The 57,108-nt window shown below is 72.1% G+C and carries 52 protein-coding genes; 19 read left to right on the plus strand and 33 right to left on the minus strand.

Translation table 11 applies throughout. The annotated features are described in order from the left end of the window. Positions 1–21: 21 nt before the first annotated feature. The 5 genes from ABZ570_RS18170 to ABZ570_RS18190 form a co-directional block, all read right to left on the minus strand. A complete protein-coding gene (locus ABZ570_RS18170; RefSeq protein ID WP_358064369.1) occupies positions 22–267 on the minus strand; it encodes a hypothetical protein in 246 nt (81 codons plus the stop codon). A gap of 84 nt (positions 268–351) precedes the next feature. Next, on the minus strand, positions 352–1,104 hold the full coding sequence (locus tag ABZ570_RS18175; protein ID WP_358064372.1) for a hypothetical protein: 753 nt from the start codon (positions 1,102–1,104) through the stop codon (positions 352–354). Between the two features lie 16 nt (positions 1,105–1,120). Beyond that, positions 1,121–2,929: a copper resistance protein CopC gene (locus tag ABZ570_RS18180; RefSeq protein WP_358064375.1), complete on the minus strand. Its 1,809-nt coding sequence runs from the start codon at positions 2,927–2,929 to the stop codon at positions 1,121–1,123. A gap of 5 nt (positions 2,930–2,934) precedes the next feature. Next, the gene (locus ABZ570_RS18185) at positions 2,935–4,098 is read right to left on the minus strand and encodes a branched-chain amino acid ABC transporter substrate-binding protein (RefSeq protein ID WP_358064378.1); all 1,164 of its coding nucleotides are present in this window, start codon (positions 4,096–4,098) and stop codon (positions 2,935–2,937) included. An 84-nt stretch (positions 4,099–4,182) separates the two neighbouring features. Then, complete coding sequence (locus ABZ570_RS18190; protein ID WP_358064381.1) at positions 4,183–5,661, minus strand: hypothetical protein; 1,479 nt, start codon at positions 5,659–5,661, stop codon at positions 4,183–4,185. 519 nt (positions 5,662–6,180) lie between these two features. Here ABZ570_RS18190 and ABZ570_RS18195 point away from each other — a divergent pair. Then, complete coding sequence (locus ABZ570_RS18195; RefSeq protein WP_358064384.1) at positions 6,181–7,014, plus strand: RICIN domain-containing protein; 834 nt, start codon at positions 6,181–6,183, stop codon at positions 7,012–7,014. Positions 7,015–7,161: 147 nt separating this feature from the next. Next, complete coding sequence (locus ABZ570_RS18200; RefSeq protein WP_358064387.1) at positions 7,162–7,953, plus strand: methyltransferase domain-containing protein; 792 nt, start codon at positions 7,162–7,164, stop codon at positions 7,951–7,953. Between the two features lie 27 nt (positions 7,954–7,980). Here ABZ570_RS18200 and ABZ570_RS18205 read toward each other — a convergent pair whose 3' ends face one another. Continuing rightward, complete coding sequence (locus ABZ570_RS18205; RefSeq protein ID WP_358064390.1) at positions 7,981–9,684, minus strand: tetratricopeptide repeat protein; 1,704 nt, start codon at positions 9,682–9,684, stop codon at positions 7,981–7,983. 472 nt (positions 9,685–10,156) lie between these two features. Here ABZ570_RS18205 and ABZ570_RS18210 point away from each other — a divergent pair, with 472 nt between their 5' ends. Continuing rightward, positions 10,157–11,281 carry a ScyD/ScyE family protein gene (locus ABZ570_RS18210; protein WP_358064393.1) on the plus strand — a complete coding sequence of 375 codons (1,125 nt, stop codon included), beginning with the start codon at positions 10,157–10,159 and terminating at the stop codon, positions 11,279–11,281. Between the two features lie 54 nt (positions 11,282–11,335). On the opposite strand, the gene ABZ570_RS18215 is transcribed toward ABZ570_RS18210, so the two are convergent. After that, complete coding sequence (locus ABZ570_RS18215; protein ID WP_358064396.1) at positions 11,336–12,961, minus strand: MFS transporter; 1,626 nt, start codon at positions 12,959–12,961, stop codon at positions 11,336–11,338. A 56-nt stretch (positions 12,962–13,017) separates the two neighbouring features. Here ABZ570_RS18215 and ABZ570_RS18220 point away from each other — a divergent pair, with 56 nt between their 5' ends. From ABZ570_RS18220 to ABZ570_RS18230, 3 genes are all read left to right on the plus strand, one after another. Next, on the plus strand, positions 13,018–13,659 hold the full coding sequence (locus tag ABZ570_RS18220) for a helix-turn-helix domain-containing protein (RefSeq protein ID WP_358064399.1): 642 nt from the start codon (positions 13,018–13,020) through the stop codon (positions 13,657–13,659). Between the two features lie 139 nt (positions 13,660–13,798). Beyond that, complete coding sequence (locus ABZ570_RS18225; protein ID WP_358064402.1) at positions 13,799–14,254, plus strand: GNAT family N-acetyltransferase; 456 nt, start codon at positions 13,799–13,801, stop codon at positions 14,252–14,254. A gap of 18 nt (positions 14,255–14,272) precedes the next feature. Then, a complete protein-coding gene (locus ABZ570_RS18230; RefSeq protein WP_358064405.1) occupies positions 14,273–14,833 on the plus strand; it encodes a GNAT family N-acetyltransferase in 561 nt (186 codons plus the stop codon). Here ABZ570_RS18230 and ABZ570_RS18235 read toward each other — a convergent pair. The 3 genes from ABZ570_RS18235 to ABZ570_RS18245 form a co-directional block, all read right to left on the minus strand. Next, complete coding sequence (locus tag ABZ570_RS18235; RefSeq protein WP_358064408.1) at positions 14,825–16,018, minus strand: SMI1/KNR4 family protein; 1,194 nt, start codon at positions 16,016–16,018, stop codon at positions 14,825–14,827. The genes ABZ570_RS18230 and ABZ570_RS18235 overlap by 9 nt on opposite strands. Before the next feature lie 43 nt (positions 16,019–16,061). After that, positions 16,062–16,718, minus strand: a complete 657-nt coding sequence (locus tag ABZ570_RS18240) for a DUF998 domain-containing protein (protein WP_358064411.1) — start codon at positions 16,716–16,718, stop codon at positions 16,062–16,064. A gap of 124 nt (positions 16,719–16,842) precedes the next feature. After that, positions 16,843–17,445: a PadR family transcriptional regulator gene (locus tag ABZ570_RS18245; RefSeq protein ID WP_358064414.1), complete on the minus strand. Its 603-nt coding sequence runs from the start codon at positions 17,443–17,445 to the stop codon at positions 16,843–16,845. Positions 17,446–17,544: 99 nt separating this feature from the next. Here ABZ570_RS18245 and ABZ570_RS18250 point away from each other — a divergent pair, with 99 nt between their 5' ends. After that, entirely contained in the window at positions 17,545–20,358 is a 2,814-nt protein-coding gene (locus ABZ570_RS18250) for an FtsX-like permease family protein (RefSeq protein ID WP_358064417.1), read from the plus strand. Between the two features lie 8 nt (positions 20,359–20,366). Continuing rightward, positions 20,367–21,107, plus strand: a complete 741-nt coding sequence (locus ABZ570_RS18255) for an ABC transporter ATP-binding protein (RefSeq protein WP_358064420.1) — start codon at positions 20,367–20,369, stop codon at positions 21,105–21,107. Between the two features lie 9 nt (positions 21,108–21,116). On the opposite strand, the gene ABZ570_RS18260 is transcribed toward ABZ570_RS18255, so the two are convergent. The 10 genes from ABZ570_RS18260 to ABZ570_RS18305 all read right to left on the minus strand — a co-directional run bounded on the left by ABZ570_RS18260 (position 21,117) and on the right by ABZ570_RS18305 (position 32,456). Beyond that, positions 21,117–21,404 carry a DUF1905 domain-containing protein gene (locus tag ABZ570_RS18260; RefSeq protein ID WP_358064423.1) on the minus strand — a complete coding sequence of 96 codons (288 nt, stop codon included), beginning with the start codon at positions 21,402–21,404 and terminating at the stop codon, positions 21,117–21,119. Positions 21,405–21,427: 23 nt separating this feature from the next. Continuing rightward, positions 21,428–22,207 carry an NAD-dependent deacylase gene (locus ABZ570_RS18265; RefSeq protein ID WP_358064426.1) on the minus strand — a complete coding sequence of 260 codons (780 nt, stop codon included), beginning with the start codon at positions 22,205–22,207 and terminating at the stop codon, positions 21,428–21,430. 25 nt (positions 22,208–22,232) lie between these two features. Then, complete coding sequence (locus ABZ570_RS18270) at positions 22,233–23,873, minus strand: alpha-amylase family glycosyl hydrolase (RefSeq protein WP_358064429.1); 1,641 nt, start codon at positions 23,871–23,873, stop codon at positions 22,233–22,235. After that, positions 23,870–25,891 carry a hypothetical protein gene (locus tag ABZ570_RS18275; RefSeq protein WP_358064432.1) on the minus strand — a complete coding sequence of 674 codons (2,022 nt, stop codon included), beginning with the start codon at positions 25,889–25,891 and terminating at the stop codon, positions 23,870–23,872. Before ABZ570_RS18275 ends, ABZ570_RS18270 begins: the two co-directional genes overlap by 4 nt. A gap of 13 nt (positions 25,892–25,904) precedes the next feature. Beyond that, a complete protein-coding gene (locus ABZ570_RS18280; RefSeq protein ID WP_358064435.1) occupies positions 25,905–27,203 on the minus strand; it encodes a Gfo/Idh/MocA family oxidoreductase in 1,299 nt (432 codons plus the stop codon). Further along, a complete protein-coding gene (locus ABZ570_RS18285) occupies positions 27,193–28,263 on the minus strand; it encodes a hypothetical protein (RefSeq protein WP_358064438.1) in 1,071 nt (356 codons plus the stop codon). The genes ABZ570_RS18280 and ABZ570_RS18285 overlap by 11 nt, the downstream gene beginning before the upstream one ends. A gap of 4 nt (positions 28,264–28,267) precedes the next feature. Next, a complete protein-coding gene (locus ABZ570_RS18290; RefSeq protein WP_358064441.1) occupies positions 28,268–29,173 on the minus strand; it encodes a carbohydrate ABC transporter permease in 906 nt (301 codons plus the stop codon). Beyond that, positions 29,173–30,099 (minus strand): sugar ABC transporter permease, encoded by a 927-nt coding sequence (locus tag ABZ570_RS18295; protein ID WP_358064444.1) that lies wholly within the window; start codon positions 30,097–30,099, stop codon positions 29,173–29,175. The genes ABZ570_RS18290 and ABZ570_RS18295 overlap by 1 nt, the downstream gene beginning before the upstream one ends. Continuing rightward, positions 30,099–31,382: an extracellular solute-binding protein gene (locus ABZ570_RS18300; RefSeq protein WP_358064447.1), complete on the minus strand. Its 1,284-nt coding sequence runs from the start codon at positions 31,380–31,382 to the stop codon at positions 30,099–30,101. The genes ABZ570_RS18295 and ABZ570_RS18300 overlap by 1 nt, the downstream gene beginning before the upstream one ends. A 66-nt stretch (positions 31,383–31,448) precedes the next feature. Then, positions 31,449–32,456, minus strand: coding sequence for a LacI family DNA-binding transcriptional regulator (locus ABZ570_RS18305; protein ID WP_358064450.1), 1,008 nt, complete (start codon positions 32,454–32,456; stop codon positions 31,449–31,451). Positions 32,457–32,691: 235 nt separating this feature from the next. On the opposite strand from ABZ570_RS18305, the gene ABZ570_RS18310 reads away from it, so the two are divergent. Continuing rightward, complete coding sequence (locus tag ABZ570_RS18310; RefSeq protein WP_358064453.1) at positions 32,692–34,695, plus strand: peptidoglycan recognition family protein; 2,004 nt, start codon at positions 32,692–32,694, stop codon at positions 34,693–34,695. Between the two features lie 104 nt (positions 34,696–34,799). Further along, positions 34,800–35,543, plus strand: coding sequence for an N-acetyltransferase (locus ABZ570_RS18315; protein ID WP_358064456.1), 744 nt, complete (start codon positions 34,800–34,802; stop codon positions 35,541–35,543). Between the two features lie 434 nt (positions 35,544–35,977). Here ABZ570_RS18315 and ABZ570_RS18320 read toward each other — a convergent pair whose 3' ends face one another. Together ABZ570_RS18320 and ABZ570_RS18325 are read right to left on the minus strand one after the other, a co-directional pair. Beyond that, entirely contained in the window at positions 35,978–36,310 is a 333-nt protein-coding gene (locus ABZ570_RS18320) for a nuclear transport factor 2 family protein (RefSeq protein WP_358064459.1), read from the minus strand. Beyond that, a complete protein-coding gene (locus ABZ570_RS18325; RefSeq protein ID WP_358064462.1) occupies positions 36,307–38,781 on the minus strand; it encodes a glycosyl hydrolase family 65 protein in 2,475 nt (824 codons plus the stop codon). Before ABZ570_RS18325 ends, ABZ570_RS18320 begins: the two co-directional genes overlap by 4 nt. 114 nt (positions 38,782–38,895) lie before the next feature. Here ABZ570_RS18325 and ABZ570_RS18330 point away from each other — a divergent pair, with 114 nt between their 5' ends. Further along, a complete protein-coding gene (locus ABZ570_RS18330) occupies positions 38,896–39,600 on the plus strand; it encodes a spermidine synthase (RefSeq protein ID WP_358064465.1) in 705 nt (234 codons plus the stop codon). On the opposite strand, the gene ABZ570_RS18335 is transcribed toward ABZ570_RS18330, so the two are convergent. The 4 genes from ABZ570_RS18335 to ABZ570_RS18350 all read right to left on the minus strand — a co-directional run bounded on the left by ABZ570_RS18335 (position 39,572) and on the right by ABZ570_RS18350 (position 42,262). Continuing rightward, a complete protein-coding gene (locus tag ABZ570_RS18335; RefSeq protein ID WP_358064468.1) occupies positions 39,572–40,141 on the minus strand; it encodes a TetR/AcrR family transcriptional regulator in 570 nt (189 codons plus the stop codon). The genes ABZ570_RS18330 and ABZ570_RS18335 overlap by 29 nt on opposite strands. Beyond that, positions 40,131–40,616, minus strand: a complete 486-nt coding sequence (locus ABZ570_RS18340) for an SRPBCC family protein (RefSeq protein WP_358064471.1) — start codon at positions 40,614–40,616, stop codon at positions 40,131–40,133. The genes ABZ570_RS18335 and ABZ570_RS18340 overlap by 11 nt, the downstream gene beginning before the upstream one ends. Positions 40,617–40,646: 30 nt before the next feature. Next, entirely contained in the window at positions 40,647–41,987 is a 1,341-nt protein-coding gene (locus tag ABZ570_RS18345) for a nicotinate phosphoribosyltransferase (RefSeq protein WP_358064474.1), read from the minus strand. Between the two features lie 65 nt (positions 41,988–42,052). Continuing rightward, positions 42,053–42,262 (minus strand): hypothetical protein, encoded by a 210-nt coding sequence (locus tag ABZ570_RS18350; protein WP_358064477.1) that lies wholly within the window; start codon positions 42,260–42,262, stop codon positions 42,053–42,055. Between the two features lie 134 nt (positions 42,263–42,396). On the opposite strand from ABZ570_RS18350, the gene ABZ570_RS18355 reads away from it, so the two are divergent. The 4 genes from ABZ570_RS18355 (at position 42,397) to ABZ570_RS18370 (ending at position 45,774) form a co-directional block, all read left to right on the plus strand. After that, complete coding sequence (locus tag ABZ570_RS18355) at positions 42,397–43,356, plus strand: hypothetical protein (RefSeq protein ID WP_358064480.1); 960 nt, start codon at positions 42,397–42,399, stop codon at positions 43,354–43,356. A gap of 111 nt (positions 43,357–43,467) precedes the next feature. Beyond that, positions 43,468–44,112: a hypothetical protein gene (locus tag ABZ570_RS18360; protein WP_358064483.1), complete on the plus strand. Its 645-nt coding sequence runs from the start codon at positions 43,468–43,470 to the stop codon at positions 44,110–44,112. A 65-nt stretch (positions 44,113–44,177) separates the two neighbouring features. After that, positions 44,178–45,404, plus strand: a complete 1,227-nt coding sequence (locus tag ABZ570_RS18365; protein ID WP_358064486.1) for a M23 family metallopeptidase — start codon at positions 44,178–44,180, stop codon at positions 45,402–45,404. Between the two features lie 37 nt (positions 45,405–45,441). Continuing rightward, positions 45,442–45,774 carry a putative quinol monooxygenase gene (locus ABZ570_RS18370; protein WP_358064489.1) on the plus strand — a complete coding sequence of 111 codons (333 nt, stop codon included), beginning with the start codon at positions 45,442–45,444 and terminating at the stop codon, positions 45,772–45,774. Between the two features lie 7 nt (positions 45,775–45,781). Here the strand turns inward: ABZ570_RS18370 and ABZ570_RS18375 are convergent, their stop codons facing one another. Together ABZ570_RS18375 and ABZ570_RS18380 are read right to left on the minus strand one after the other, a co-directional pair. After that, complete coding sequence (locus ABZ570_RS18375; protein WP_358064492.1) at positions 45,782–47,356, minus strand: Na+/H+ antiporter; 1,575 nt, start codon at positions 47,354–47,356, stop codon at positions 45,782–45,784. 89 nt (positions 47,357–47,445) lie between these two features. Further along, entirely contained in the window at positions 47,446–48,066 is a 621-nt protein-coding gene (locus ABZ570_RS18380) for an L-threonylcarbamoyladenylate synthase (RefSeq protein ID WP_358064495.1), read from the minus strand. 277 nt (positions 48,067–48,343) lie between these two features. Between ABZ570_RS18380 and ABZ570_RS18385 the strand changes: the two genes are divergently transcribed. Then, positions 48,344–49,291 (plus strand): hypothetical protein, encoded by a 948-nt coding sequence (locus tag ABZ570_RS18385; RefSeq protein WP_358064498.1) that lies wholly within the window; start codon positions 48,344–48,346, stop codon positions 49,289–49,291. A gap of 72 nt (positions 49,292–49,363) precedes the next feature. On the opposite strand, the gene ABZ570_RS18390 is transcribed toward ABZ570_RS18385, so the two are convergent. Together ABZ570_RS18390 and ABZ570_RS18395 are read right to left on the minus strand one after the other, a co-directional pair. Then, on the minus strand, positions 49,364–49,660 hold the full coding sequence (locus ABZ570_RS18390; protein WP_358064501.1) for a hypothetical protein: 297 nt from the start codon (positions 49,658–49,660) through the stop codon (positions 49,364–49,366). Further along, positions 49,657–50,073, minus strand: coding sequence for a hypothetical protein (locus ABZ570_RS18395; RefSeq protein ID WP_358064504.1), 417 nt, complete (start codon positions 50,071–50,073; stop codon positions 49,657–49,659). Before ABZ570_RS18395 ends, ABZ570_RS18390 begins: the two co-directional genes overlap by 4 nt. 89 nt (positions 50,074–50,162) lie before the next feature. On the opposite strand from ABZ570_RS18395, the gene ABZ570_RS18400 reads away from it, so the two are divergent. Next, positions 50,163–50,564 (plus strand): GntR family transcriptional regulator, encoded by a 402-nt coding sequence (locus ABZ570_RS18400; protein WP_358064507.1) that lies wholly within the window; start codon positions 50,163–50,165, stop codon positions 50,562–50,564. A 484-nt stretch (positions 50,565–51,048) separates the two neighbouring features. Here ABZ570_RS18400 and ABZ570_RS18405 read toward each other — a convergent pair whose 3' ends face one another. Continuing rightward, positions 51,049–51,318, minus strand: a complete 270-nt coding sequence (locus tag ABZ570_RS18405; RefSeq protein WP_358064510.1) for a hypothetical protein — start codon at positions 51,316–51,318, stop codon at positions 51,049–51,051. 2,164 nt (positions 51,319–53,482) lie between these two features. On the opposite strand from ABZ570_RS18405, the gene ABZ570_RS18410 reads away from it, so the two are divergent. Beyond that, positions 53,483–54,511, plus strand: a complete 1,029-nt coding sequence (locus ABZ570_RS18410) for a tyrosine-type recombinase/integrase (RefSeq protein ID WP_358064513.1) — start codon at positions 53,483–53,485, stop codon at positions 54,509–54,511. A gap of 181 nt (positions 54,512–54,692) precedes the next feature. Further along, the gene (locus ABZ570_RS18415; RefSeq protein ID WP_358064520.1) at positions 54,693–55,103 is read left to right on the plus strand and encodes a hypothetical protein; all 411 of its coding nucleotides are present in this window, start codon (positions 54,693–54,695) and stop codon (positions 55,101–55,103) included. An 18-nt stretch (positions 55,104–55,121) separates the two neighbouring features. On the opposite strand, the gene ABZ570_RS18420 is transcribed toward ABZ570_RS18415, so the two are convergent. Together ABZ570_RS18420 and ABZ570_RS18425 are read right to left on the minus strand one after the other, a co-directional pair. After that, a complete protein-coding gene (locus tag ABZ570_RS18420) occupies positions 55,122–55,574 on the minus strand; it encodes a DUF2550 family protein (protein ID WP_358064522.1) in 453 nt (150 codons plus the stop codon). 12 nt (positions 55,575–55,586) lie between these two features. Beyond that, positions 55,587–57,108, minus strand: a 1,522-nt coding sequence (locus tag ABZ570_RS18425; RefSeq protein ID WP_358064525.1) for a thiamine pyrophosphate-dependent enzyme, incomplete at its 5' end; no start/stop codon positions are given.

Raw genomic sequence — 57,108 nt, forward strand, 5'->3', positions numbered from 1 at the left:
TCTTCTCGCTGCCGTACCTGATCAGCCCGCTGATCGTCGGGTACATCTGGTCGCTTGTGCCGCCTCCTCCGCCCTGGCCTTCGCCGCGTCCAAGCGGGCGGCTGCCCTGGCGGCGTCCTTCGCGGCCGCGTCCGCCTGATTCTGGAGGCTGATCGCCTCGGCCTGGGCCGACCCGACCGTGCCGGGACGGACCGGACCGACCGGGTCCGCGTAGGCCGCGCCGACACTCGAGATCTGCAGCGCGGCCGCCGTCACAAGCGCGGCCATGCCTCTCCGGAGGGCTCTACCCCTCCCCCTTCTTCCACCGGGTATGACTCTCACCCTTCCTCCACTTCCGACAGCTGGTTGGTGCTAGCCCAGGCGGGCCAGCGTGGTCTTCATCAACGCCTTGACCTTTTCGTCGGAGTCGGCGCGCTGGCCCACGGACTTGATCTGCGCGTAGCCGACGTAGACGATGGCGTTCGCCTTGTGCACCACGACGGTGACCAGATCGTCGTAGGTGTCCGGGTTCACCTCCGGGGGCGAGGTGTGCACGAGATGCTGGGCGAACCCTTTCCAGCCGGCTATCTCGATCGGGCGGCTGCCCACCTTGTAGTCGCCGACGACGGACGGCGGCCCACCGAGCACGCTGAACGTTGCCGGGCACTTGGCGGACTCGGCCACGACGGTGTCCATCGTGGTGTCGGCGAGCGAGGCGCTCTGGAAGACCACCGCGCCCTGTGTGACGACCGGAAGTGACGACGGCCCCACGAGCTCTGGTGCGACGATGGATCGCCCGGTCGGATTGCCACCCACCGGTTCGATCGCCGGCTCCACGTCGACCTCGACGTCCTCCGAGCGCTGGATGTAGGGGCAGGTCGGGATGCTGTTCGGGGGCGTGTAGATGACGTGCGAGGAGTGGCCGTTGTCCTTGATCTCGGTCGCGCCGTCGCCCAGGTCGCTGGGTTTGACGAGGCCGAACCGGACGGAGTCCACGGTGTAGGGCGGCTTGGTCAGGGGCTCGGGAGCCCCGCTGGAGCAGCCTGCCAGGACGCCGAGGGCGAGCAGGCCGGCGGCGACCGCGGTCGACCGGCTCCGGGACGCCTCCTGGTCAGCGCCTCGCATGTGTGTCACCAACCTTTCAGCGTGCCGTGAACTGGACGCGCACGGGTGTCTCGTCGAAGTCGGAGACTCGGATGTCCAGCCGCAGCACCCACGCCCCGGGGAACGGGATGGACATCGAGTTCGCCACGTAGTGGCCGGGTTCGGCCGCGGTGACCTTGACGGGCAGCGCTGGGACCTCGCGGTTGGGTGATTCCAGCTCGCCGGTGATCTCGGGCACCGCAATGAGGGAGCCGTCCCGCCCGGTGAGGTAGATGTCGGCCACGTTGCTTCCCGACCTCGCCGGCTCGATCGTCACCTCGACCGAGGCGCCCCGCAGCCCGGTGGCCGCGCCGGCTCGTTCCGCGGCGGCGGCGGGAATGGGGACGGTGGTGTGTACGGGCGGTGCGTAGCTGGTGCGGGCCGGGGCGGTGTTGACCAGGACGGCCGTGATCGACACGACGGCGACCCCGAGCACGACCTCGCCCGCGACCGAGCGGCGCAGCCGGCGCACCGCGGCGGAAGGGGCGGCGTCGAGGCCGAGGGGGTCGCGGCTGCGCCGGCGCACGAACCGCCGCGCTCCGGCGGCGAGACCCACCACGGCCAGGACGGCGGCGAGCTTGCCGAGAAGCAGCCACCCGAAGGCGGTCGCGCCGAGAGCGGCCCACGACCCCACCTGCCGCCAGGCCAGATACGCCCCGGTGGCCGCGATCACCGCGAAGCAGATCTGCGCAAGCCGGGAGAACCTCGGCAGCACCGGCGCCAGGGAGATGACATGGGTGCCATCCCGCCTCCCGGCCGGGATGAGCACGCAGGCCACGAGCGTGATCAGACCGCCCAGCCACAGGGCCATGGCGAGCAGGTGCAGGCTGGCTGCCGGCACGGCCAGCCAGGTCTGCACGCCGGTCTGTGCGTGATCCGCCAACGTCCAGGTCAACGTCAGGGCGACGGCGCCGACCCCGGCGACCGCGGGCAGGATGACCCGGTGGGTGGTGCTGCTGGCCGCTACGACACCGGCCGACCCTGCAGAGGGAGCGGAGGAATGCACGGCGATCCCGAAGGCCACGCCGAGTGCGAGCACGATCACCAGCCGCGCCAGCAGCGCGTGACCCAACCGCGTGGACAGCGCCGCGCCGAGCAGGTCGGGGTCGAACACTCCGGCCAGCGACGTGCCGGCGGCGTTCGGCCCCTGCACGAGCAGGACCACCACGGTGCCGGCGGCCAGCGCGGCGAATCCTGACCACACGATGCGCCGGCCACGGCGGTCGGTGCGGCCGGCGGGCCAGAGTACGGCTACGAACAGCGCGCCACCGAGGGCGACGGCCGCACCGAGAAAGGCCAGGGCGCGGCCGACCGCGTCGACGACCGGGACGGCAGGGTCGGCGTCCTGCCCGGCGGGGGCGGCCAGCGAACTCGGGTGGCCGACACTGAAGCTGAACGCACCCGACACCACGTGCGAATCAGCAGACGTGACCCGCCAGGCCACGACGTAGGTTCCCTCGGCCAGGTCCGTGGGCAGGCTCACCCGTGCCGTGTTGGCTTTGCCGTCCACGTGACCAGGGGTGCCGATCGCCACCTTCTTCGCGGTCACATCGAGCAGCTGAATCGACCGCTCGTTGAAACTCACCGCCTCGCTGAAGCGCAGCCGGACCTCCGCCGGGGGCGAGGCGAACACCGCGCCATCGACCGGCGAGGTCTCCAGGAGGTAGGCGTGCGCGTACGCCGGATGCGTGGTCGCGGCGGACAGGAAGTCCGTGACCAGGCCGCCGGCCGCGAGGAGCGCGACCACCGCCAGCCGGGTGACCAGCCAGGCCCAACGACGGCCGGCGGAGTGTCTACTGGGTGTCATCCGAGCTAATCCGTGCGCAGCTTGCTGGCCAGGGTGAACCTGCCGCCCTTGACCTGGGCGATGACGTAGTTGTCGTACATCAGGGAGTGATCGGCGGCGAAGCGGAGCGTCCCGGTGAACGTGGTGAAGTCTTGGAGCCGCGGGAGGTTGTCGACGACCTTCGAGGGATCCGTGTCCCCCGCCTGGCGCACCGCCTGCGCCAGCGCGCGGAGCGCGTCGTAGGCCTGCATCGCGTCACGGCCCGGGTGCCGTCGATAGCGGTCCGTGAAGCGCTCAGCCCATTCTGCCGCCGTCGGGAGAAGGGTTGGTCCCGCGGCCGTGGTGAGGTAGGCATCTTCGGCCGCCTCGCCCGCCGCCTGCAGAAACTCCGGGCTGTCGGACTCGGAGGAGGCCATGAGATAGCCGGTGTAGCCGGCCTGACGCAGTGCGCGCACCAGCCGTCCACCCGGTTCCGCCGCCCCGGTCCAGTAGACGAAGTCCGCCTTGGCGCCGGTGACGGTCCTGGCGAGGCCGGCGAGATCGGGATCCTTCGCTGCGGCGCTGCGCGTGCTCACCGCCAGGCCGTCGGCCTTGACCCGGTCGGTCACCAGGCCCGACAGCCGCTGCGAGGCCGGCGAGCCGTCACCGAGCACCGCCACGTGCTGCGGGCTTCGGTAGCCCATCCAGTGCACCGCCGCCAGCGCCTCCTGGTAGACCGTGCCCTGCATCGGGAACACCGACGCCGACCCGGCCTCGAGCAGCCGGTCGGCGCGTGCGGAGGAGACCAGGAACGGCGTGCCACCGGCGGCCAGGGCCTTCGCCGCCGCCACCGCCGCGTCCTCACACATCCCGCCGATCACCCCCGCGACGCTCTTGGCGGCCAGCCCCGTCGCCGCCTGCGCGCCGGTCGCCGGCGCGCAGCCGCCGTCCTCGACGGCCAGCCTCACCTGCCGCCCCAGAACCCCGCCGTGTTCGTTGATCTCGGCGGCAGCCATCTGCGCCCCGTCGACGAGATCCCGCCCACGCTCGGCCATGTCCCCGGAAAGCGGGGCCAGCACCCCGAACGTGATCTCGCCCCGCGGCTTCGGGGCTCCCCCGTCGTCGGAGGCAGAGCACCCGGCGAGCAGACCGCTCACCACCAGCGCGGTCGTGCCCAGCGCGACCACGCGCGCGGCACCTCTGCGTCGCATCGTCCACCTCCATGTCCGTCACCACCGAAAGCCGGCCCGGGCGCAGCGGTTGCCACGCTCGGGCCGGTACTTTCACTCAGACGGTTACTTGTCGCACGAGTTCCAGCAGATCTTCTTGTCCGGCTCGCCGGCCAGCTTGCCGTCGAACCGCAGGACGTCGACACCCCGGTTGTAGTCCGCGACGTAGACCAGCCCGTTGTGCCAGTAGACGGCCGACGCCGAACCGCCGGTCACGCCCGGCCCCGCCGGTACGCGGAAGTAGCCGACCTGGGTCGGGTTCCTCGGGTCCGACACGTCGATGAAGCGGGTGCCCTGCCCGTACCACCCCTGCGCCACAATGTTGCCGTTCACCGTGAACCAGTGCGCGGAGCAGCTACCGGTGGTGGCCGACCCCTCCTTGCCCCACGGCGACCAGTGGCTGATCAGTTCCAGCCGGAACGGCTTCTCCGGCGTGGAACGCCAGCCCTCACCGTCGTAGCTGCCCTTCAACGAGGCGATCTTGAACTCGCCCGCCTGGGAGCAGGTCTTGATGTTCTCGTTGGTGATGTAGAGCAGCTCGCCCTTCTCGAAGTCGCCGACCTTCTCCGTGTTGTGGTAGGCGTTGTGGTCGAAGAAGTCGAAGAAGTCGGTGCCCGCCGGGTTGGTGGCAACGACGGTCCCGCCCGCGTACGGCACCGGGTCGTACGCGGTGGCGACGCGCTTGCGCTTCAGCACCGGGTCGTAGTGGTTGCCCTCGGTCCAGTAGCCGCGTACGCCACCCTCACCGGAGACCCAGGCGATGCCGTCCTTGTCGACGTCAACGCTGTGCACGTAGTCGGTGACCCCGTCGTGCCGGCCGAGATCGACCGCCCGGTCGAAGGTGTACGGGTGCTTGATGTCGTGGATGTCGGTCACCCGCACCGGCACGCCGTTCCAGGAGGGGTCCTGGCCGGGCGTTCCGGTGTTGGCCGGACCGACCGACCACAGGTACTTACAGTCGTTGATGCAGGTGGCCGTGTGCCCGGCCGGAATCGGGTGGAAGGGAAGGACTTCCGGCTTCCACGGATTCTTGACATCGACGATGTAGACGCCGGACTGGCCGGTCTTGACGGTGCCGCCGAAGCCGCGCGGGTCCCGGATGAGGAAGACCAGCTTGCGCTTCGGGTCGACGGTCATGTTCTCGCCTTCCCAGAACCGATCCTGGGTGTCCCCCGGCAGGCGCAGCTCGGCCGCCGTGATCTTCGAGACCAGGGCCGGGTGCTCGGGGTCCTTCAGCGACCAGACGGCGAGGCCGCCGGTGCCGTTGGCGAACATGAAGTCGTAGCCGTACTTGTCGTAGTTGATGAAGTTCAGCGCCGAGTAGCCGCTGACTCCCCTGACGTTGTCGATGAACGTGACGTTGCCCGCGACGGCGGTGGTCGGGACGTTGTGGACGTCCTCGAGGGCCGGACCTCCATGGGCGGAATTGTCGGACGGACTGGAGCCTGGCGGCTCGTCGGCGAATGCTGCACCGGCTCCGGACAGCTGCACCACCACAGCCGTTGCCAGCGCGACCGCACCCGCCACGAGGGGTTTCGTCTTCACCACATTCTCCCTTGGCATTCTCCCTCGGCGACCCTCAGCGCAGGTTGGGAACCGCGCGGCCGAAGAGTGCACGTGGCATGACCCTAAATTCGGTACGAGCAGGCCGTCATGGTGCAGATGTCGAGAAGGCCACCGCACGGCTCCGTCAATCGTCGCGATCATGCCAGGCCCCGGCTTCGGCCAGGACGTCGCCACCGAAGTGGTCCGGAAACTCGATCCGTAGTCACTGCATCTAGGTATTTAGATCTATCATAAGTAGCTGCTCGCATTCGGAGTGCGCAGGGGGCCGTAGGAGTCCCGGTGAAGAGCCCTCGTCCTTAGGAGGCAGGTGTGCGATCCGAGCCCGTAAGCAGAAGGTTCCCGCGGTGGCGGGGCGCCGGCCGGATTCGGCCGGCGCGAGTGTTGGCCGCGGCGCTGGCCGCCGTGTTGATGGTTCCGCTCGGCGCGGCGTCGGCCTCGGCCGGCGGAACCGCCGGTACCGCCGGACAGGTGCCGGCATCGCTGAACGCGGGAGCTGGTGTGCCCACGGACACGATGACCGCGACGGCCTCCGCCGCCGCCACGGTCTGCGCCAAGGTGGCCGCCAAGGCCGGCTTCTCGTACACCGCGAACGTCAGCACCTCCGCGGGCAACGTCCGGCAGATCGTGGTCGCCGTGGCGGTCGCCATGGCCGAGTCAGGCTGCAACCCGTCGGCGACGGGCCAGAACCCGGGCTCGATCGACCGGGGCCTGTGGCAGATCAACAACTACTGGCACCCCGAGGTCAGTGACGCCTGCGCCTACCAGGTGCAGTGCAACGCCAACGCGGCGTGGAACATCTCCAACCACGGCAGCAACTGGTCCCCGTGGTCGACGTACAACAACGGGGCCTGGCGGAACTACCTGGACACGGCGCGCAGCGCCATTTCCGGGTTCTCGTTCCAGCTGAAGAACCGGGGCGCCGGTACCTGCCTGGACGCCATCTCGTCGGACGTGCGCAACGGCGGCCGGATCGCCCAGTGGCCCTGCAACAGCAGCGACACCTACCAGCAGTGGCGCGTGGTGGTCGGGGCGAACAACTACAACCCGGTGCTCCAGAACGTCGGAGCCGGCACGTGCCTGGACGCCATCTCGTCCGACGTACGCAACGGCGGCCGGATCGCCCAGTGGGCCTGCGACACCACAGGCGATTCCTACCAGCGGTGGTGGTTCTCGGGCAGCGGGCAGCTCAACACCAACGGCGACGCCAACGCCGGACTGCACAACGTCGGTTCCGGGACCTGCCTGGACGCCGACGCGTCGACCGTCGGCCAGAACGGCAACATCATCCAGTGGGCCTGCTCCGGCAGCGACCTCTTCCAGCTGTGGAACTGACCGCGTAACGACGGGCCCCGCGGGCTTGAACCGACCGGGGCATCCAGCCGTCGAACCTGTCCACCAGCGCCACGCTCCGCTGCTCGGGCAAGCCACCCCGGCGCGGCCGAGATGGGCGCGGCCATCAGCGGTTGAGATGATGCGATCGTGGCTGACGATGGCGGTTACCTGCTCGACAATCAGCAGGCGGAGGCGGGTGTCCGCTTTGACGCCCTGGCGACGCTGTTCAACCCGTCCACCTTTCGACACATCGACGCGCTCGGCGTCGCACCCGGCTGGCGATGCTGGGAGGTCGGCGCGGGAGGCCCGAGCGTGCCGTCCTGGCTCGCCGAGCGCGTCGGACCGACGGGGCACGTGCTCGCCACCGACCTCGACGTCTCGTGGATGGCCCCGGACGCCGACTACGAGGTCCGCTGCCACGACGTCGGCGCCGATCCACCGCCGGGGGATGGATTCGACCTGGTGCACGCGCGCCTGGTCCTCGTACACGTTCCGCAGCGCGCCGCGGCGCTCGCCGCCATGGTCTCGGCGCTACGGCCCGGCGGCTGGTTGCTGCTGGAGGAGGCCGACCCGATGATGCAGCCGCTGGTCTGCCCGGACGAGTCAGGTCCGGCCCAGCGGCTGGCCAACAAACTCAAGCGGGACTTCCGTACGCTGATGGCCCAGCGGGGCGTCGACCTGTCCTACGGGCGCACGCTACCGCGGTTGCTGCGCGAGGCGGGACTGGTCGACGTCGAAGCCGACGCCTTCTTCCCGGTCGGCGGTCCCGCCTGCGCCCTGCTGGAACAGGCCACCGTGCGGCAGATCCGCGACCGGCTGATCGCTGCCGGCTTGGCCACGGACGAGGAGATCGACCAGCATCTGAACAACATCGCGACCGGGCTCCTCGACCTCGCCACCTCGCCCATGATCTCGGCTTGGGGCCGGAGACCCGCCTGAACCGCTCGGCTGCAGGCCGCCGGGCGGTCAGCGGGCCATGGCGCGGCGGCAGCGGGAAAGTTCGGCACGCAGGTCGCGGCGCAGCGCCCGGTCGAGGCCGGGCTGGGCGAGCGCGGCGGTGAAGTCGCGGGCCGCCTCGTCCCACCGTCCCAGCCGCATCAGCGCCGTACCCCGGTTGTAGCGGGGCACGGGCGCCGCGGACAGCGCCACCGCCCGATCCAGATCCGCCACGGCGGCGGCCACGTCCCCGCGGTCGAACCGCACGGCGGCCCGGTTCGTCCACGCCTCGACCAGCCCCGGCTCGCCGGCCAGGGCACGGGTGAGCAGCTCGTCGGCCTCGGCGAGGCTGCCGCGCTCCGAGCGGATCAGCCCGAGGGTGCACAGCAACGCTGGCTCCTGCGGGGCGAGCGCCAGCCCGGCCCGCGCGCTCGCCTCGGCCGCGTCCAGACCGCCGCGTTCCACGTGCAGGTTGACCAGGGCGATCCGGGCGTCGAGGTGCCCCGGGTCGATGGCGAGCACCCGATCCAGGTCCGCACGCGCCCGTTCGAGGCGGCCCCGCTCCTGCTGGAGCACGGCCCGGTTGTAGTACGCCTCCGGCAGGTGCGGACCCAGCCGGATCGCGCTGCCGTAGTCCCTGATCGCGGCCGTCGAACGGCCGGCCGCCCGATGCAGAGCGGCGCGGTCCACGTAGTACTCGCAGTTGTCCGGATCGTGGGCGATCACGGTGTCGAGGTCGGCCAGGGCCTGCGCCGGGTCCCCCAGGGCCAGGTGCACCTGCGCCCGGTTGTGGCGTAGCCGGGCCAGGTCCTGCGGGCGCTCGCCGGGAGCGAGCACCGCCGACAGCCGGGCCAGCCCGTCGTCGATCAGTCGCAGGGCGCGGCCCGGCTCGCCCGCCCGGCTGTCCAGCAGCGCCAGGCCCTGCTCGTAGAAGACGGTGGACAGCACCCGCTGCCGCGGGTCGTCCAGCTTGGCGGCGAGGTGGAGCGCCCGTGCCAGCCAGTGCCGCGCCTGCGCCGGGTCCTGGTCGGCCGCCGGCAGGTGCCGGGTGTACAGCATGGCGGTGGCGTACGCGGCCGACATGGTGATCTTCGGGTCGTCGGTGGCCGCCCGCGCCTCGTGGTAGAGGTCGAGCGCTTCGGTGGCGCGGTCCAGCGCCGCCAGGGCGGTGGCCAGGCCGGTGGTGAACGCCCACCAGTGCCGCAGGTCGCCGTCCGGGGTCACGGCGGCCCGCCCGCGCCGGGCGGTACGGGCCGCGTGGTGGTAGAAGCCGCGGGCGAGGCTGTCGCCCAGGGCGATCCGGATCGTCTCCGGCGTGGGGTCGGCCGCCGCCGGCTCGCGGCTGCCTCCGCCGCGCAGGTCCAGCCGCAGCGGGGACGGCCCGAGTCGCCGGGCCAGGGTGTTCAGCAGCTCGCGGGTGGTCTCGTCGGCGTCGTCGACGTGGTCGAAGCGCACGGTGACCGGGCGCCGCAGCGAACCCGCCCAGGCCGCCACGAACTCCGCCGCGCCGTAGGCCAGGTACGCGGTACGCCGGGCGGGATGGAAGCGGATCGGCTCCTCCTCGGCGGCCCGCCGGGCGGCAGGGGCGAGCCGGGGTGCGATGGCGTACAACTCGACCCTGTGCCGGGACGCGAGGCGGGGACGGTCGGTGGCGATCCGAGCGAGGAAGGACGCGACCCCGGCGTACGGTCCGTGGTCGCGGTGGCAGTCGTAGCGGCCGAGGTCGCCCGTCACGGGCGGGTCGATCGCCGCAGGGGCGGGCGCCCGGGGGCGCCCGCCGTGCCGGCTGCTACCAGCACCACTCGATCCAGAGCCGCCGGGCACCGGACAGCAGGCGTAGCGTGCTCTGGCGGCGGATGGTCATCTTCCTCACGGGCACCTCCGTTGTGATCGCGTCGGAACTGACCCGAGCATAATCTCGATCAATCGAAATATGTAGTGGTCTCGCGTTCGCCTCGGTGCGGCGGAGGCCGGCGCGGGAGGGCGGGTTAGGCCGGAGCGTGCTTTAGCCTGGCTGGTTCTGGCGCTTCGGCTCACCTGCACAGCCCTGAGCCGAGCCCGACCGGCCTGCGAATCCGGCGAACCCGGCGGTCCCCCCGCCCACCGGCAGGCCTGGCAGCGCCCGGGCGCGGAACCGGAACCGGATGGCGGCGTCGACCGTTAGAGCCCATGCCAGGGTCGGCAGGGAAGCCAGGAGGAGAGACGAATGGTGAGACTCGCACGGTCCGCCAGCGCTGTGGTCGCGGTCGCCGGGCTCGTCATCGCGTCGGCACCCGCCGCGGCGACGGCGGCCGCAGGCAAGCCCGGCGCCGACGGCCTGACGGTCGTCGCCACCGGGCTCGACAATCCCCGGGGGTTGGCGGTCACGCCCCGGGGTGTGGTGCTCGTGGCCGAGGCCGGCAGAGGCGGCCAGGGGCCGTGCATCGTCGGCGGCCAGGACCAGACCTTCTGCCTCGGCGCCACGGGCGCGATCACCGCGATCCAGGGGCACGACCAGAAGCGGGTCGTCACCGGGCTCCCGTCGCTGGGCACCACGAACCAGTCCGAGGTGCTCGGCCCGCACGACATCGCGCTGACCGCCGCCGGGCCACTCGTCACGATCGGCCTGGGCACGGACCCGGCGCGTCGGGCTCAGCTGGGTCCCGCCGGGGTGCTCATCGGCCAGACCGTGCGGCTCGGGCCCGCGGGCGCCCGAGCCTTCGCCGACCTGGCCGGATACGAGGCGGCGAACAACCCGGACGGCGACCAGCCCGGCAGCGGGCCGGACAGCAATCCGTACGGCCTGCTGCCGTACCGGGACGGCGCCGTGGTGACCGACGCCGGCGGCAACGACCTGCTGCGGCTCGACCGTCACGGCCGCATCTCCACACTCGCCGTCTTCCCGACGACACCCGCTCCGAACCCGTTCGGCGGGCCGGACCTGCCGATGCAGTTCGTGCCCACCACCGTGGCGACCGGCCCGGACGGCGCGTTCTACGTCGGCCAGCTGACCGGATTCCCGTTCCCCGTCGGCGGGGCGAAGGTGTGGCGCGTGGTGCCGGGTCAGGCACCCACCGTCGCCGCCGACGGGTTCACCAACATCGCCGACATCGCCTTCGACCGTAAGGGCCGGCTGCTGGTCCTCGAGATCTTCGCCAGCGGCCTGCTCAGCGGCGACCCGACGGGCGCCTTGATCCGGGTCGAACGCGACGGCTCGCGCACCGAACTCGCCCGGTCCGGCCTCGTCACGCCCACCGGCGTCGCAGTCGCCGGCGACGGCACGATCTACCTCGCCAACAAGGGCACGCTGGTGGGCCACGGCGAGGTGCTGCGGCTGCGGGTGCGTGACTAGAGCGTGGTGGCGGGCCAGTCGCCCATGATGATGATCTGGCCGTGAATTTCGGGATCATTTCGGTTGCTGGGTGGGCAGGTCGAGACCGGCGCGGTCGCCTGCGCGACGCGCCAGGTCGACCTCGCCGGCCGCGTCGCCGGGTACCGGTGGCTCTCCGGCCGACGACGCCGGGTGGTCGGGCAGCAGCCGGAGCACCGCCAGCGCGGCAAGCCCGGAGACCACGGCAGCAAGGAGGCAGCCGGCCCGGAGACCGTCGTAGAAGGCGGCGCTGGCGACAGCGGCCAGGGTGACGGCCTGATCGGTGTGCCCGGCCGCCGCCAACTCGGCGGCGGTGGCCAGCGCCGCGCCGACCGAGTCACGGGCCGCGCCGACGGCCGACGGGGGGACCGCCCCGCCGAGTCCGGCCAGTCCGTGGTGGTACAGCGACGCGAAGACGCTGCCGATGACCGCTACGCCGAGCGTGCCGCCGACCTGCCGGGTGGCGTCGTTGACCGCCGAGCCGATGCCGGCCTTGGCCGCCGGGACCACACCCATGATGGCCTCGGTGGCCGGGGCGCTGGTGAGCCCGAGTCCGCCGCCGAGCAGCACCATCTGCACGGCGATCTCCGGGTAGCCGGTGGTGGTGCTCAGCGTGGAGATCCAGGCGTAGGCGACGGCGAGCAGGAGAAGACCTCCGGCCACCACCCGGCGCGTGCCGATCCGTACGGCCAGCCTGGTGCCGAGCACCGAGCCGCCCGCGATGGACACCGCCACCGGCGTCAACCGCAGCCCCGTCTCGAACGCCGAGTAGGCCCGGAGAAACTGGAAGTACTGGGTGACGAGGAAGATGAAGCCGAACAGGTTGAAGAAGGCGATCGTCACCGCGCCGCTGGCCGCACTGAACCGCAGGTTGGTGAAGAGCCGTACGTCGATCATCGGGTGGGCCACCCGCCGTTCCCGGACGATGAGGGCGGTGGCGAGGAGTGCCGCCAGCAGCCAGCCGGCCAGCGAGCGTGGAGAGGTCCAGCCCTGGTCCGGTGCCTCGATGATGGTCCATACCAGCGCGCCGATCGCCAGGCTGGACAACCCGAGACCGGGGACGTCGAGCGGCGGGGTGGCCGGGTCGCGGGACGTGGGCAGCGTGGCGGCCGCCAGTGCGGCGGCGAGCGCCGCCGGCGGGGCCATGGCGAGGAAGACGCTGCCCCACCAGTAGTGGGTCAGCAGCCAGCCACCCACGATCGGGCCGAACGCCACGCCGAGCCCGGTGACTCCGCCCCAGATGCCGATGGCGACGGCCCGCGGGCCGCGCTCGGTGAAGACGTTGGTGAGGATCGACAGGGTGGTCGGATAGATCATGGCCGCGCCGACGCCCATGACCGCGCGTACCGCGATCAGTTGGGCCGGCGTGTCGACCAGTGCCCCGGCCGTGGTGGCGAGCGCGAACAGCACCAGGCCGGCGACCAGCATGCCGCGCCGGCCGAAGCGGTCGCCCAGGCTGCCGAAGGCCAGCACCAAGGCGGCGAACGCCAGGTTGTAGGCGTCGACGATCCACTGCAGTTCGCGGGTGTCGGTGCGCAGGTCACGGACGAACGCCGGCAGCGCCACGTTCACGATCGTGGTGTCCACGTTGATGGTGAACACGGCCAGGCAGAGCAGCGCCAGCAGGAACCACGGCGATCGCCGTGACGAAGGATCAGCCATAGAAAAGAAACTAAAGCGTCTACTTGAAAAAATAAAGCAGATGCTAGGATTGTTCCATGCGCTCGTACGGCCAGTTCTGTCCCGTCGCCCGCGCCGTGGACGTGCTCGGCGACCGGTGGACGATGCTGATCCTGCGCGAGCTGCTCATCCGGGACAGCCGCTACTCCGACCTCCGCGACGCCCTGCCCGGCATCGCCACCAACCTGCTCGCCGAGCGGCTTCGACAGCTGGAGAGCGACGGACTGGTCGAGCGGGTCGGGCTGCCCCGTCCGGCGTCGGCGGCCGCCTACCGGCTCACGGATCGCGGCCGCGCGGTGGAACCGGTCATCCACGCGCTCGCACAGTGGGGCGCGCCGCTGCTGTCCCCGGGGCAGGGGGACGACGCCTTCCGCAGCCACTGGCTGCGGTTGGCCGCGCCGTTGCTCCTGGACGGCACCGACCTGGCACAGTTGGAAGGGCTGACCGTCCTGGTGCGCACCGGCGACGCGCCCGTGCTCTTCGTGGTGGAGGCCGGCCGGCTGGACGTACGACCGGCACCGTCGCCCTGCTCGGCGGAGGTGGAGATGAGCGGCGAGCCGTCGGCGCTGCTCGACTTCCTCAGAACGGGTGGCGGTCCCGGGGTGACGGTGACCGGCGCGGCGGAGGCGGTCAGGGCCTGGCGTGACGTCCTCGCCCGGTCCCGCACCCCGGCAGGCTAGGGTCTGTTGCGAAAGTCGCTGGTCACGGGCCCTTCGACCGTGTTTCCATGCCCCAGTGACGAGCGAGAGCGGGTCCGGGGCGGGCGTACCCCCGAGGGTCCGACAGCGGACTGACCGCGACCTCGGTGACTGTGTGCGGGTGCTGACAGAGGTCCATGAGCACGACGGCTATCCGGTGAACTGGCCCGACCTCCCGGGGGCATGGCTCACGCCGCCATCGCACATCGCCTCGTGGGTGGCGGAGCTGGACGGTCGCGTTGCCGGACATATCGGCCTGGCCCGGAGCGACGTGGAAGACGCGGCACCTGGGCTGTGGAGCGCTCGTGCAGGGGTGAGCATCGACGCGACCGCCGTGGTCAACCGGCTGTTCGTCGCCCCGTGGGCCCGCGGCCACGGGATCGGTGTGTTGCTGATGGCGCAGGCTGTCGCAGAAGCACGGGATCGCGGCTTGCATCCGGTGCTCGACGTGGTGGCTTCTGACACCGCGGCGGCAGCCTGGTACGAGCGGCTCGGCTGGCAACTGCTGGCCACCGTTGAACAGCAGTGGAGTGCGGAGCAGAAGGTGGCCGTCCGGTGTTATGCGGCGGCAACCTGACACTGGGAGGTTGCGGGCATGAGCGACCCGATTTCAGTACGAGAAGCGACCCTGGTCGACCTGGACGGCATCATCGACGTACACACCCAGGCACGCGTGGCGTATTACGGAGCCGGCGGGCTGGCTCCCGAGGCAATCGTGAATCCCACGTCGGCGCAGGAACAACGGACCGGATGGACGGCGGCGATCGAATCACCGCACAAGAGGGTTCTCTGTGCCGTCTCCGGCGGTTGCGTCGCTGGCATCGCCGCGATGGGTCGTCCGCTGTCGCCGAAGGCGGACGCCAGCAAGACCGGCCAGTTGTATCAAATTCACGTCATCCCCAGCAGGTGGGGCGAAGGCATCGGCAGCATCTTGCATGCAGCCTTCGTGCGATACCTGGACGAGGCTTCGCTACCTGTCGGCATGCTCGAGGTCTGGGAACGGAACAGGCGCGCGAGAGAGTTCTACGCCCGACGTGGCTGGAAGCCCGACGGAGAATTCCGGGCAGGTCCAGACAACTCCAGGTACATCGGTTTGCGGCTTGAGCCCACGGCTCATTCCGCATCGGCGCGTGGTTCGCAGCGGAGGTCAGCGTAGTGCGCGCAGCTGGCGGGTGCGGAGCGGCAGTTGGCGTGCCCACAGGGCGTTCAGCACTCCCAGCCAGCCCTGTCGTTCGTCGAGGATGGTGATGCCCGCGTCGATGATGCGGACGTGGGCGGACGGTCGGCCCCGATTGAGGGGCTCGACCAGATCGCAAAGGTGCACACCGAGTTGCTCGACCTGGTCGGCGAGCGTGGCGAGCCCGCCAGCGGCGTAGCGATCAAGGGTGTTCGGGTCCATTGCGTCCGCGTTGTCGTAGCGGATGTTGGCGGCGGCTCGCTCCGCGGAAGCCATGAGCTCACGGTGCAGCGTCCAGTCCCGCGCGGCCCACGCTGCGGCCCGCCGCTGTTCGCGGCCGACCGGGTCGTCAGCGAGCACCGCCTCGGTGGCGGCGATGAGCAGTTCGGTGTTGCGCGCAACGTGCGCGGCGATCCACTCGGCCGACCATGAGCCGGCCGTTGGTGGACCAAAGCCGGCCGACCGTACCTCGGCTACGAAGGCGGCATACTGCTGGCGCAGTCTCGCAACGTTCACCGGTGCGCTGCCGCCGCCGGACCAGCGACTTCTGTCGCTGTCCCACGACATCGCACCGTCGTCGTCGACCCAGATCCGGCTTCCAGAAACGGGGCTGTCCTGTGTCAGTGCGTCGGCAACCTCGGCGAGCATCGCCGCCACACTGCTCCAGCATGCGGTGTCACTGGCGCCGTCGTCGCGGAGGAACTGTCGCACGCAGCCGTGGGCTGGACCCGGCCGCAGGTCGACGAAGAGATCGTTGCCACCGCCGTCGCCGGCAATCGGCAACCAGCGCGGCAGCCAGGCGCCTTTGCAGGGTGAGCCCGCTGGCGCCCGATTCTCCTGCGCTACGTATGCGGCGAACTGGTCCGCGGACGCCTGTTCCATCACCCCGTTCCAGGCCGTCATCCACACATCGCGACTGTCCAGGGCTCTCCGAATCGAGTATGGCGAGTAGAAGGGCGGCAGCAGGGCGCCCTTGCCGGCCTGCCCGTCCGCCCGCCGCCACCAGGCGACCAGATCGTTCGGCAGAGCCGTGCCCACGCGCTGTGCGACGTCGCGAATGTCGTCCTCGGCTGCCGGTGGCCGGATCAGGGCCAACTCGAGCGGGGCATGCCGGCCCAGCCAGCCCACGATGATGTTCCACGACTCGGCTACGGCAGGCGACATGGGTCGATCATGGCAAACTCGCCGTGAACCTGGTCGCCCGCGCCTAGCGCCGGTGGCCGGGTTCTGGCCGCCGTGCTCTGCGCAGGAGCCACACCGCCAGCACGACCGCCCAGGCGAGCAGCGGAAAGACGGCCACCCGCTCCATGCCGCCGACCCCGAGGCCGAGGTCGACCTGCGCGACGAACAGGCCCGTGCCGGCCAGGCCGATCAGACCCAGCGCGAGGCTCACCGGACGCACCGGGCGCAGGACCGGTGACCGGCGGGCCAGCGACGCCACGATCATCCCGGCATTACCCAGGACGAAGATCAGCCCCGCACCGAGGACATGGTTGTTCTCGTGCACGTCCGCCGGGTAGGCCCCGGCCAGGACGTACCCGGCCGCAGCCGCGAGCGTCAGCAGGCGCGCGGCTGTCGTGGCCACGCCGCGGCCGAGCGCCGACCAGGTGAGCAGCACCCCGAGCGCGAGCAGCACACCCGTGAGGACCGTGGCCGCGTTCATCGCCCCGTGCCACGGCGAGCAGACCGGGCGTGGCCGACTGGTGCCCCAGCTGCCGCAGGTCACGTTGCCCAGGTCGCTGATGTTGTTGGTGGCCCAGCTGAACCGAGGATGCCGCCAGGCCAGGCCGGTGATCACGTTCGCGGCCAGGAACAGGGGTGCGGCGAGCAGCCAGCTGTAGGAGCCGAGGCGATGGATACGCATACGTCCAGTCCAGCGCCCCGGGCCGGTCCGCGCACGGGGATCGGCCGGCCATTGCCGGGTCGGGCCAGGCATGGTGCTGGCGGTGCTCACCTGTCTGCGTACGTCGCCCCGGGTCCTGAGCCGGTCAGCTGGCGGCGCGGGCCGGGCCGGGGGCGTCGTGCGTCGTCGTCCCGGCGGTGTGGGCGGCCAGCTCGGCGAGCGTGGCGCCACCGTCGGCGAGCAGGGCCGACTCGGCGTCGTCGACGAAGGCGAGGTCAGCCTCGACGTGCCGGCTGGCGGCTGAGAGCAGCAGCCGGACCACCGGGTCGTCGGCCGCGCGCCGCAGCGCGTCGAGGTTGCGCAGCTCCCGCATGAGGTGGCCGCGCTGGTTGCCCAGCACCGTCCGGACCGTCTCCGCCGCCCCCGAGCGGGCCGCGGCGGTGACCTTGAGGAAGAAGTCGTCCCGGAAACCGCCGCTGCGGGGGCTCGGCTCGGCGAGCCAGCGGTCCAGCTCGGCGCGGCCGGCCGGAGTGATCTCGTAGACGACCCGGTCGGGTTTGACCGGCTGGGCCTGCCGCTCGGCGACCACCAGCTCGTCGCGGGAGAGGCGGTCGAGGATCTGGTAGAGGTGACCGATGTTGAGCGGCCCCCACTGTGGGCCGACGGCCGCCTCGAAGGCGCTCTTCAGCTCGTAGCCGTAGCTGGGGCCGTGGGCGAGCAGGGCGAGAACCGCGTGCTGGATCGCCACCGTCTCCTCCAATCCGGTCCGGGCACCTCCGGCCCGTACGGGTCTTGCATTGTCACAATGTATCGCGCAGAGTGTCCTCAGCACACGGGGAGGCGCAACATGCTCAACTTCGTCTGGCGACAGCTGCGCGGCCGTGCGGGACGGTCGGTGGCGCTGCTGGCCGGCGTACTGGTGGCCACCACCGGTTTCGTCGTCCTGACCGGCGCCACCACCACCTCCCGCCTGGCGGTGACCGGCACCGTCGAACGGACCACCCGGGCCGCGTACGACATCCTGGTCCGTCCCAAGGGGACACGCACGCCCCCGGAGGCCGAGCGCGGGCTGGTCCGCCCCAACTACCTCTCCGGCCTCTACGGTGGCATCACCACCGCCCAGTACGACCAGGTCAAGGCGGTCGCTGGGGTCGAGGTGGCCGCCCCCATCGCCATGCTCGGCTACTCCACCTCTGCCGTGCCGACCCCGCTGGACCTGACCGACGCAGTGGACCGGTCGCTGACCCACCAGGTGATCCGGGTCGACCCGACCTTCGTCGCCGAACGGGACCTCTCCGCCGCGCCGGGCAAGGCCCGCTACGTGTACGTCACGAAGAACCCGATCATCTACCCCCGCCTCACGGTGGACAGCCGATCGGCCCAGTACTCCGACGGCCGCTCCTATCCCTACGACCTCCCGTGCGGCCCCGTCCCACGGGAGGTGCTGCCGGACGGGCGGTCACTGCCCGTGTGCCACCCGGCATTCGCGCTGACCGGGGAACGGGGGACCTACTCGGAACGCGCGGACTGGTCGGTTGACGTCGTCCGGCTGCGGCCCGACGGCCGCTTCGAAATCGCACCCGGCGTCCCGAGGGGCGGCTACCAAAGCACGACCACGTCGGACCGGCTCGTGATGGCGTACGACATGACCGTGCCGTTTCTGCTGGCCGCCGTGGACCCGGCCGCTGAGCATAGCCTCGTCGGCCTCTCCGACGCGGTGACCGCGGGCCGAGCCCTCCGCGACGACGACACCGTCACCGAGACCCGAGACGGCTACGTCAACCGGGAACTGCCGGTCCTGCTCACCGCCCGCCCCTTCATCGACGAGGCACTGACCGCCCGACTGACCCGGCTACCGGGCGTCAGCCCCGCCGGGGTGCCCGCGCTGGACCTGGAGAAGACCCTCGGCGCACCCGCCGGCATCCCGGCAGGCGAGCGCCGGTCCAGCGTGGCGGAGGGCCACCGAGCCACGCTCTCCGCCGGGCTCACCGACACCGGATGCTGCGTCGGCCAACTGCAGCGCGTGGTGCAGTCCGGTGACGTGCGGTACGAAAGGTCGCCCGACGCCAGCCTGCGCGCCGCCGCCCAGCCACCGGTCGCGCCCCACGTGTACGGGGCTCACGGCACGAACAACCCGCTGCCCCGCCCCTGGCTGGCCGACGACCGCGGCTCACGTACCGGACAACCGCTGGCCCTGCGGATAGATCCGAACGCGAACCGGCGCTGGCGGGCGGTGGGCGTGTTCGACCCGGAGAAGCTGACCGGGTTCAGCGACCTGGGCAAGGTGCCCCTGGAGACGTACGAGCCGCCGGTGGCGGCGGGCGCCGACGCGCGCAGCCGCGCCGCGCTGGGCGGGCAGCCGCTGGAGCCGAGCGGCAACCCCGCCGGCTACCTCTCGGCTCCGCCGCTGCTGCTGACCAACCTGGCCAGCGTGCCGAAGCTGCTGGAAGGCGGCACCAGCCCACAGCGCACCGCCCCGATCAGCGCGATCCGGGTACGGGTCGCCGACGTGGACGGTTACAGCAAACGCTCGGCCGAGCGGGTCCGGCTGATCGCCGAGCGGATCGCCCAGGCGACCGGCCTGGACGTCGACATCACCCTCGGCTCGTCGCCGGCACCGCAGACCGTGGAACTGCCGGCCGGCTCGTTCGGCCGCCCCGAGCTGCGGCTGACCGAGAACTGGTCCGCGCTCGGGGTCGCCTCCACGATCACCAAGGCCGTGGACCGCAAGAGCGCCGCGCTCTTCGTGCTGGTGCTGGTGGTCTGCGTGCTGTTCCTCGGCAACGCGGTCTCCGCCGCCGTCCGGGACCGCCGCCCCGAACTGGCGGTGCTCGCCTGCCTCGGCTGGCCGGCCCGCCGGATCGCGGCGCTGATCCTCGGCGAGGTGGCCGCGCTGGGGCTGGCCGCCGGGCTGCTCGCGATTGGACTGGCGTTCCCCCTGGGCGCCGCGCTGGGCATCGGCGTCGACTGGCGGCAGGCGCTGCTCGCCGTACCGGTGGCCCTGCTGCTGGCGCTGGTCGCGGGCCTGGCGCCAGCGCTGCGGGCCGCACGCGCCCACCCGGCCGCCGCGCTGCGCCCGCCGGTGGCCACCGCCCGATGGGTACGCCGGCCGCGCACCCTGCCCGGCCTGGCCCTGGTGAATCTGGTCCGCACCCCTGGCCGCACCCTGCTCGGCGCGGGCGCACTGGCCATCGGGGTGGCCGCGCTGACCCTGGTCGCCGCCGCCGCGTACGCCTTCCGGGGTGCGATCGTGGGCAGTCTGCTCGGCGACACCGTGTCGCTGAGCGTGCGCGGCGCGGACGCCCTGGCGGCCGTGGCGACCGTGCTGCTCGGCGCGGCAGCGGTCGCCGACGTGCTCTACCTCAACATCCGCGACCGGGCCGCCGAACTGTCGACGCTGCGCGCGACCGGCTGGACCGACGCCGCGCTGGGCCGCCTGATCGGATACGAGGGCCTGCTCCTCGGCACGCTCGGCGCGCTCACCGGCGCGGGCCTGGGCCTGGCCGGGGCGGCCTGGCTGGTCGGTGAGCTGCCGGCGGCGCTGGTGCTGGTGGCAGCGACCGTCGCGCTGGCCGGGGTGCTGGTCACCTGCCTGGCCGCGCTCGTGCCGGCCGCGCTGCTGCGCCGCCTCCCCACCGCTCGACTTCTGGCAGAGGAGTGATCATGGGCATGACCACGGGTAGCACGGTCCGCACGGCCGGGCTGGTCCGGCAGTTCCGCACCGGTGCCGAGCGACTCACCGCGGTCGACGACGTGTCGCTGGAGATCGCCGCCGGGTCGGTGGTGGCGCTGACCGGGCCGAGCGGCTCCGGCAAGTCCACCCTGCTGCACCTGATCGGCGCGATCGAGCAGGCCGACCGGGGCAGCATCACGGTGGACGACGTCGAGGTGACCGCGCTGCGCCGGGCCGCCCTGGCCCGGTACCGGCAGCGGGTCGGCTTCGTCTTCCAGCGCTACCACCTGCTGCCGGCGCTCACCGTGCTGGACAACGTGATCGCGCCGGTGCTGCCCCTGCGCGGCCGCGCCGGACACGCGACGCGGGCCTGTGAGCTGCTTGAGGCGGTGGGGCTGGCCGGCCGGGAACGGGCGCTGCCCGCCCAGCTCTCCGGCGGCCAGCAGCAGCGGGTGGCGATCGCCCGCGCGCTGATGGGCGCGCCCCGGCTGCTGCTGGCCGACGAGCCGACCGGCAACCTGGACTCGACCACCGGCGCCCAGATCCTCGACCTGCTGCTCGACCTGCGCGACCGGCACGGCATGACGATCCTGCTCGCCACCCACGAACGGGCCGTCGCCGCGCGCTGCGACCGGCTGATCCGCCTCGGCGACGGGCGGATCGTCGAGGACGTGGACCTCACCGAGGGCGAGGACCCGGCGGACACGTACGCCCGCGCCACCCGCCTGCGGACGTAGGCCGGGCGGTCAGCCGTCGACGGTGAGGCGGACCCTCACCACGTCACCCACCTGGAGCCCTTCGGCCTTCCGCACCGACGCCCGCACCGGCACCACGTACCGCCCGTCCTTCGGGTAGAGCGACGTCCGCCACCCGGTGCCTCCGATCCGCGCCGTGACCGGGATCATGCCCCAGCCGTAGGTCACCGACGCGGAGGCCGCCGCCAGGTCACCGCACTGCTCCTCGAGGACGGTGATGAAGTGCCACGGCGCGGGGCCCTTCCAGAACCACATTTCGCCGCTGAACTCCAGATCCACCCGGTCAGGATAGGCCGGCGGGCTCACCCGCGGTTGGCACCGCCCCAGACGGCCTCGACGAGGGCGGGCAGCACCCGGGCGGCCGGGCCGCGCAGGTTGACCTCGGCCACGTGATCGAGCGGCGTCTCCTCGGGGTTGACCTGGATCACCGCCGCCCCGAGGCGGGCCGCCACCTGGGGGATCTCGGCGGCGGGATACACCAGTCCGGAGGTGCCCACCGTCAGCAGCAGATCGCAGGTCGCCGCCGCCTCGACGGCGGCACTCAGGGCCGCCTCCGGCAACGCCTCGCCGAACCACACCACGCCCGGGCGGACCGGAGCCGAGCACCGCGTACAGCGGGGCGGGGTGATCCGCCGACCGCCGGCCGGCTCCTCCGTCACCCCGGCCGGCACCTCCGCCGGCTGGGCGCAGGCCGAGCAGCGCGGCGCGAACAGGCTGCCGTGCAGATGCACCGGTGCCACCGAGCCGGCCCGTTCGTGCAGGTCGTCGACGTTCTGCGTGACGAGGACGCAGCTCGGGACGCGGGCTTCGATCGCGGCGACGGCCAGGTGCCCGGGGTTCGGCCGGGCCTGGCCGACCGCGCTGCGGCGCCATTCGTACCATCCCCAGACGAGTGCGGGGTCGTCGCGGAACGCCTCCGGCGTGGCGAGGGCCTGGGCGTCGAACTGCTGCCACAGCCCGGTGAGGGCGTCCCGGAAGGTCGGCACGCCGCTCTCGGCCGACATGCCCGCACCGGTGAAGATCACCACCCGCCGGGCCTGCCCCAGCAGCTTCGCGGCCTCCCCCGACACCAACTGCTCCATCTGGTTCCTCTCCCGACCCGGTTCGTTACACGTCGGCCCCGGAATCCTCCGGACCCACGGCATGGTGGCACGCCGGGGCCAGCCACACCGCGGTGTCCGGTGGCAGCAGGAGGGTCCCGTCGGCCGGTTGCACCGGTGCGCTCGCCAGCAGCACCCGGCCGGCGTCGGTCAGCGGCACCGGGCGGTCGCCCAGGTTGACCGCGCAGCCGAACCCCTCGCCGCGTCGGAACGCCACCAGATCCGGCCCGGCGTCCCACCAGGTCAGGCCGTCGGCGGCCGCGCGGCGTAGCCGGATCGCCGCCCGGTAGAGGGCCAGGGTGGAGGTGGGGTCGGCCATCTGCCGCTGCACGCTCCAGGCGCCCCAGCCGTCGGGCTGCGGCAGCCACGGCGGATCGGCCCCCTCCGGCGAGAAGCCGTACGTGCCACCGTCCACCGTCCACGGGATCGGCACCCGGGAGCCGTCCCGCCCACGTACGGTTCGCCCGGAACGTTCCCAGACCGGGTCGCGGAGCGCCTCGTCGGGCAGGTCCACCTGGGGCAGTCCCAGCTCCTCGCCCTGGTAGACGTAGGCGGCGCCGGGCAGCGCCAGCATCAGCAGGGCGGCGGCCCGGGCCCGGTGCAGCCCCCGCTCTCCCCCGCCGTAGCGGGTGACGGTCCGGACCGCGTCGTGGCTGTTCAGCACCCAGGCCGGGAGGGCGCCGACCCGGCGGTACGCCGCGAGCACGCGCCCGATGGTGTCCCGCAGCGCCGGGGCGGACCAGTCGCACTCCAACAACTCGAAGGTGAACGCCTGGTGCAGCTCGTCCGGGCGGACGTAGCGGGCCTGCCGGTCGGCGTCGAAGAGGCACACCTCCCCGATCAGCGCCCGCTCCCCCGGCACCGCGTCGACCATGGTTCGCCACTGCCGGTAGAGGGTGTGCACGGGTGCCTGGTCGAAGAAGGGCATCAGGTGGTTGCGCCGGAACTCGGTGTGCTGCCCGGGCCCGGCGTCGACCAGGTCGGGGTGCTTGAACAGCGCGTGCGCCATATCGATGCGCAGCCCGTCCACACCCCGGTCGAGCCACCATCGGATGATCTCCCGGAACTCCGCCGGCACCTCCGGGTCGTCCCAGTTCAGGTCGGGCTGCTCGGGGCTGAACAGGTGCAGGTACCACTCGTCGGGCCCGCCGTCCGGACTCGGCACCCGCCGCCAGGCGCTGCCGCCGAACGCCGACTGCCAGTCGTTGGGGGGCCGGTCCGGCTGGTCGTCGTCGACCGGGCGGAAGACGTACCGGCGGCGGGCGGCGCTGCCCGGCGCGGCGGCAAGGGCCGCCTGGAACCAGGCGTGCCGGTCGGAGGTGTGGTTGGGTACCAGGTCGCAGACGACCCGCAGGCCGAGCCGGTGTGCCTCGGCGACGAGCGCGTCGACGTCGGCGAGGGCGCCGAAGAGCGGGTCGACGTCGCGGTGGTCGACGACGTCGTATCCGCCGTCGACCATGGGCGACGGGTAGAACGGGGTCAGCCAGACGGCGTCCACACCGAGGGCGGCCAGGTGGGGCAGGCGGGCGGTCACCCCCGGCAGGTCACCGGTCCCGTCCCCGTCCGAGTCCGCGAAGCTGCGGACGTACACCTGATAGCAGACGCCGCTGCGCCACCAGGGCTCGACCGGTCGTGGGGTCCGGGTCACCGGCGGACCAGGGTGAAGCCGCCGGGCAGCACGGTGACCCGCAGGGTGACGGCGGTGCCGGTGGTCCGGGTCCGGAGCACGCCCGCCGCGTCGTACACCTCCACGGTGGCCGGTCCGGTGCCACCGGCGGTGACCTCCGCGGTCCGGGGGGTCCGGGCGGCGCTGCGCAGCAGCGTCGTACGCCAGCCTTCACCGGCCAGCGTGAGCCGGGAGACGAGCGGCTCCAGCATCACGGCGTCCACGCTGGCCGTGTCTCGGGCCGTTGCCTCGGCGGTCAGTTCGGTGGCGTGGGCGGCGAGTTCGCGGGGCAGGGTGACCGGTAGCAGCGCGCCCGGCGCCGGGGAGTTGCCCTGGGCGCCGACCCGGGCGTGGTCGACCTCGCCGAGCGGGCCGGCGTCGCTGCGCCAGACGGTCCGGGCCGGTACGCCGGGACGCAGGTCCACCACGGGCGACACCAGCCGGGGTTGGTCGGCCGGCGGGAGCTGCCAGCGCAGCCCGGCCCCGGCGGGCAGGTCGACGTACCCGCCGCTGATCAGTGCCTCACCGGTCCACGCCGATGGTGGGGTGACCACGGCCGCGCCGCCCAGGCGCACGGCGTCCTCGGCCTCCAGGGTGACCGCGCCGACGCGTTCGACGATCTCGGTGTGGCGGGCGAGTGCGGCCAGTTCCGGCCGGGCGTCCAGGGCGAGCATGCTGAGCAGGGTGTGGATGGTGGACTCGGCGCCGGAGTTCCGGTTGACCTGCCCGTCGCCGTTGATGCCGTCGATGGCCCGGCCGGTGTGCGGGTCGTAGCCGGGCGTCCCGGCCGGGTTGGCGCCGAACCACCAGCTGGCGGTGAGGGCGGCGAGCTGCGCGAAGCCGGGGCGTCCGGTGGCGTCGGCGACGGCGAGCAGCGACTGCACCCGGGAGTCGACGCCGTAGGCGATCTGGGTACGGTCGGTGCGGGTGGGCAGCCGTCCGTTGTCCGGGCCGCCGGAGGTGAGCAGCCAGGGGGTGAAGACGGCGGAGTCGGTGACGGCCGGGTCGAGGAGGGCCGGGTCGTGGAGGACCTGGGCGGCCCGGGCGAGCGCGGCCGGCATCTGGGCGCCCCAGCCGTGCCACACCGAACGGGACAGCGCCCAGGGACGTACCGCGCCGAACGGCCACTCCCGCACGCCACCGTCGGCGAGGGCGGCGATGCCCTCGGCGAGGTGGCGCAGCGCCCGGCGGGCGGTAGCGCCGCCGCCGGCTTCGACGTAGGCGGCGAGGCCGAGGACGGCTTCCGCGGTGGCGTCCGCGCCGTCGACGATCAGCCAGGCCGGGGTACGTTCCCCGTCGATGATCTGCCACTGCTGGTACCGGACGAGCACCTGGCGTTGCACGGCGGCGACGGCCAGGTCGAGGCGGGTACGCAGGAAGCCGGCGAAGTCGGGGTCGGCGTCGCGGAACGCGGCGTACCCCTCGCCGAGCGCCCAGATCGTCCGGGCCAACCAGTACGACGCGTCGCTGTCGGACGGGTCCGGCAGTTCCTTCGGCTCGGCGCTCGGGTTGAGCGTGCCGTCCGGCTGCATCCACAGCACCACGTTGCCGGCGTACGGGCCGTCGACGGTCTGCAGGTAGGCCAGGCCGCGCAGGAGCTGGTAGGCGGCGTCCCGGCTCGTGGTGGCCCGGGTCTGCCGCCAGTGTCGCAGGTAGACCACGGCGGCGCGGGAGATGTCGTCGGCGTTGAAGGCGCCCTGCCCCCACGTGTCGGTGTCCGGGTGGTAGGTGCCACCGCCGACCCGGCGGAAGTCGCCGTTCGGCCCGGGTTCGGCGTAGGTCCAGAGCGCCCCGACGGCGGGGGTGTCGGCGAGCCGGTAGGTGGTGTGCCCAGGCTGGTGCGGCGGCGTGACGTCCTGCCGGAGGAAGTCCAGGTGGGCGAGGTTGGCCAGGGGCGCGGCCGGGGCGGCGGTGGCAGGGGCGGCGGCTTCCGCAGGGACGGCGGGCAGCAGCGGGGTGGTGACGGCGAGGCCGCCCAGCAGCAGCGATCGGCGTTTCACGAGGTCTCCTCGGTCAGGACGGTCGGGCGGTGGGGTGTGCCGAGGACCGTCGGAGGTGGACGGTGCGGTCCTCGCGGGCGGAGCGGGCGGCCGCGGCGGCGACGGCGACCGCGGTCGCGCCCTCGGTGACTCCGGCGACGGGCCGGTCGCCGGTACGGACGCAGCGGACCAGGTCGTGCATGGCGGCGCGCACGCTCTCGGCGTAGACGTACGGTTTGGCGGCCTCCCCGCCGAGGTTGAGGGTGATCCGGCAGCGGTGCGGCAGCTGCCGCTGCCGGCCCCGTTCGCGGGCGTTCGCCGGGCCGGCGTGCGGGCGCACCGTCACCGTGACGGCCGGGTCCCGCAACCGGTGGCCGTCGACGGCGAGCAGTTCCGCGGCCCGGGCCGGCAACTGGTCGACCAGGGCCGCCCCGGCCTCGTCGGTCCACAGGTCGACCGTGGCGTAGACGGGGATCCAGCCGGTCACCCGGGCCTCGGCGGCACCGAAGTCGATCCGCATCAGTTGCCGCTCACAGCGGTGGGCGTGGCTGAAGCCGTGCGCGAAGGTCGCCAGTGCTCCGTCGGGATACCGGGTGGTGGCCACCGCCAGGTCGACCAGATCGGTGCCGGGGCGGTGGCCGAGCATGCCCTGCACCGACGCGGGCACCGCGCCGACCAGCGCGTCGGCCGCGTCGAAGAAGTGCACGCCGTGCTCCACGAAGATTCCGCCGCTGACCCGCTCGTCCCAGAACCAGTGCTCCGGGCCGAGGTCCTCGTCGCTGGCGTCGTTCTCGAAGGCGAGCCGCCGGACCGGACCGAGCAGCGGGCCCGCCGCGAACGCCGGGTCGCGCAGCCGGGTCAGGGCCCGCAGCACCGGGTTGTAGCGCAGCACATGGTCGACCACCAGGACACGGCCGGAGGCGGCGACCGCGTCCCGGATGGCGGCGGCCTCGTCGTCGTTGGTGGCCAGGGGTTTCTCGGCGAAGACGTGCCGGCCGGCGCGCAGCGCCGCGAGGATGGTCTCCGCGTGTCCGGCCGGTGGGGTGGCCACCACCACGACGTCCACGTCGTCGGCGGTGACCAGCGCCCGCCAGTCCGGCACGGGTCGGGCGGCCAGGGTCCCGGCCAGCCGCCCGGCCCGGTCGGTGTCCGGGTCCGCGACCACGGTCACCGCCACGTCCGGCAGATCCCCCAGGGCGCCGGTGAGGAAGGTGGCGAAGCCGCCGGCCCCGACGACGCCGAGCCGCAGCACTGCTGGGCTGCGCCGGGCCGGCTCGGCCGGCCCGGTCACGCGGGTCGGCCGGGCCCGGCCGCCGCGCGGCTCACCGGACACGGTCGAGCCGGGCGACGCCGATCTTGGCGTCGGCCATTCCGTAGAAGACGTACCGGACCCCGTCCACCTCCTCGATCGCGGTCGGGAAGACCACGTTCGGGACGGTGCCGGAGCGCTCGTCCTCAGTTTCGGGCACCAGGATCGGCTCGGCGGTGCGGGCCAGCACCCGGCCCGGGTCGGCCGGGTCGAGCAGCATCGCGCCGGCCGCGTACTCGACCTTCTGCGTGCTGGGGTCGAAGGTGTCGGGGATGTGGCCGGTCACCCCGTGGTGGATGAGCAGCCAGCCCTCCGCCACCCGGATCGGCGGCGGGCCGGCGCCGATCTTCAGCTCCTCGTACGGGAACTCGGACAGGGCGACGCAGCGGTGGTCGCGGGGCCGGACCAGGGCGGTGAGGTCCGCGTGCACCTCCTCGGCCGGGACGTAGGAGATCCAGATGCCGGGCCGCTCGTCGGTGATCCCGGCCGGCAGGTGCACCCCCTCACCCGGGCGGAACCAGCCCAGGTCCCACATCGGCCGGTGCAGCATCGCGTAGCAGGGGCGGCCGTCGGGGCCGGGCACCGGCTCGGGGAAGAAGACCGCGTCCTTGTTCGGGAAGAGGTTCAGGTCGGTGTCCAGGCCCGGCTGGTAGGCGAACTGCATCGGACCGAGCCGGCGCCAGTCGCGCAGGTCGGTGGAGACGGCCAGGGCCAGGCGTGGGCCCAGCGGACCGTAGGCGACGTAGGTCATCAGGTGGCGGTCGAGGCTCGGCACCCAGGTGGTGCGCGGGTCCTCGACGCCGGCGTTGTTCAGCCCGCGCTCCCAGCCCTCGTCGGGGGCGAGGACGACGCCCCGCCGGACGACCCCGGCCGGTACGCCGTCGCGGAACTCGACCTCGGCGAACCCGACCCGGGAGACGTTCCCCTCGGCGACCAGCCGCGGCAGCAGGTGCAGCCGGCCGTCGGGGGTACGCCCGCTGGCCGGGTTGAGCACCCCCTCGGCTTCCAGCGGCTCCCCCGGTTCCGGCGCCATGACGACGCCGAGTCGGGTGAGGGTGTACGGGACGGCGGTGGAGACAGTCAACGGTTCAACCCTTTACGCCAGATCCGATGTTGGTCGAGGTGAAGTGCTTCTGGAAGACGACGAACAGCGCCACGGCCGGGGCGGCCAGGACGCAGGCGCCGGCCAGGATCGCGCCGTACGGGTTGGCGGTCCGCGCGGCGACGTTGGTCATGTAGTTGGCGAGTGAGACCGCCAACGGCTGCATGTCGGCCTGCTTGGTGATCAGGAACGGCCAGAGGAACTCGTTCCACGGCCCGATGAACGTCAGGAGCACGGCGGTCAGCAGCGCCGGGCGGACCAGCGGCAGGGCGACCGACCACAGGATGCGGACCTCACCCGCGCCGTCGACCCGGGCGGCGGCGAACAGGTCGTCGGGCAGCTGCAGGAAGAACTGCCGGAAGACGAAGACCGCCGTGGTGTTGATGGCGAACGGCAGGATCATGCCGAGATAGGAGTCGGCCAGGCCGTAGCTGCGCACGATGAGCACGTAGAGCGGGATCAGCAGCAGTTGGAACGGCACCACCTGGACCAGCAGCACCAGGGCGAACAGCGTGCCTCGCCCGCGGAAGCTGAGCCGGGCCAGGGCGTAGCCGGCCAGCACTCCGAAGACCACCGTGCCGAGGATGACCCCGCCGGTGAAGATGCCGGAGTTGACCAGCGACCGGAGCAGGTCGACCCGCTCGTTGATGTCGCGGTAGTTGCCAAGGGTGAGGTTCGTCGACGGGAGGGCGCCCGCGGGTGAGGTGTCCGGCTCGGCCTGCAGCGAGCCGATGAGCATGTAGTAGAACGGGAAGAGGAACGCCACCGCCCCGGCGGCGAGCAGGACCGTCCGCAGCAGGGCCCAGCCCCGGCCCACCCGCTGTCCGCCCTGAGGCTGGGTGCCATGCCGCTCGGTGGTCGGCGGCGCGATGTCGGGCTCGACGCGGGTCATCAGGGCCTCTCCAGGATCCGCCGGTTGATCAGTGAGACGGCGACGACCCCGATCACGAGCAGCACGCCGATGGCGGCCGCGACGTCCGGCTGCCCCTGCTCGAGGCCGCGCTGGTACATCAGCAGGACCGGCGAGGTGGAGGCGCCGTTCGGGCCGCCGCCACCGGTGAGCAGGTACGGCTCGGTGAACAGGTTCGCGCCCGTGATGGTCGCCACGATCACGACGAGTGTGGTGGCGGGGCGGACCGCCGGCACGGTCACCGAACGGAACCGCTGCCATCGGCCGGCCCCGTCCACCGCCGCCGACTCGTACAGCTCCTTCGGCACGTTCTGCAGCGCAGCCAGGTAGAGCAGGATGAAGAAGCCGAGCTGCTTCCAGGCGACGTAGACCGCGACGGTCGGCATCGCCAGGTGCTCGCTGACCAGCCAGGACGGGTCCGGTGCCAGCGGACCGAGCAGCTTGTTGACCAGGCCGCCGGAGTTGAACAGGAACAGCCACACGCCCACCACCGCGACGCTCGCCGTCACGTACGGCACGTAGTAGGCCACCCGGAGGAAGGTGCGCCCGCGGATGGCGCCGTTGAGCGCGGTGGCCAGCAGCAGTGCCAGGACGGTGGTGAGCGGCACGTTGATCAGCAGGAACACGATGATGTTGCCGAACGCCTGCCGTACGGCGGGGTCGTCGAGGACGGCGGTGTAGTTCGCCAGCCCGACGAACGGGCGATCGACCGGCACCCCCGGCGCGGTGAAGAAGTAGTCGTGGAAGCTGATCCACACCGCGAACCCGAACGGGTAGGCGAACACCAGCGCGATGAACACCGCGTACGGCGCGACGAGAGCCGCGCCGACCGGGTGGCGGCCGAGGACGGCCGCCACCCCGCGCCGCGGGCCGCGCCGGGATGCTTCCCGACTGAGCGGCCCGGGCATCAGGACTGCCCGGCCAGCCCGGTGACCTTCTTCGCGGCCTCGGAGAGCGCCTCCGGCAGCGGCCGCTTACCGAAGATGACCGATTCGGAGTACGCGTCGCGGAAGGTCTGCCAGATGGTGATGGAGTTGGCCACGTTCGGCACCTCGACGGTGCGTCCGGCCTGGTCGGCGAAGGCCCGGTAGGCCGGGTTCTTGGTGAAGTAGTCCGGGTAGGCCGACGGCAGGTCGGCCCGCAGCGGCATCTGGCCGCTGGCCTCCAGCAGGGCGCCGTCCTGCTCCTTGCTGGTGGCGAACTTCAGCACCTCCCACGCGGTGGCGCGGTTCTTGCAGGCCGAGTACATGGCCACGTTCTTGGCGTCGCTGAAGGTCCTGATCTCGGCCGCCGGCTTGCCCGTGGAGGTCGGCACCGGGGCCGCCCCCCACTTCACCTTCTCGCCGTACACCGCGATCGCCCACGGGCCGACGATGGCCATGGCGGCCTTGCCGTCGGCGAACGAGTCGCCGTTGTACTTCTCCTTCGGCGCGAGGCCCTCGTCGTAGAGCTTCTTCCAGAACTCCCCGACCCGCTGCCCTTCGGGCGAGTCGAACTGGGCCTTGCCGTTCTCGACCAGTTGCTTGCCGCCGGTCTCCGCCGCGAACAGCGGATAGTAGTCGAACCACGACTGGTAGAACTCGCTGCTCGGGGCCGGGTAGATCGCGGCCGGCGCGGCGCCGGAGGACTTGATCTTACGAGCGGTGGCGAGGAACTCGTCGTACGTGGAGAGCGGCGGGTTGTCCGCGTCGACGCCGGCCTTCGCCAGGATCTCCTTGTTGTAGAAGATCATCACCGGGTTGGACTTCCAGGGAAGCTGGTAGAACTTGCCGTCGGGCGACTTGTACTGATCGGCGGCGGCACCCGTGCGCTGCTTGATGTAGTCGGCGGCGCCGTCGAAGTCGTCCAGCGCGACCAGCCCGCCCTGCTTCTGGAACTGCGGCACGGCGGCCGGGGCGGTGTTGAAGATCAGGCAGGGCGCGTTGCCGGCGGTGATCGCCGCGCCGATGACCTCCTCGGAGGACTTGCCCGCCGGGATCTCCTGCGCGGTGATCTTCTGGTCGGCGTGCTGGCCGTTCCACGCCTCGACCATCGCCTTGCCCCAGGCCACTTCCTCCTTGTTGTTCGACAGCCAGACGGTGATCGGCCCCTTGGCCGAGGGGTCGGCCTTGGTGCCGGAGCCGTCGTCACCGCATGCTGCGGTGAGCCCGAGGGAGAGGACGAGGAAGGCGGCGGGGACGGTACGTCTCATATCAGTCTCCGATCTCGACTGCCGTGCTGCTGCGGCGACCGGGCCGAGGCGATGCCCGGTGACGGGTCACGGCGATTGGTGTGGTGTGGGTGGTGGAGCGGTGGAGGCACGGATGACGAGCTGCGCCGGAGGCATCTCGACGTCCACGCCGCCGTCGCCGTCGATGAGGTCGAGCAGGGTACGGGCGGCGACCCGGCCCCAACCCGACGGATCGGTCCGGACGCTGGTCAACGACGGACTGATGTGGGCGGCCAGCTCGGTGTCGTCGAAGCCGGTGACCGAGAGCCCGCCCGGGACGTCGAGGCCACGTTCCCGGGCCACGGCCATGCCCGCCATCGCCATCACGTCGTTGGCGTAGATGATCGCGCTCGGCGGGTCGGCCAGATCGAGCAGCTGACCGGTGGCCCGGGCTCCGCCGGCCGCCGAGAAGTCGGAGGACACGCACGGCCCCGGCGGCAGCCCGGCGGCCCGCAGCGCACCCTCCCAGGCGTCCCGCCGCGCGGTTCCGTGCAGGAAGTGTTCCGGGCCGGCGACGTGCGCGACGTGCCGATGCCCCAGCTCCACCAGATGGCGGACCGTGGCGGTGATCCCCGGCCGGTCGTCGACGAGCACCGCGGGGAACGGACTGGCCACGTCGGGACGGCCGAGGGTGACGGCGGGCAGCCGCAGCTGCCCGAGGAGGGCGATCCGGGGATCGGCGACCCGCAGGTCCAGCAGGAAGACCCCGTCCACCCGCCCGTCGGCAGCCAGCCGCCGGTAGCCGTCCTCCTCCGCCCGCTGGTTGGTGACCACCTGCAGGACAAGGGCCTGGTTCCGCTCGGCCAGGACGCGTTCCACCCCGGCGATGAAGGCGGGGAAGAACGGGTCGGCGCCGAGCAGTTCGGGCGGGCGAGCCAGCACCAGACCGACGGCGAACGCCCGGGAGGCGGACAGGGCGCGCGCCCGGTGGCTCGGGGTCCAGCCCAGCTCCTTCGCCGCCGCCAGGATCCGCCGGCGGGTCTCCTCGGCCACCCCGGGCCGTCCGTTGAGGGCGAAGGAGACCGCTCCCTTGGAGACCCCCGCGGCACGGGCCACGTCGGTGATCGTCGGTCGACGTTGCCTGACCAACCTGGCCTCCCTCCCCTTGCCCGCAGGCGGTGTGCGGACGGTCACTAAACCGGTTTGGACGATGCTAGACCGGTTTAGTGATTGGATCAATGGTCACCACTTGAAGATTTCCTGCACTGCCGATCGGCAGATCGGCATCTATTGACACGACGGCCGGCCGAGGCGAGGGTGGCCACTGAGCAACCCCTGAACGGAGGTCCCCATGCCCCGATCACGAGCGCCCATTGGCAGGCGAGTCCTGCTCAGCGCCGCGCTGGTCGGCGCGGCGACGCTCGCGCCGGTCGGCCCCGCGCCCGCGGCGAGCCCCACGCCCACCAACCGACAGCAGCACTACGCGGCCGCCGCCGCCGAGTACGGCGTCCCCGAGTCCGTCCTGCTCGCCGTCTCCTACCTGCAGTCCCGCTGGGACACCAACGCCGGCACCCCGAGCACCAGCGCCGGGTACGGCCCGATGCACCTCACCGACGCGGCGTACGTCGGCAGCCTCGGCGAGCCCGGCCACTACGGCCGGACGGAGGATCCGCGCGGCGACGACTCCCGCGCCCCGATCCACCTCGGGCGACCAGCGGCCGGCCCGCCGGCCGAGGCCGCGCTACAGACCCTGGATGCCGCCGCGAGGGTCACCGGCAGCGGGAAGGCGGCGCTCCGGTCCGACCCGAGGGCCAACATCCGCGGCGGTGCCGCGCTGCTGGCGGCGTACCAGAAGGCGATCGGCGCCCCCGTGGGAGCCGGCACCGACCCCGGCGCCTGGTACGGCGCGGTGGCCCGCTATGCCGGCTCCGACAGCACCGACTCCGCGGCGACCTTCGCCGACGAGGTGTACGCGACGATCCGGACCGGCGCGGCCCGCACCACCGACGACGGGCAGCGGGTGGCCCTCGCCGCCCGCGCCGTGACGCCGCAGCGGTCCTGGCTCGACAAGCTCGGCCTGCGAAAGGTGGCCCGTGCCGGCGACGTGGAGTGCCCGGCGGAGCTGGCCTGCGAGTGGATCCCGGCGCCGTACCAGCTGCTGGGTGACGGGACGGACCCGGAGTACTACGGCAACCACGACCTGTCCGACCGGCCGGCCCGGCAGAAGATCGAGTACATCGTCATCCACGACACCGAGGAGACCTACGCCCGGACGCTGGAGCTGGTGCAGGACCCGGCGTACGTGAGCTGGCACTACACGATGCGCTCCAGCGACGGCCACACCGCCCAGCACGTCCGGACCAGGGACGTCGCCTGGCAGGCCGGCAACTGGTACGTCAACAGCAAGTCCATCGGCATCGAGCACGAGGGCTTCGCCCGCCAGGGCACCTGGTACACCGAGGCCCTCTACCGCAACTCCGCCAAGCTGGTGCGGTATCTGGCCCAGCGGTTCGACCTCCCGCTGGACCGGCAGCACATCATCGGCCACGACAACGTGCCCGGCACCGTGCCGTCGACCGTCCGCGGCATGCACTGGGACCCGGGGCCGTACTGGGACTGGTCGCACTACTTCGACCTGCTGAAGGCGCCGTTCCGCAGCACCGGCACACCGCGGAGCGGGCTGGTCACCATGGACCCGGACTTCACCGCCAACCGCCCCGCGTTCTGGGGCTGCACGCTGGACGAGAACGACCAGCCGACCAGCGAGCCCTGCCCGCTGCGCGGCTCGTCGTCGGTGATCCTGCGCAGCGCGCCGCGCCACGACGCACCGCTGGTCACCGACGTCGGCCTGCACCCGGACGGCGACCCGTCCACCATGGAGGTGTCCGACCACGGCGCCCGGGCGTCCGCCGGGCAGACGTACGCCGTCGCGGACCGGCAGGGCGACTGGACGGCCATCTGGTACCTCGGCCAGAAGGCGTGGTTCCACAACCCGGTCTCCGCCCCGGTGGCGAAGTGGGCGACCGGGTTCGTGGTGACCCCGAAGCCGGGCAGGTCGACCGTCCCGGTCTACGGCCGGGCCTACCCGGAGAAGGCCGCCTACCCGCCCGGCGCGCCGTACCAGACGATCACCCCGCTGCAGTACACGCTCGCCGCGGGGCAGCGCTACGCGGTCGGCGACGTGTTACCGAGCGAGTTCTACAAGGCGTACACGTTCGCCGGCACCTTCCCGGCCGACTGGACGGTGATCCGCGGCAGGACCACATACGTCCAGATCCAGTTCGGCCACCGGATCATGTTCGTGAACAGGGACGACGTGCTGATCCAGCCCTCGGCGGTCGGCGCACCCCGCTGACCCCGCTCGCCCGAGGGTGGGCCCCCGCCCCGCGTCGGGCGGGGGCCGCGCCCGAGCGCGAAATTGAGCTGCCCGTCCCCGGCCCGGCGCTCTAGATTTCCGCCGTGACCCTCGACATCGTGAGCCTCGCCGAGCGCCCCGACCTCGCCCCCCTGCTGTACGAGGACTTCGACGGGGCGTGGCCGGAGTTCATGCTCTGGGACCCGATGGCGCCCGTCTACTACGGCGTAGCCCACGACCTGTACCCGGAGTTCGTGTTCGCCGCCGTCGACTCCGCCGACCCGGGGCGCGCCGTCGCGCGGGCGTACGCCGTGCCGTTGCGCTGGACCGAGGCGGAACTGCCCGACGGCGGCTGGGACCGGGTGATCCAGCGAGCCACCATCACCCGCCTCACCGGGGCCACCCCGACGATCGTCTCCGCCCTGGAGATCTGTATCCGGCCGGACCAGCGCGGCCGAGGCCTGTCCGGGCTGATGCTCAGCGCCATGCGGGAGGCGGTCGCGAAACTGGGTTACGACACGCTGGTCGCCCCGGTCCGCCCGAACGGCAAGCACGCCCGGCCGGACCTGCCGATGACCGAGTACGCGGCGCAGGTCCGCGCGGACGGCCTGCCGGTCGACCCATGGCTGCGGGTGCACGTCCGCGCCGGTGGGCGCATCGAGCGGGTCGCCACCCGGTCCATGATGGTCAGCGGGACGCTCGCCGACTGGCGCTCCTGGACGGGCCTGCCGTTCGACACCAGCGGGCCGGTGCACGTGCCGGGCGCCCTGGTGCCGGTGCACTGCGACGTGGCGCACGACCACGCCGTCTACGTGGAGCCCAACGTCTGGGTCCGGCACCGACTTTAGTGGCCCGGGAAACACCGTGCGGCGACAGCGTGTGACGAGCTGGACCGCCCGACGGAAGGTCCTCCCTGACTTTGCTCTGCAGCCATCCACGCAGCAGACACTCACCGTCACCCGCGCCGCCGACGGTCCGACCGACAGCCGGAAAGGCTGGGCAGCTCAACAGGGCGCTGCGTCCATGGCTGCAGAGCAAAGCGGGAATCCGGCCGCTGCGGGCCGGAGAATGTCAGCCACGCAGTGTCACGGCTGGGTTCAACACGGAGCGTGACCCGGGCGGCAGAACCTCACCTGGCGGCCACGCCGTTCAGACCTCGGCACTGAACAGCGGCCACAAGGGCCCAGCGGCACCTCGCCCACGCCGGGAGACGGGGGCGGCTGGCACAACCGCCGCCATGTGCCGCACCATCCTGCCGCTCGCCGACTGAGTGCGCGGCGTCCTAGGACCGGATGTCGAGGGCGCCGATCAGGCCGTCCCGCAGTGTGAACCGGTGCCGCAGCCGCACCGGGCTGCCCGGGAAGGTGCCCTGCACGAGGGCCGTCACCACGATGTTGCCGCCGGCCTCCTCCTCGACCGTCTCCGGCACGGCGTCGTACGCGTACTCCGCGGCGGTCCGCTCGCGCCAGGCGCGGATCGCGGCCGGGCCCTCGTAGGTGCGGTCCTGGTCGGCGACAATCGCGTCGTCGGTGAAGCAGGCGACGAAGGCGTCCACGTCGGGCTCACCGATCAGCCGGTAGTAGCGGACGATCACGTCGGGGACGGTGACGGTCATTCCTGTCTCTCCTCAGGTCGGGGTCCCGCTGTCGGGACCCGGGACGGCAGTGCGACGGTCACGGTGGCGCCCGGGGCGAGCGGAAAGGACCTGTCCCGGACGGCCACCGGGACGGGCTGGTCCGCCCCCGGGGCGGCCGAGACCCGCACCCGCTCGTGTTCCACGTGCAGGGAGATCAACTGGTTGCGGTACCGGATCACGCAGTCCAGCTCGGCGAGCCCGTCGGGCAGCTGCGGGTTGAGCCGCAGCAGGTCGCCGCGGATCTCCAGGCCGGTGTAGCACCGTTGCAGGATGTCCAGGGTCCCGGCGCTGGCGCCGAGGTGGATGCCGTTGCGCGTCGAGCTGTGCTGCGGGTCCGCCAGATCGGTGCCGAGGGCGGTCACCAGCATCTCGAACGAGCGCCGCCGGTCCGTCCGGGCCAGCACCCAGGCGTGCGCCACCCGGCTCAGGGTGGAGCCGTGGCTCGTGCGGGACAGGTAGTAGTCGACCGTGGCGGGGATCCGCGCCGGGTCGAACTCGTACCCCAGGGCGCGCACCAGATCGGTGAGTTCCTCCGCGCTGAACAGGTACAGCAGCATCAGCACGTCGGCCTGCTTGGAGATCTTGTAGCGGTTCGCGTCGTCGCCCTCGGCCTGCAGCAGCGGCGCCAGCAGCCGCAGGTCGCCGTACCGCTGCCGGTACCGGTCCCAGTCCAGCTCGGCCAGATCGGCGTACCCCTCGAACTGGGCGAGTATCCCGCCGTCGAGGAAGACCAGCCGCAGCCGGCGCCGGATGTGCGCCCACCGGCGCCGCTCGTCGTCGGTCGGGTCGACCTCGCGCCACGGCCGTACCCCCGGGTGCCGGGCGAGGATCTCGCACGCCTCCTCGGCGCGGCCCAGCACCCACGCGACCATCACGTTGATGTACGTGCAGTTGTCGAGTCCCTGGCCCGGCCGGCCCGGGTAGCCGTCGTGGTACTCGTCCGGCCCCATCACCCCACGGATGTCGTACCGGTCGTCGGCGGGATCGTAGGTGGCCAGACCCGCCCAGAACCGGGCCGTCCCGATCAGCAGCTCCAGCCCGCTGGTGGCGAGGAACGACAGGTCCCCGGTCGTCTCCCAGTACCGCCACACGCAGTAGGCCACCGCCAGGTTGACGTGCTGCTGCCGGCCGGTGTGGTCGTCCACCCACTGCCCGGTGACGGGGGACAGCGACCGGGCAGGGCTCTCGTCCCGCCCGCTCTCCCCGCTCTGCCAGGGGAACTGGGCACCCCCCGTACCCGCCGCGGCCGCCTGCCGCCGAGCCGCCGTCAACCGCCGGTGCCGGTACTCCAGCAGGGCCCGGGTCAGCTCCGGCATGCGCAGATTCAGGTACGGGTAGACGAACAGCTCGTCCCAGAAGATGTGCCCGTGGTAGCCCTCACCGTGCAGGCCGCGGGCCGGCACACCCGCGTCGAGGTCGATGACGTGCGGGGACAGCGTCTGCAGCAGGTGGAAGGTCTGCACCCGGACCGGCGCCTGCCAGGCGTGCTGCTCGCCGACGTCGAGCCGGAACCGCGTCCACAACCGGGCCCACGCGGCGGTGTGGTCGGCCAGCACCAGGTCGAACGGCCCCGCCTGCCCCAGTTCCTCGCACGCGGCGGTCACCGGTTCGGACACCGCCCGGTCCCGGTTGGAGAAGATCGCCACGGTCTTCTCCACCGCGATCCGCTCCCCGGCGGTCACGTCGACCGTGATCACCTGGCTCACCTCGTCCGGCGCGTGGACGGACTGCCGGCGGTGTCCACCGCCGTGGGTGATCCTGGTACGGGCCGCCACGGCCACCTGATGCCGCGAGCTGGTGGTCACCGCCGTCAGCCAGACGGTCTCCGCGTCGTCCCCGCCGGTGGTCACATCCGCGAGGTGCCTGCCGCAGCTACCCGCCTCCGCCGGCGCGTTGGCGTTGAGCACCCCACCGTCGATGCCCGACCTGATCTCCAACCGGCCGGACCAGTTCTCCGCGACGACGCTCGTCTCCAACGCCGCCAGGTGGGGATTCGCCATCGACACGAGCCGCCGCTGCCGCACCCGGGTACGCCGCCGGTCATCGTCGACCACCAGCACCTCCCGCAGGTACAGCCCGCGCCGCAGGTCCAGCATCCGGTGCTCGTGCACCCGCCGCCCCCGCCCCGGCGCGAACCACTCTCCGCCGGCCGGGCGGAACGTCAGCGGCAGCCAGTTCGGCAGGTTGACGATGCTCTCCGTACCGTCCGGCCGGCCCGGGCCGTCGAGCCGGTTGTGGAAACCGGCGAGGTAGGTGCCCGGGTAGTGCACACCGTCGGCGGACGCCTCCGGATCCGCCCCGCGGGAGGCCAGATACCCGTTGCCCAGGGTCAGCATGGTCTCCCGGGTGCCTTCCTCACCCGGCGCCTCGCCGTCCCGGTACGCCAGCACCCAGCCGGCCGGCGGGGGTCTGCCGCACAGCTCACACCCTGGGTCCACGTCCGGCGGCACCCCGTACTCCTCTTCCACGGCGACGTGCCGTTTACCCGTCCCGGGCGCGGCAAACCGCGCCGGCGGTACGGATAATCGCGGGCCCGGGCCGACCCGTCGGCCTAGGGTGGCGTGGTGACCCAGGCAGGCGCGGTGATCGACCGGGTGGTGACCGAACGGGGCGAGCTCGTCCTTCGCCGGTGCGGCGGGCACTTCGAGATCGTCAGCAACGGCGTGTTCCTCATGGACACCCGGGCCGGCACGTCGGAGCGCCTGCTGGTACGCCGGGCGCTCGACCTCGTACGTCCCGGCGCGCGGGTGCTGATCGGCGGGCTGGGAGTGGGCTTCTCGCTGGCCGAGGCGGCGGCCTCGACCGTGCCGGCGGAGATCGTGGTGCTGGAGATCGAGGAGACGCTGATCGGGTGGCACCGCGACCGGCTGGCCGCCTACAGCGGCAACGCCCTCCGGGACGCCCGGGTGCGGGTCGTCAACCAGGACCTGCTGGCCTGGCTGGGTACGACCGACGAGGTCTTCGACGCGATCTGCCTGGACATCGACAACGGCCCCGACTGGACGGTGTTCCAGCACAATGCCGCGCTGTACGACGCGGACGGCACGGCGCTGCTGCGCGACCGGCTCGCGGACGACGGGGTGCTGGCCGTCTGGAGCGCCTCGGCCGCGCCGGCTTACGCCGCCCGCCTGGCGACGGTGATCGGTCCGGTCACCGCGTACCCCGTCGAGGTGCCCCGCGGCGAACCGGACGTCGTCTACCTGGCTCGCCGGGGGCCGGTCGGCGCCGGCCTCCGCCAGCTCAGGGCTTCGCCGGGCGCGGGGCCGTGACGAGCTGTGCGAACAGGTCGGCCGCGTCGTCGAGGACCTCGCGGTCGCCGGTGATCAGCAGATCCAGCAGCAGGCCGCGGGTCGCGGCGAGGCCCAGCCGGGCACGCCGGCGGGCTTCGGCGGGGTCGAAGCCGAGTTGGACGAACAACTCCGCGACGGGGCCCGCCCAGGCGGCGATGACCGAGGCGCGGAACGGCTCGGTCCAGGACCGGCCGAACAGCGCGTGCGCGTAGATCTCGAAGAACAGCCGTTCCGCCGGGGCCAGCGCCGGGTCGGCCAGCCGCCGCCAGAACCGCCGGCTCACCTCGACCGGATCATCGGTTTCGGTGGCGAGCGAGACGAGCGCGGCGCGCTGCTCGGCCTCGATCCGCCGGACCACCTCGGCGAGCAGGCCCTCGCGGCTGCCGAAGTGGTAGCTGAGCATGCGGTGGCTGGTGCCCGCGCCGGCGGCGATCTCGCGCAGGCTGAGCTGGCTGAATCCGCCCTCCTTCAGGAATCCGACGCACCGGTCGAGCAGTGCCTCGCGGGCGTCACCGGCCACCGGTGGGCGCCGTTTCGTCGCCGGGCGCGGCGCTGCCGTCCACCGGTGCGGCGCCGGCGGCTTCGGCGGCCGCCTTGAGGCCGGCCGCCTCCATCCGCAGATAACGGTGGGTCCTGGCCCCGATCAGCAGCGCGACCAGCCGGGCGAGGGCGCCGGTCTGCCGGATGCCGATGCGGATGCGGTTGGTGCCGTCCGACTGGCTGTCCACCCGGTGATGGGCGACGGTGTGCACCCCGGGTGCGTGCGCGTCCCAGGCGAACGAGGTGCCCGGGGTCACCTCGCGGACCCGCCACACCGTCGTCGGCAGGCCGGGCTGCCGGATCCGGAACCGGTTGCCCGGCCGCAGCGCCGGGCCGTCGAGCGGTGCCACCTCCGACATCGAGGCCGTCCACCGTGGATAGGCCGTCACGTTCTCCAGGGCCGCCCAGCACTGGTCGATGCTCGCGGTGGTGGAGACCGTCTCCTCGAACTCCATGTACCAGATGGTACAGATCGACGGCTGCGATCAGTAGGTGCCGGCCCGCCCCAGTTGGGCCCGCACCCGGTCGTGCAGCGTGGCCAGGGCGGGGCTCACCGTGGCGGTGAGCGGGACCGGATCGGTGAGGCGCCGCGCCGGGGCCGGCAGCCAGGCGAGATCGGCGTGGAACCGGTTCCGCGCGGCGCGCACCTCGCCGGCCGGATCGGCCGGCTCGAGGCGGCGCCCGCCGCGCATGACCGGCACGAGCAGCGGCCCCCGGCCGGCCGGGGGCGGTTCCTCACGCAGCCCGATCACGTCGCCGCTGGCTCCGGTCTGATCCCGGAAGACCTGCTTCCGGCCCGGCAGGGTGGCCTTACCGGGCGACAGTTTGAGCACCGGCCGATCGCCGAAGGCGACCAGCTTGTACGCGCTGTCCAGCGACGGCGCGTCGTAGGAGACACCCATCTTCGTGCCGACGCCGTAGCCGTCGATCGGTGCGCCCTGGGCGACGAGACCGGCGATCACGTCCTCGTCGAGGCTGCCGCTGGCCACGATCCGCGCCGTCGTCAGGCCGGCGCCGTCCAGGATCGAGCGGGCCTCCCGGGCCAGCGCGGCAAGGTCACCCGAGTCGAGCCGGACCGCCAGCGGCCCGGTCAGTCCCAGCTCGGCGACGACATCGACCGCCGCCCGCACGCCGGCAGGCGTGTCGTACGTGTCGACGAGGAAGATCGGGTTCACCGGGAAGTCGGCGGCGAAGGCGCGGAACGCGGCCCGCTCGTCGGGAAACGCCTCGACGTACGAGTGGGCCATCGTCCCCGACGGGGTGAGCCCATACCGCCGGGCGGCCTCCACGTCGCTGGTCGCGGCGAAGCCAGCGATGGCCGACGCCCGGGCCACCCCCGCCCCGGCCTCGATGCCGTGCGTACGCCGGAACGCGAAATCGATCAGCTGCGCGTCGCCGGCGGCGAGCCGGCAGCGGGCGGCCTTGCTCGCCACCGTGGTGTGGAAGGTGAGAAGGTTCAGCACGCCGGTCTCCACCAGCTGCGCCTCCGCGATCGGCGCGGTCACCTCCAGCAACGGCTCGTCGGCGAACACCACGCGGCCCTCCGGCACCGCCCAGACGTCGCCGGTGAACCGCAGCCCGGCCAGCGCCGCGAGGGCGGGCTCGTCGAGACCGACGACGTCACGCAGGTAGCCCAGCTCGTCGTCGTCGAAGCCGAAACTCTCCAGGAAGGCCAGCGCCTCCGCCAGGCCGGCCGCGACCAGGAAGCCGCGCCGGTGCGGCAGGCGGCGGACGAAGAGGCTGAAGGTGGCCGGCGCGGTCATCCCCCGGCGCAGGTAGCTGGCCGCCATCCGCAGCTCGTACAGGTCGGTCCGCAGTCCGGTCACGTCACCTCCTCCACCACGCCATCACTGTGGTCGAGCCGGCGGCGGCGCGGGGGCGAAACCGAGGATCAGCGACTGCGGGCGCCGGGGCGGACCGCCGTGAGGCCGCGTACGCCAAAAGCGCGGAAGGTCGTGCCCAGCGCGATCCCGGTGAGGGGCATGAGCGCGAAGAGCAGCCCGTGCGGCTCCCCGCCGAGGTGGACCCAGACGCCGAGGGCGAGCATGGCGACCATCGTCGCGCCGAACACGCTCCACCAGACGACATCTCTTCGCCGCATGACGACAGTTTAGGTCCGTGTCCGGTGGCCGATCCACTCTGGCCATCCCGGGCCTGGCCTGCGGATACTCGAACAAGGAGCAGGACATGTCGCCGCTTTGCCGCGACGACCGACCGGCGAGGAGGGCAGTCGCCATGACTCAGCAGGCGGTTCAACCGACGGACGCCCCGACCCAGGACGTGCCCACCGGTGACGGCGCCGGCGCCGTACCCGTCGCCGTCTGGCAGGTACGGGTCCGCACCAAGATCGACGAGCTGTCCCAGCAACTTTTCAGCCTGGAGGCCGCCGCGGCCACGAGCGCGGCCCGGGTCGCCCAGCTGCGGCAACAGCTCGCCGGGGTGGAGGCCGTCCTCGGCCGCAGCGGCGCGGTCGACTGGTTGCGCGGCGGGAAGATCGAGTACGCCTGGCAGACCATCCACGCGGTGGAGCGGGCCATGGTGGAGCTGCGGACGCCGGAGGAGCTGCTCGGGCTGCTGCCCGCGTACCAGGACTCGGCCGCCCGGTACCTCAAGCCGGACGACCGGGTGCTGCGGGACTTCGATACGACGAAGGACCTGGCGGCGCCGGAGATCTTCCGGGCCAAGGTCCAGGCGCTGCTGCTCCGTACCCACGCGGCGTCGGACGAGTTCCACGAGTCCGCGCGCCGGCTGCGGAACCGGATGCTGGGGATCTCCGTGTTCGCCTTCGCGGCCGAATCGCTGATGGTGATCGTGCAGTGGGGCAGCCACGACGTACGCCTGCTCAAATCGCCGACCGACGCGGCGGGCGTGGCGGCGTGGCGCCTGCTGTTCTTCGTGCTGCTCGCCGGCGCGCTGGGCGCGTTCATCAGCGCGTTCCCCTCGATGATCACGTCACGGTCCGGCGGCCTGCCGTACAAGCTGCCGTTCCAGCAGGGGTTGCTGAAGCTCGCCGTCGGCCCACTGGTCGCGGTGGCCGGCATCATGCTGGTCATCGGTGGACTGGTGGAGACGACGGTGGGCAGCACGGCGGCGCTGCTGGGCGTGGCCATCGTCTTCGGCGCCGGCCAGCAGGCGGTGACCGCGTTCGCCGACCGCCGGGCGGCGGAGTTGCTGACCACGGTGCGCAAGAGCTGACGCCCACCGGGCGGGTCCCGGCAGGACAGCCGCCGACATCGATCGGACCACCAACGGGTACGGACCGGACAACGTCCGGCGCACAACCGCCGCGCGGCTTAAAGTGTGAGGATGTGGGAATCGGTTGCCGCGCCGGTGGTGGGTTTGCTGGCCGCCGTGGCGGGAGTCGCCCCGGCGCCGACACCGTCCCCTGCGGTCAACTTCGCGCCGGTGCTGACGTCGACACCGTTCGGGGCGCTGCCCGGGCAGCGAGTGACGCACACCGTGACGATCTCCGGCACCGGCGTGCTCACGGCCACCCGGGTCACGTTCACCACGACCGCCGATCTCGACGATGTCACCGTCCGGGCCGAGCCGGGTGAGTGCACGACGTCTCCGCGTACCGTCGTCTGCGACCTCGGAGACCTGAGCCTGGGCGCCACCGCGGGGGCGCCGCCGCGGATCACCGTCAGCGGACGGGTCCGCCCGGGTGCGCCGCCCGGCGCGGTGGTCCGCAACAGGGTGACCGTCACGTCGGTGGAGTCGGCCACGACCGGTGCCCCGGTCGCCAGCAACGCCTACCTCATCCCGGGGCCGACCCGCCCGCCCACCGATCCGCCGCTGGAGTCGCCGCCCGTGGCGGCCGGCGCACCGCCGTCGGGGTCGGCCCGGGTGCCGGCGATCGTGGCGGTGGTGCTGGCCGCCGCGGCGGCGGTGGGCACGCTGCTGCTGACCCGGCGACGACGGCGCCACCAGCCGCCCACCCACCGGGTGTGACATCCCGCCACCGATCCACGATGTAGCAACCGGAGGGTGAGCGGGATCGGCGGCAGGAGAGCGGCATGGAGCGACGATGGTGGCCACGTACGGCGCTGGTGTCCCTCGCCGGGGCGGCGCTGCTGGCGGCGTCCCTCTTCCTGAACCCGGGGGCGGGCACCGCCGCCGTGCAGGCCTCGGAGCAGGGCCCGCTGCCCCTGCCCACGCTGCCGATCCTGCCCAGCCCGTCGCTGTCCCTGCCGCTGCCGTCGGTGAAACCGCCGCAGCTGCCACTGCCGACCATCAAGCTGCCGTCAATCTCGCTGCCGCCCCTGACGCCACCGACCGTCCCCTCGACCACCCCGCCGGCCGGGCACAGCACGCCGCCCGGTGGGACTCCGCCGACGACCGGTGCGCCCCCTGCGCCGGCGACCCCGGCCCCACCCTCGGCCGGCGAGCCGACGGTGGATCCCGGCTCGGGCGCCGAGGTCGTCGCCACCGACCCGGGTGCCGCGCTGTACCCGCAACCACCGGTGGACGCCGCCGACTCCCCGCAGGCCCGGCAGGTCGCCGCGCTCGGCGACGTCCAGCACCGGATCCAGTACCTGCAGAACGTCCTCGCCCGGACGCGGGCCGACCTGAGCACCGTACGGCGGGAGTCGGATCCAGTGCTGCAACTGCTGACCGCCCTGACCACCGGTGCGGACGCGGACCCGACAGCGCCCTTCGCCGTGGCGGACACCCCGGACGTGCTCGACACCCCCACCGGCCGCGCCGTCGCCCTCTCCGGCGCGATCACGTCCGGCCAGGCCGAACTCGGGCGGCAGCAGCAGGAGGAGGCGCGCCTCCGGCAGGAGATCGACCGGCGGGTACGGACGGCGTCCACCCTGGCCGCACCGGCCACCGACGCCGTCCGGGGCGGCCGGCTCGGCCGTCCGCTGTCCGGGCGGCTCACCAGCAGATTCGGCAACCGCTTCGATCCGTACTACCACGTGTGGCAGGTGCACCCGGGGGTGGACCTCGCCGCCCCGCTCGGCACCCCGATCGTCGCGGCCGCCGATGGCCGGGTCTCCCGCGCCGGCTGGTACGGCGGGTACGGCAACTACACCTGCATCGACCACGGGCGGGCGGACGGGCAGCGACTGTCCACCTGCTACGGCCACCAGTCCAAACTGCTGGTGTCCCCCGGTCAGCGGGTGCGCGCCGGCCAGGTGATCGGGCTCGTCGGGTCCACCGGTGCGTCCACCGGCCCCCACCTGCACTTCGAGGTGCGGCTCGGCGGCCGGGCGGTCGATCCGCTGCCCTGGATCTGAGCAGCGCGGATCGCGGCGGGCCCGGTAGCCTTGGTTCATGATCTTCATTACCGCCAAGTTTCGGGTCCTTCCCGAGCACGCCGACCGGTGGCCGCAGATCGCCGCCGAGTTCACCGAGGCGACCCGCGCCGAGCCGGGCTGCCTGTGGTTCGACTGGTCTCGCAGCGTCGCCGACCCGAGCGAGTACGTGCTGGTCGAGGCGTTCCGGGACGACGACGCCGGCGCCGCGCACGTGCAGTCCGCACACTTCCGCGAGGCACAGCGGACCCTGCCGCCGCACCTGGCCGAGACCCCCCGGATCGTCAACGTGACGGTGCCCCAGCAGGACTGGTCGCTGCTCGGCGAGATGGCCGTTCCCGAGGACAGGTGACCCGCGCTCACTCCTCGGGTGCCGGGCCGAGCAGCCGGATCTCCTCGATGTCGAGATCGGCCTGCACCTGCCGCAGCACCGCGTCGTCGATCTGTCGGGTGTTCCGCAGCCGGGTGATCTCCCGCCGCTTGTGTTCGAGCAGTTCGAGGCGCAACCGGCGGGCGCTCTCGCGCTCCTGCGCTGCCTCCTCGTCACCCGGCGCGCGCACGCCCGCCAGGTGCTCCTCGTAGTCGGCCCGGAGCCGGTCCACGGCGTCGGTCGACGCGCCGACATCGGCGGCGACCTGCGGCAGGGCGGCCAGCCCGGCCTCCGTGGCGCGGATCCGGGCCCAGCGCACCTCGTCCTCCCGCTCCTGGTCGCCCATCAGGCCGGCCCAACGGGCCACGACGGGCATCGTGGTGCCCTGCACGAGCATGGTCAGCACGATGACCGTGACGGTGACGAAGACGATCAGGTCGCGGTCCTGCACGGGGGTGCCGGCCCCGGTGGCGACCGGGACGGCGAGCGCGGCGGCGAGCGAGACCGCGCCACGGAAACCGGCCCAGCCGACGGCGGTGCGGACCCGGAAGCCGAAGCGGCGAGCCTGCTGGGACTCGCGCCGGTCGACGGCCTGCAGGGCGGGCAGGGCGAGCTGTATCCAGACCATCCGGGTCGCCACCACGACCAGGGTGACCAGCACCGCGATGCCGAGCGCCTGGCCGGGCGTGTGGCTGGTGATGCCGCGCAACGAGCGCGGGACCTGCATGCCGAGCAGCACGAAGAGGCTGCCGTTGATCATGAAGGTGGAGAGGTCCCAGAACGCGAACGCGGTCACCCGGGAGCGGGCCCGGATCACCCTGGGACCGGCGTACGAGAGGAGCAGGCCGACGACCACGACGGCGAGAACGCCGCTGGCGTGCACGGTTTCGGCCAGCAGGAACGCGACGAACGGGGTGAGGAAGCTCAGCCCGCCCTCGCGCATCGGGTCGTCGACGTGCCTCCGGATCAGGATGACCGCGCCGCCGACGAGCAGGCCCGCAGCGACCCCGACGGCGGCCGAGCCGAAGAAGCGGCCGGTCAGTCCGAGCGGGCCGGGCACCGCCCCGCCGGCGATCACCCCGACGGTGACGGAGAAGAGCACCAGGGCCGTACCGTCGTTGATCAGGCTCTCCGCACGCAGGGTGGTGAGGATGCCGCGCGTCATCCGCTTGGCCAGGCCGGCGACGGCGGCGGCGTCGGTGGGCGCGAGGACCGCGCCGAGCACCCAGGCCGCCGCCGGCGGGACCCCGAGCGCCTGCGCGGCGTACGCGACGGCGACCGCGGTGATGATCACCAGCCCGACGGCGAGCAGGGTGATGACGAGGAAGTTGGCCCGGATCTCGCGAAGGCTGATGACCAGGCTCTCCCGGTAGAGGATCGCGGGCAGGAAGAGCAGCAGCACGACGTTCGGTTCGAGGACCACGTGGGCGAACGGGGGCAGCAGGCCCAGCCCGGCCCCCATGGCGATGAGCAGCACGGGCGGGGCGACGCTGTAGCGGCCGCCTATGGTCGTGCCGATGAGCACGGTGGTGCCCAGCACCGCGATCAGCACGAGCCCGCTCACGTCGCACTCCCGTCACCGCTCGCCGCGTGCCGCGGCCCCAACATGGTGATACGGCGGGTGGAGCCGACGGGTTGGAACGGGGTAAATCGCTACTCGAAGCGGGCGGGGTCGCCGGCACCGCGGCGGAGGATCTCCGGCTCCGGGCCGGACAGGTCGACCACCGTGGTGGGTTCCAGACCGCACTCGCCCGCGTCGATCACCGCGTCGACGAGGTGGTCGAGCCGTTCCTTGATCTCCCAGCCCTGGGTCATCGGCTCCTCGTCGCCGGGCAGCAGCAGGGTGCTGGACAGCAGCGGCTCCCCCAGTTCGGCGAGCAGCGCCTGGGTGACGGTGTGCCGGGGTACCCGCACCCCGACCGTTCGCTTGCGGGGCTCCTGGAGCCGGCGCGGCACCTCGTGGGTGGCCGGCAGAATGAACGTGTAGCTGCCCGGGATGGCGGCCTTGACCAGGCGGAAGACCGAGTTGCTGACCTTGACGAACTGCCCGAGCTGGGCGAAGTCACGGCAGACCAGGGTGAAGTGGTGCCGGTCGTCGAGCCGGCGGATGTCCCGGATCCGGTCCAGGCCGTCCCGGTTGCCAATCCGGCAGCCGAAGGCGTAGCACGAGTCCGTCGGGTAGGCGATCAGCCCGTCGTCCCGGATCAGGTCGACCACCTGCCGCAGGGTGCGCGGCTGCGGGTTGTCCGGGTGCAGGTCGTAGTACCTCGCCACGGCCCCCACCCTATGCCCGTCACGTGACCGGGCCACCATGGGCGCGGCCGGAAATTGCGGATTGCCGGCCGGACCGCCTGCCCCCGTCGACGGGCAGCAGCGGGGACGTGACCGGCCGTAGACTCCCCGGGTCGCGCCGTCCTGCAATGCGGGGAGTCCGGAAAGGTCCGCAGTGAGTGACGCGAACGCAACGAGCGGGGGTTCACCCGCACCCGACGTCGAGGTGGTACCAGCCCGCGGTCACCGGCGCAGCGGCCGCATTCTGATCGTGGGGGTTGTGACGACGGTGGTGGCGGTGGTGGCGGGCCTGACCGGGTGGGTCGCCGGGCGAGAACCGGAAGCACCTGCCCAACTCGATCCCGGCCAGCAACTGTTCCGGCTGGGCTATTTGCCTGGGCCCGCCCGCCTTGTCCGCTACGACAGCGACCACGACATGCAGAGGATCTTCGTGAAGGGACCGGCCGGCGGCAAACCGGCCACCAAGCAGGACGGCGCATCCCCACCCCCTAGGGACTGGGCCGTCGAAGTCCAGATGGCGGCGCGGGGGATCGACATCCACGAGGAGGCACGGGAGTACGCCGACGAGGGCGGATACCGGGTCCCGGGCGATTCTGTCGCGCCGGTACGCGGTCGTCCTGCCTTCCAGTACGAGACCGCCGCAGGCCGGGTGCTGTCCTGGAAGTATGCGCCAGGCGGTTGGATGCGGGTCGCGGTGTTCGGTGTGGACCGGCCCGATGAGATCACGCGCCAGGTGGCCGAGGGAATTCGCTGGGAAACGGCACCACTGGCGTTGCCGTTCCAAGCGGTAAAGCTGCCCGACGGCGCTGTGCTCCGCGGTGTGGCCTGGGAATGGGTCGAGAACGGACCACTGATAGCCTACTCCCACCACCTGCTGAAGCCGATCAAGAAGAACAGCGACTACCTGCAGCCCGACATAGTGGTCGGTCTCACCACCAAGAGTCTGGCCAGCGACAGAGACAACGAAACCAACGACGTCACCGTGTCGGGCCGTGCCGCCACCGCGGCCGATTGGCGCAAGGGCATCGGAGGGATCTACCGGGTAGGGCAGCTCCCCGGCGGGTGCGCCCGGTGCGTCGCGGAGGTAAGAACCCCGACCCGGCGCGGCGACGCGGCGGTGGGAGGCCGGAAGAGCGGGCTGGAGCTGGCAGCCTCGATCCGGCTGGTGAACGGCCACGAGGATCCCGCCCGGTGGCGCCCGCTGTAGCGCGACGCTGCGCCGGCCTCCCCTGAACCTATGGATTGCCGGCGAGCTGGCCGGATCGGGTGCCGTACGAGGTCATCCGGCCTGCTGCCGTGCATCTCGGTCGAGTTCGGCTGGCACGGTTGCTGTACTCCGCTGCTGTACTGCTGGCACCGCCCTGGCCCAGCCGAGGAAGCGGCGGTGCAGCACGCCGGCCGGTGTCCAGGGCATGTCCTCGGTGGCCTGGATGAGATAGCTGCCGAGGTAGAGGGCCAGCGACACCGGCGCGTCCGCGAACTCGGCCCGCAGCTCCCGCCTCCGGGTCGGGCAGGGCCAGGGCAGGTCGCAGCCTCCGCAGGTCCAGATCGGCATGACCGGGCCGTGGGTGGTCACCGCGCCCCCTCCAGGAACCGGGCGGTGATCGTCCGGGCCTGCCGGCTGGTCGCCCATTCCACCTGCCAGCACGGGTACGGAGTCAGCCGTGACCACCAGGCGCGACAGCCGGCGCACATGCCGTCGAGCCCTCGGACGTGCACCGCGAGGATCGCCTGCTCCTGTCCGTCGTTCACTACTCTCCTTCCCTCGGCCAGTGGCCACGCTTGATCGGGATCCGGTGCTGGACGCGACACGGCAACTCGGCTCCGCACCGGCAGACCCGCCGCCACCGCCGCCAGCACCAGACCGGCCGATGCCGCCGCGCGAGGGTCATCGCGACGGCGAGCAGGTACTCCTCGTACGAGACACGCCGCACCGGATCTCCCCTCGGGTCTCGTCGACGGCACGGCGGCCGGGCCTTGGCTGGTCATCCGACCGCCGCACCTGCCAAGCCACCGTACATACGTAGGACTGTAGATACAATAACCTGTAGAGCTGGTGGACACGTAGCGTCACATTCGTGATCGACCCCAGCGCGGATCGCGCAGTGTTTCGGCAGCTCGCCGACCTACTGCGTGACCGGATCACGTCCGGCGACCTCGCGCCCGGCGCGTCGCTGCCCAGCGAGCTGCGGCTGGCTCAGGAGTATGGACTGAGCCGGACCAGCGTCCGACAGGCCATCTCCCTACTCCGGTCGGAAGGGCTCGTGATCGTCCAACCCCCGCGCGGCACCTTCGTCCGCAGCATGGAACCCACCGAGACGGTGATCCTCCGCAAGGGCGACACCGCCTCAGCCCGGATGCCCACCCCTGCCGAGCGCAAGGAGCTGGACATCGGCGAAGGCGTCCCGGTCCTGGTGGTCTTCCGCGCCGACGGATCCCGTGAGGTGTACCCCGCTGACCGCATCCGGATCGGCCGCTAGCAACAGCCGGCTCCCGGTGAGCTCTCGCTTACAAGGCGCTTTCGGCGAAATCCGTAGGGTCCGCTGACGTCCACGGCGTCCGGCCCGGTGGCAAAATCCGTCCGCGCTGGTCCGGCCTCGGCCGCCACCGTTGATGTCAGTGACTGATGTCAGGCCACCGCTGCTGTCGGCTCTCTGCCCGAGGAGGGTGACCCCCGTCGGGGGGATGCGGACTCAGGTTGCCGCCTGGTGCCAACTGCTGGCGGCCCGCGTCAACGAGCAGGTGCCGGGCATCGTCGCTTGACGTTCGGGGCCGACTCGCAGCAAGGCTCGTGCTGCTTTTTTGCTGCCTCGCTGCCTGACGCCTCGCTTACAGTTCTGGGCGCTTCGTCCGGCGGGGTCCGTCGGCGTAGCTGGCCTCCAGCCACAGTCCGGCGTCGGTGTTACTGGCCAGCTCCGCCCGCGCCGGTTGCTGCCACTCGGCAGCTGGGCGGCGGCGCTCGGGTCAGTCGTCCTCGTCCAGGAGGCCGAACGCCTCCGGCGCATCCTCCACAAACTGGCGGTACTGCGGCCGGATGCTCTCTGCTCTGGCTGCGATGGCTGCGGCTAGACGTGCCCGGTCGGACGGCTCCAGACCGCCGAGGCGGTCAGCCGCGTCCTCGAGCTGCTGAACGGCGATGTCCGGGTGGAGTGTCTCGTCGTCGCACAGCTCGAAGAACGCCAGACAGTCGAGCAGGCTGTCGAGCACTGCCGTGAAGATCGGATCATCTGACACGCCCGCATGCTAGGACGTTCAGACGTTGAAGCGGAACTGCTCGGCCGGTGCGACGACTCGCTTACAAGCTCTGTGCGTCGCGTCCGCACGCGTTCGGCAACGGCTGCGTCCTCGGAGCTTCGTCCGCGATAGTCCTCCTCAGCGTGCCGCCGTCCGGCGGCGTTGCTGTCAGCGTTGCTGTCGGCAGCCCTGCCGCCGATGGCGTAGCCGGCTGTCGCTCTTGGGAAGACGAACCTCAAACGGCGTATACTTAGTCGGTCGGCCCGTCCTGTCTGGTCTGGGTCTGGCGGCCTGTTCAAAGCGGGCCTCACGTTCGTAGTCGTTGGTCTTCTGACCTTCGTCGCTCCCCTGCTGAAGCACCTGCTGGACGGCCGCAAGAGCCGCACTCGTTCAGCGGGACGAGCAAGGAAGAGGAGGCTGACCATGGGTGAAGCAGTTCGTAAGATCGCCTCTGGCGTCTTGGCCACTGTCTACGCCATCGGCTGCAACGCGACAGGATCGGCGTTCCTGGCCTGGACCAGACAGGATGAGCAGCAGTACGGGACGTGTGGGTAGCCTCATCAGTTCACCAACTACAGGTAAGGAGGCTCCGGCCGGCCCGGTCATCGGGTCAACCACGCCTTTTCACCTGGGTAGATGTTGTCACCAGTGGTCGTCGTTGGTCGCTCACAGTCGTCCTCCGACGGCCTGGTGACGGCCTGGACCTGGTCCTCGTCGACCACCCGTGCCGGCGCGCCCCGGCACGCTCTGACCCCTCGATCGAGGAAGCGCGAGGCAGAATCAGCGTTTGATCGACATCGTTCCTCGACATCCGAGGCATAAGTCAACAGGAACAAAACGCCCTGGTGAGGGATCCGTCCCTCACCAGGGCGTTTCGTGTTGGTCAAGCGTAGAGGCTAAGCCGCGATGCAGGAGAAATCAACCGAGTCCACATCCTTGTGGGGTCACTGGCAGATCGAATGATGCGGAACAGAGCTGATCTGCTTATACAAGTTCACCTTGAGCCAACCAGTCGACCTTAGGTGGTAATGCAGGGGGTCCCGAATCCTTCTTTGTTAGAAAGCCCTTCAGTGGCGGCAAATGCCTGATTGCAGTACGTCTTTCCGTTGGAGCCGGAGACGCTGATAGACACAATGCAAGACGCTGACCGCTCGCACTTAGATTCCCTGGTGCCACCTGTCACAAGGCCGCCGATTTTGGACGTGGCGATCCGGGCCCGGACCACCATAACACCCTGCTGGCCACCACAGGTTAGCTTAGTCGACGCCTCGATATAGCCGTTCCAAGTCTGGCCGACCCACGCCCAACCCGTACAGGGGGTATCCGACGTGCCGGCGCTCACTTTGAACGTTGTCTCCGCCTGGCGTCGGTAATCCGGATCCGTCGCAGCGTGAGCCGGAGCTGCGGATCCGACAATCAGCATGAATGCCGAGAACATCGCCGCGAGGAGGACGTAGGACCTCTTTGCAGCCTCATTTAGATGCAACATGATCTTGATGCTAGGGGGCCAATCGCCGCTAGTCAATCGATTCGTTGACGCAAAAAGATCGTCACCGCCCGGCCCGCCATGTCAAGCGGACCTTGAGGCGGGTGCGGACGCTGCCGGAACAGCCTGGGTTGGCTCTCGTGTCACGGACCGTGCCCCCAGCGGACACCGCCACCGTGGCGCAGTTGACCCAACCTCGCCCGACACGGACCCGGCTCCCGGGGTCGGAGCTGGCCACCGGCGGCCACCCCTCCCCTCCCAGGTGAGCAGTTGACCTTACCCTGAGCGGCTGTGGAGCCGGCTCCTGGACGACCGGCCCGCCTCGCGCGGCCACCGCCCCCATGCTTTGGGCTTGCCGCGCGGACCCGGCGCGCCCTTTCCTGCGCCGCGCTGCTCGGGCGCGGCGCGGCCGGCTGCCGGCGACGAACCCTCACCACTTCCACGCCCATCCCGTCTGCGGCGGCCCCCGGGCTTTCCGCTCTCCGCGCCAGCCGCCGGGCGTGTTGCGTGGCCGGCGTGGAGCGACAGCGGAGCGTCGGACGCGCGCCCAGGCGGCGGCGCGTGCGGCCCGTTCAGGGCCGCCTTGATAGACGTACAGAAAGTCCTCCCACACCGGCCGGCAGCCGGCCCTTCCGCCCCGGCCTGGGAGGTCACGGCGGGTTGACGTGTCGGCACCCGGTGCTACTCTGGCGCTCGTCGAGGACGCCAGCGCGGCTGCGCGAGATCGTCAAGCCGAACCTCGCTCCGGGCAGCTACGTCACCTACGAGGTGGTGGTCCGGCTCTACCTTGTGCCGGGGCTGGGCCGGAAACGCCTCGACAAGCTTCGGGTCAGCGACGTCCAGACGTGGATCAACGAGGTGGGGCGGACCTGCCAGTGCTGCGCCCAAGGCAAGGACGAGCGGCGCAAGTCCGCCCAGCGTCGCTGCTGTGCCCTCGGCCGCTGCTGCCAGGATCTGCCCTCGGCGACCAGTGTCACGCATCTGCGGACCGTGCTCCGGACGCTGCTCTCCCAGGCGATCACCGAAGGGCTGATCACCCGCAACGTCGCGTCCCTGGTGAAGCTGCCACCGGTGCGGAAGCGCAAGCGGAAGGCGTGGACGAGCGACGAGGCGCGGCGCTTCCTGGAGTCGGCCCGTGCCGACGACGACCCGCTCTATGCCGCGTACGTCCTGGTCCTGGTGCTCGGTCTGCGCAAGGGCGAGATGCTGGGGCTGACCTGGGCTGACGTCGACCTCGACGCGGGGGAGTTGACCATCGATCGGCAGCTCCAGCGGGTCGGTGCCGAACTGCTGCACCGGGAGACGAAGACGGCCGCCTCGGACGCCACCCTGCCGCTGCCGGACATCTGCACCGTGGCGCTCGACCGCCGCCGTGCCGCCCAGGGCGCCGCCCGGGACACCGCTGGCCCGGCCTGGCAGCCCTCGGACCTGATCTTCACCACCCGCTACGGCCGGCCGGTCGAGCCGCGCAACTTCAACCGCTTCTGGGACCGGCGCTGTGACGCGGCCGGAGTCCGGCGTATCACCGTCCGGGACGCCCGACGGACCTGCGCCTCACTCCTGGCGGATCTGGACGTGCATCCCCGAGTGGCGATGCAGATCCTCCGGCACGCGCAGTTCGCCATCACCATGGAGATCTACACGGTGGCGTCCTCGGCGGCCACCCGCGACGCGCTCAAGCGGCTCGGCAGCGCACTGGACCGGTAAGGCCCTACTGCTGTACTTCGCTGCTGTACCGGCCCGACTCACGGCAACAGCGACCCCGCAAAGGGCCGCTGACCTGCAGAGGAGTGGGCCGCCAGGGACTCGAACCCTGAACCTATGGATTGCAGGTTTGGCCGAGGACCGGACTGGAAAGGAAGGGTGCCGCTCGAAGAGGGGACCCATCATGTCTGATGCCAGCACAGATCGCGACGACCGGCCGGCCGAGGTGAGCGACCCGCTGCTGTGGCGGCTCGCCACCGCAGTGGCCGACACCCACCAGCCCGACGAGAACGGCGCCTGCGACAACGGCAGCTGCTTCGGCGCGGCCTGGCCGTGCGCCGCCTGGAACCGCGCCCAGGAGGGGCTGCGGGCGGCGCGGGGCGGCCCGCCTACGGCCGGGGCCGAACCGGCCGGGGTCGAACCAGCGGGGGTCGAACCAGCGGGGGTCGAACCAGCGGGGGTCGAACCGGCCGCCGACCTGGACTCCCCGGCCGAGCGGTCCACCGCACTGCCCCGGCCAGCGTCCCGGCGCGTTCCGCCGGAGCAGGCGCCGCAGCCCGACCGGGCACCGGCGCAGGTCACGCCCGCGGCCTGACCCGACCCGTGCCGGCGATCACGCGCCGGGCGGGCCGGCCACCGGACGCAGCCGGTCACCGACCTCGGGGCGCAGGAAGCGCATGTCCTCCGGGAAGACCGCCAGTTCGTACCGGCCGGTGGCTGCCGAGCACTCGACGATCACGAGACCCGCGTTGAGAAACCACTGCTCCGGAATGGTCGACCGCCGCCGATCCGCGAAGACCACGTCGCGCAGGGCGAAGCGCCGTCCCATCCTCGGCCACCGGGGCGCCCAACGAATCTCCCCGGGGCGGACCACCGCCTTTCCGTGCCGCCAGCGCCCGGCGACGAACCGTCGATCGAGACGGCGGAGCGCCACCGTCAGCCTGACCGGCTCTGCCTGCGCCGCGTCCGCCTCGGCCCGCGAATGGGCCCGGCGCCTCCGCCAGTCGCCGACCACACCGACGACCAGGCCACCCAGCAGCGAGCCCAGCCAGTCACCGAGGAACACCGATCCCACCTCTCAGGAAGGGCGCAGGTGCGCGCGGCGCGCCTTGCGGCCCGCATCGTACGCGGCCCGGGCGGCCCGCGCCGCCGCCACGGCCGACACCTCGGCGACCGGCACGTCCCACCACGCGCCGCCGGCCGGGCCGGGCTCCATCGGGTCCGTCGAGACGTGCACGACCGTCGTCCGGTCCCCCGCCTTCGCCGCCGTCAGCCCGGCGCGCAGCTCAGCCATCGTGCGCACCCGGATCACCTCGGCGCCCAGGCTGGCCGCGTTCGCCGCCAGGTCGACCGGGAGCGGGCCGCCGGACCGGTCCCGGTACGCGGTGCCGAGCCGCTGCGCGCCCACGCTCTCGGAGAGCCGGCCGATCGAGGCGAAGCCCTGGTTGTCGACCAGCACCACGACCAGTTTGACGCCCTCGGCGACCGCGGTGACCAGCTCGCTCGGCAGCATCAGGTAGGAGCCGTCGCCAACCAGGACGAACACCTCCCGGTCGGGGGCGGCCAGCTTCACCCCGATACCGCCGGCGATCTCGTAGCCCATGCAGGAGTAGCCGTACTCGACGTGGTAGGACTTCGGGTCGGTGCCGCGCCACAGCTTGTGCAGGTCACCGGGCATCGAGCCGGCCGCGCACACCACGACGTCCCGCGGACCGGCGGCGTCGTTGACCGCGCCGATGACCGCCGCCTGCGTCGGCGCGGCGTCCGGCTCGGCGTGCCGGGCGCGGTCCACCACGGCCGCCCACCGGGCGCCCAGCTCCGCGACCGTCGACCGGTACGCCGGCGCGGTGGCCCAGTCGCCGCAGGCCGCGTCCAACGCGGCGAGGCTCTCCCGGGCGTCGCCGACGACCTGGATACCGGAGAGCTTGGCGGCGTCGAAGCCGGTGATGTTCAGGTTGACGAACCGGGCGTCGCCGAACAGCGTGCCGGAGGCGGTGGTGAAGTCGCTGTAGCGGGTACCGATTCCGAGCACCACATCGGCGTTCGCGGCCACCTCGTTGGCGGTGTCGGTGCCGGTGACCCCGACCGCCCCGAGGCAGAGCGGGTGGTCGTACGGCAGTGCGCCCTTGCCGGCCTGGGTCTCCACCACCGGTACGCCGTGCCGCTCGGCGAACTCGCGCAGCGCCTTCGTCGCGCCGCTGTAGATCACCCCACCGCCGGCCACCACCACCGGGCACCGGGCCGCCGTGACGATCCGGGCCGCCCGTCGCACGGCCGCGTCGTCCGGGCGAGGGCGGGGCACGTGCCAGGTGCGCTCGGCGAACAGTTCCTCCGGCCAGTCGTACGCCTCGGCCTGCACGTCCTGCGGCAGGGCGAGGGTGACCGCGCCGGTCTCCACCGGGTCGGTGAGCACCCGCATCGCGGCCAGCAGCCCCGCCGGCAGCTGCTCGGGTCGGTTGATCCGGTCCCAGTAGCGGCTGACCGGGCGGAGCGCGTCGGTGACGCTGATGTCGTAGGAGCGGGTGTCCTCCAGCTCCTGCAGGACCGGGTTGGCCGGCCGGGTGGCGAAGATGTCACCGGGCAGCAGCAGCACCGGCAGC

This window comes from Micromonospora sp. NPDC007271, assembly GCF_040634005.1.
Lineage (GTDB): Bacteria > Actinomycetota > Actinomycetes > Mycobacteriales > Micromonosporaceae > Micromonospora.

Bases quoted from the DNA above. Each gene is read 5' to 3' on its own strand.
- ABZ570_RS18170 (WP_358064369.1), bottom strand. From the start codon at position 267: ATGGCCGCGCTTGTGACGGCGGCCGCGCTGCAGATCTCGAGTGTCGGC.
- ABZ570_RS18175 (WP_358064372.1), bottom strand. From the start codon at position 1,104: ATGCGAGGCGCTGACCAGGAGGCGTCCCGGAGCCGGTCGACCGCGGTC.
- ABZ570_RS18180 (WP_358064375.1), bottom strand. From the start codon at position 2,929: ATGACACCCAGTAGACACTCCGCCGGCCGTCGTTGGGCCTGGCTGGTC.
- ABZ570_RS18185 (WP_358064378.1), bottom strand. From the start codon at position 4,098: ATGCGACGCAGAGGTGCCGCGCGCGTGGTCGCGCTGGGCACGACCGCG.
- ABZ570_RS18210 (WP_358064393.1), top strand. From the start codon at position 10,157: ATGGTGAGACTCGCACGGTCCGCCAGCGCTGTGGTCGCGGTCGCCGGG.
- ABZ570_RS18215 (WP_358064396.1), bottom strand. From the start codon at position 12,961: ATGGCTGATCCTTCGTCACGGCGATCGCCGTGGTTCCTGCTGGCGCTG.
- ABZ570_RS18220 (WP_358064399.1), top strand. From the start codon at position 13,018: ATGCGCTCGTACGGCCAGTTCTGTCCCGTCGCCCGCGCCGTGGACGTG.
- ABZ570_RS18230 (WP_358064405.1), top strand. From the start codon at position 14,273: ATGAGCGACCCGATTTCAGTACGAGAAGCGACCCTGGTCGACCTGGAC.
- ABZ570_RS18235 (WP_358064408.1), bottom strand. From the start codon at position 16,018: ATGTCGCCTGCCGTAGCCGAGTCGTGGAACATCATCGTGGGCTGGCTG.
- ABZ570_RS18240 (WP_358064411.1), bottom strand. From the start codon at position 16,718: ATGCGTATCCATCGCCTCGGCTCCTACAGCTGGCTGCTCGCCGCACCC.
- ABZ570_RS18250 (WP_358064417.1), top strand. From the start codon at position 17,545: ATGCTCAACTTCGTCTGGCGACAGCTGCGCGGCCGTGCGGGACGGTCG.
- ABZ570_RS18255 (WP_358064420.1), top strand. From the start codon at position 20,367: ATGACCACGGGTAGCACGGTCCGCACGGCCGGGCTGGTCCGGCAGTTC.
- ABZ570_RS18265 (WP_358064426.1), bottom strand. From the start codon at position 22,207: ATGGAGCAGTTGGTGTCGGGGGAGGCCGCGAAGCTGCTGGGGCAGGCC.
- ABZ570_RS18290 (WP_358064441.1), bottom strand. From the start codon at position 29,173: ATGACCCGCGTCGAGCCCGACATCGCGCCGCCGACCACCGAGCGGCAT.
- ABZ570_RS18295 (WP_358064444.1), bottom strand. From the start codon at position 30,099: ATGCCCGGGCCGCTCAGTCGGGAAGCATCCCGGCGCGGCCCGCGGCGC.
- ABZ570_RS18300 (WP_358064447.1), bottom strand. From the start codon at position 31,382: ATGAGACGTACCGTCCCCGCCGCCTTCCTCGTCCTCTCCCTCGGGCTC.
- ABZ570_RS18310 (WP_358064453.1), top strand. From the start codon at position 32,692: ATGCCCCGATCACGAGCGCCCATTGGCAGGCGAGTCCTGCTCAGCGCC.
- ABZ570_RS18320 (WP_358064459.1), bottom strand. From the start codon at position 36,310: ATGACCGTCACCGTCCCCGACGTGATCGTCCGCTACTACCGGCTGATC.
- ABZ570_RS18340 (WP_358064471.1), bottom strand. From the start codon at position 40,616: ATGGAGTTCGAGGAGACGGTCTCCACCACCGCGAGCATCGACCAGTGC.
- ABZ570_RS18350 (WP_358064477.1), bottom strand. From the start codon at position 42,262: ATGCGGCGAAGAGATGTCGTCTGGTGGAGCGTGTTCGGCGCGACGATG.
- ABZ570_RS18355 (WP_358064480.1), top strand. From the start codon at position 42,397: ATGACTCAGCAGGCGGTTCAACCGACGGACGCCCCGACCCAGGACGTG.
- ABZ570_RS18360 (WP_358064483.1), top strand. From the start codon at position 43,468: ATGTGGGAATCGGTTGCCGCGCCGGTGGTGGGTTTGCTGGCCGCCGTG.
- ABZ570_RS18365 (WP_358064486.1), top strand. From the start codon at position 44,178: ATGGAGCGACGATGGTGGCCACGTACGGCGCTGGTGTCCCTCGCCGGG.
- ABZ570_RS18370 (WP_358064489.1), top strand. From the start codon at position 45,442: ATGATCTTCATTACCGCCAAGTTTCGGGTCCTTCCCGAGCACGCCGAC.
- ABZ570_RS18395 (WP_358064504.1), bottom strand. From the start codon at position 50,073: ATGACCAGCCAAGGCCCGGCCGCCGTGCCGTCGACGAGACCCGAGGGG.
- ABZ570_RS18415 (WP_358064520.1), top strand. From the start codon at position 54,693: ATGTCTGATGCCAGCACAGATCGCGACGACCGGCCGGCCGAGGTGAGC.